Here is a 57,671-nt window from a genome sequence, read left to right as displayed (position 1 = left end):
CCAGTAATATTGGACAGTGATCAGAACCTAAGATCTCAGGTAGGAGCTGGCTGTCTTTTACTTGGGGAAGTAAAGCATTGGAGCAGATGAAATAATCGATCCGCCAGCCAGCATTGCGTGATCTAGCATTGAAACGATAGCTCCACCACGAGTAAGCCCCAGTTTTATCAGGGTAGAAGTGTCTAAAAGTATCGGTGAAGCCCCGCGCTAATAAAGCAGTCATTGCTTGGCGTTCTTGGATACTAAAACCAGCATTTTTTTGATTTGGCTTAGGATTTTTGAGATCGATCTCATTATGAGCAACATTTAGGTCACCACATAAGATAATTGGTTTTTGGGATGCTAAGTCGGTTAGATAGTCACTAAAAGCCGCTTCCCATTGAAGGCGAAAATCCAAGCGCTTTAATTTATCTTGCGAATTAGGAGTATAACAGTTTACAAGATAAAAATCTTCATACTCTAGCGTTAAAACACGACCTTCTTGATCGAATTCAGTGATCCCAAGACCTTTGGACACAGTTAGTGGTTTTTTCTTGGTAAAGATCGCTGTACCTGAATAGCCCTTTTTTTGCGCATAGTTCCAATATTGATAGTAATTAGGGAGATCTAGGGCAACTTGACCTGCTTGGAGTTTGGTTTCTTGTAAGCAGAAGAATTCAGCATCTAGAGCGGTAAAAACTTCTAAAAAATTTTTCTTTAGCACAGCTCGTAAGCCATTCACATTCCATGAAATAAATTTCATCAGCACGCCTCACTATTAAATAAACTTATTTACCTAAGGATAAGACAAGGACTATCGCAAGTCAAAATAAAAAATGTTAAAATTAAGAAGATAAAAGAGATTTAAAGGTGTAAAATATGACAATAACAATAAATGAAAAAATCATAAATGAATTTCCTGAGATCAAGATCCGTTTAGCTGAACCGTTATCCTTGTACACCAACACAAAAACAGGTGGACCAGCGGATATCGTGGCATTCCCGAAAACGAGCAAACAAGCTCAAGCTTTAGTTTTATTTGCTAAGGAAAATGACCTGCCTTTGACTGTGATCGGTAATGCTAGCAATTTGATCGTACAAGATGGTGGTATCCGTGGGCTAGTAATGATCTTAACTGAATTAAATGAGATCTGGTGTGAAGGGAGCAAAGTACATGCTACTGCGGGGGCCTCTTTGATCGAAACGACCGAAGTAGCGTATCGATACGGCTTGACTGGTTTAGAATTTGCAGCTGGTATTCCAGGTTCGATCGGAGGGGCGGTCTTTATGAATGCCGGAGCTTACGGTGGTGAGATCAAAGATGTCTTAGCTAACGTTACGGTGGTGACGCCTCGAGGTGAGCTAAAAACTTACACTAACGAAGAATTAAACTTTGGTTATCGGATGAGCCGTTTACAGGCTGAAGACGATATCGTATTAGAGGCCGTTTTTGAATTGGCAACAGGTGACAAACAACAGATCCGGCAACGTATGGATGAACTCAATTTCTTGCGGGCATCTAAACAACCGTTGGAGTATCCATCATGTGGGAGTGTCTTTAAGCGCCCAGTTGGCCATTTTACGGGGAAATTGATCCATGACGCAGGGCTTCAAGGTTTTACGATCGGAGGGGCGCAAGTATCTAAAAAACATGCGGGCTTTATCGTAAATATCGGTGGGGCAACAGCGACAGATTATTTGGCTGTGATCAAGCATATTCAAGCTGTGATCTTAAAAGAATTCGATGTACGCTTGGAGACTGAAGTTCGGATCATCGGTGAAGAAAAATAAAAGATAAGGCTGTAGCAAAAGACCCATCATGACTTTGCATCGTGATGGGTCTTTTGCTATCTGTATAGCACTACTGATTGCATTAGTTCGCATACTTTATGTTAGAGAAGCTTATTTTGACTGTCATACTGGTTGATCAACTGGCGGCCAATAGCGATCGCAGCCCAAATAATGAGTTGAATGATCGTCATAAAGATCACAAAGATCAACATGCGTGGGTTCCACATCGCAATGAGTTGCTTGATGACGGCATCAGGCTCGATAAAAAGATAGGCTGTGTGAAGTCGTAAAAAACGCCCCACATAGATCCCGATCGAAGCGGCTAAAGTCAAGATCAAAGCAAGCGATGTGCGCGGGATCCAGCCCCGTAATTTGAAACGGGCTTGAAGTGTTTGAGCAACATGCTCTAAACTCCAGATCCCCATCAGCGCACAACCAAAAGCGCTGGCGACTAGATTGGTAAAATTGAGCCACATGTGAAGATCAAAGCTCATTAAGCCATTAGTGGGATCATACGGATCCATCCGCGCTAAGTGAAAAAGATCGGTGATCACATAAGGGGCATTGGGATAGAATAAAAGCCACAGTAAAAATAACCCCCAGTAGATCAGTTTAGGTTGTGTTTTGTGCATATGCATGGCGATCTCGATCGGAATATAGCCGAGGAATGTATTTAGCAAAAGAAAGCTGTAAAACGATCCTTGCCGATAAACGGTCAAATAAACATAGAGCATATATAGCCAAAACGTGATCCTAACGATCCAAGTCAATTTTTTTGTCATAAAAATCACCTGCCATTATTGCCCTCTATTGTAGCAAAAAACAGGGACGATGAGTAATCTTTGACTCGATTTAGCGAAATCTTAAATTATTGGGTGAATAAGTATTCCCTGCCCCAAAGTTTGTGATCCATGCTATAATACAAATTGTTGAAATGTAGCAGAGGGGGGAAATTATGTCTATTGATTGGAGCAATCTATTTTCATGGCAGAATCTAGTTAGTTTACTAGATGTTCTAGTCGTTTGGTATGTGATCTACATGCTAATGATGCTCTTACGTGGAACTAAAGCGGTCCAGCTTTTTCGTGGGATCGTAGTTATCATCTTTATCAAGTTAGCGAGTTGGTATATCGGGCTTGAGACTGTTTCTTGGATCATGGACCAAGTGATCAATTGGGGGATCATCGCGATCATCGTGATCTTCCAGCCCGAGATCAGGCGGGGCTTAGAGCATCTAGGCCGCGGATCGTTGTTTGCCAATTACAATAGGAAAGAAAATGAAGCTGAGATAAAATTGGTCGATGCGCTTGATCAAGCGATCCAATACATGTCAAAACGGCGGATCGGGGCCTTGATCACAGTACAAATGAATACAGGGCTAGATGATTATATCGAAACCGGGATCCCACTTGATGCCGATGTCAGCGGGGCATTATTGATCAATATCTTTATCCCTAATACTCCGTTACACGATGGAGCGGTCATCATTAAAGATAATCGGATCGCCGTTGCTGCGGCTTACTTACCTTTATCTGAGAGTAATTTGATCCCAAAGGAATTAGGTACCCGGCACCGCGCCGCTGTTGGTATCAGTGAAGTGACTGATGCATTGACGATCGTTGTCTCTGAAGAAACTGGTGGTGTGACGATCACTAAAAATAATGAATTGATCCGTGATCTAACGCAACAAGATTATCGTAAGCTCTTGTATAATGAATTAGTACCAACACAAGAAGAAAAAACGAATGCCGTTGCGCGCTTTTTTACTGAGATCTTTGGTAAGAGGGGGCAAAAACATTGAAATTTGACAAACTTTTAGGTACTAAAAACATGTATCGGTTGCTCTCGCTATTTTTTGCGCTACTCTTATTTTTCTATGTTAGCTATCAAAGGCTAGGAACAACGCGAGTCTCGGATAAAGAGGTTGCTAATTCAAAATTGACAACGACTAAGACGTTATCCCTTAAAGTTCCGTTGACATTAAATGTTGACAACAGTAAGTATTACGTTACAGGTTATCCCGAAGAAGTCAAAGTCGACATTTCAGGGCCTAGTGCGCTAGTTACGACATTGGACAATACCCGTAATTTTGAAGTTTACGCTGATCTATCGGATCTAAAGTCAGGTACACACACCGTTAGATTAAAGACAAGTGGTTTCAATAAAGAATTGAGTGTAGCTTTGTCACCTGAAAAGATCAAAGTCAAGATCGCACCTAAAAAGACGGCCAAGATGCCGATCCAGGTCAGATATGATACTAGTTTGATCCAAAATGGTTATGTGGCGGGAAGTCCGTCTCTAAGCACCCAAACAGTTGATGTGACTGGGGCTAAAGCTGATATCGATAAGCTAGATAGTGTAGTAGCTAATCTCAATTTACCTGAAAATAGTCACGGTGATTATGGTCGTACCGTTTTATTACAGGCGTTAGATAAAGAAGGGCATGCCTTACCCGTCAGCTTATCGCCAGAAACGGTCAAAGTCAATTTGCCGATCAGCCAAGCGACCGCAACTAAGGAAGTCAAATTGGAACTAGTGACTGAGAATAATGGCGTTCCTGGCAAAACATATCAGCTTTCAACTGAAATTAAGACGGTCAAATTGCGGGGAACTAAGAGTGCTTTGGATAAGCTAAATAGTTTGCGGGTCCCGGTCTCTGTTACTGGAGTCAATGAATCAACAACTAAGACGGTCAGCTTGAGTCCGACAAAAGCGGGAGTCGCTAGTGTTACGCCAGCTTCGATCGTCGTTCAAATAACAGTTGATGATGAGCAAGACCAAGATTCGCTTGAAAGGGCACTACCAACGAGTTCGAGTTCAAGTAAGGTAGCGGAAAGTACAAGTTCAAGCCAGCAAAGTTCAACGGATGAGCTAAAAAATGATACGTCTGAAACTTCTAGTGCAACAAGTGGTTCAGAAGTTTCAAGTGATCGAACTACTAATTAAAAATGAGTATATAAAGAAATGAGGATTTAAGATGAAATATTTTGGGACTGATGGTGTCAGAGGAATTGCAAATCAAACATTAACACCAGAATTAGCATTTAAATTAGGACGCTGTGGGGGTTATGTTTTGACGCAACATGCTAAAAATAGTGAACAACCACCACGGGTCTTAGTCGCACGTGATACTCGGATCTCAGGCCAAATGTTAGAACAGGCATTGATCGCGGGGCTTCTTTCAGTCGGGATCGAAGTCTTCTCACTGGGTGTGATCACAACGCCTGGTGTTGCCTACTTAGTTCGTTTACAAGCAGCTGATGCAGGTGTTATGATCTCTGCTTCGCATAATCCAGTTCAAGATAATGGGATCAAGTTCTTCGGGGGCGACGGTTATAAATTATCTGATGACCAAGAAGAAGAGATCGAAGCGCTACTTGAAAAAGATGAAGATATTTTACCGCGTCCAGCAGCTGAAGGCTTAGGAACTTTGAATAATTATCGTGAAGGTGCATTGAAGTATACGCAATTCTTGGAACAAACGATCCCCGATGACCTTAGTGGAATGCGGATCGCTGTTGATGGGGCTAATGGGGCAACTAGTGCTTTAGTTTCACGTTTGTTTGCTGATCTTGGGGCTGAATTTGAAACAATGGCTACAAGTCCAGATGGTCTAAATATCAATGCTGGTGTCGGGTCTACTCATCCTGAAGCTTTAGCTAAATTTGTTTTAGAGACTAAAGCTCAAGTCGGAGTAGCATTTGATGGTGATGGCGATCGCTGTATTGCAGTCGATGAATTAGGAAATATTATCGATGGTGACAAGATCATGTATATTTGTGGAAAATATATGAGTGAACGTGGTCGCTTGAAAAAAGATACGATCGTAACGACTGTCATGAGTAATATTGGCCTTTATAAGGCAATGCAACAACATGAATTGAATTCCGTCAAGACTAAGGTCGGTGACCGGTATGTGGTCGAAGAAATGCGCAAGAGTGGCTACAACGTTGGTGGTGAACAATCAGGACACGTAGTCTTTTTAGATTTCAACACGACTGGTGATGGAATGTTGACCGCACTTCAATTATTAAATGTGATCAAACAAACTGGCAAGCCACTTTCAGAGTTGGCTGCCGAAGTGACGACTTACCCACAAGAATTAGTCAATGTTCGCGTGACAGATAAGAAGTTAGCCCTTGAAAATCAAGCCATCAAGGATATTATTGCCCAAGTTGAAGAACAAATGGGCACTGAAGGACGCGTGCTAGTTCGTCCTAGTGGTACAGAAGATCTCTTGCGTGTAATGGCAGAAGCGCCAACTAAAGAATTGGTACACGACTATGTGATGCAGATCGTAGATGTTGTTAAGGCTGAAATGGGTATCGAAGAATAGTCTCAAAAAAAGCAGGTGCACACACCTGCTTTTTTTGATATCTCACTTTATCTAAATAAATTGATTATGTAATTTAAGATCCTAAATGCCAAGTAGATACAGCTAGTTACGATGAAAAAATAGAGTAGGGCAAATAATATCGGAACAAACCAAGCATTGGTATGAAACAATACTAACATAGTCTGAAGTTCAGCCTTAGCGCTTTTTGTTTGATCTAAGAGTAAAAAAATTAGACGAATAAGCGAAATGAAGCATCCTAAGTAAAGGCTTGCTTTAAATTGAGTACGATTGATCATGAATAGTAGCCAGGCTATCTGCGTTAGCTTAAATAGCGAATCCTTTCTTTATCTATTACTAAAACGTTTAGACTAGCGAAGCCTAAAGTGTTAGAACTATAGATTTATTATAATATGGATAAGCTGACTTGAGTAGGGATTTTTTGAGGGACAATAAAAATTTAAAAGTTTGAGGGTTAAAGTTTGACATCGCTTTCAAAAAGGTATATCGTGAGAGTGTAAGGTATGATTAATTACCTTCTAATCAATTCTCTTTCTCTCTTATGCCACCGCTGTAGTCTTACTAGAAGCTACAGCGGTTTTTGTGTATAATGAATGGGACTTTTGATAAAAGAGAGGATGCCGTTATATGAAAAGTAATGAAACTTTGAATTTGATCGAAGAGATCACACGTAAAGATGGCACTAAGTATTACGAGATCTCCAATATCCCACAAAACGGTCGGGCCGAGTTAGCTGCTGTCCGGGGATTTATTGAGCGTGTTAGGATCTTACAACTGAATATCCCACGTTCAAGTAGTTTGATCAAGTACGAAAAATACATCAACGAGAATTTTGAAATGCCAGCTGAAGATTTTGATCATTTTGAAGAATGGGTAAAAACCCCCGAAATGCAAGAAGTCGTAAATACGATCTTGCGGGAAAATCATATTGCATAATTATATATAAAAACCAGAGTTAAGAGATAATATTCTCCTGAAGTGAACCCATAAAGTTGGACACTCTATTTAGACTATATTTCTTAAGGCAAGATGTCGGTATTCTACCGGTGTCTTGCCTTTTAGTTTGACCTTTATCCGTTCGTTATTGTAATAGCTGATCCAGCTGATCATTGCTTTGACCAACTCTTCTTGTGTTGTATATTCTTTATTGTGATATAGCTCTACTTTCATTGTGTGGAAAAAACTTTCCATGGGTGCATTATCTAAGCACGTTGCCCTACGAGACATGCTTTGAAAGATCCTATTTTCTTTTAGCTTCTTTCGCCATTGGACACTCTGATATTGGACACCTTGATCGCTATGGAGAGTCATACGATAGTTTAATTTAGGTCTAAGTTTTATCAATGCATCCAACGGTTTTACCACGAAGTCTGTTGTTGGATGCTTACTGATACTATAGCTTACTATTTCATCTGTACATAGATCTTTGATAGGTGAAAGATAGACACGTTCTTCTTGTGTCTTATTTCCATACCTAAATTCACTTACGTCGGTCACCATTTTTTGAAATGGTAAATGTGTATCAAAACGTCGATGTAATAAGTTCTTAGCTTTCTTACCTTGTGGTCCAAGGGCAGAATTATATTTTCGCCTTTGTTTATTATACATATGCGCTGATAGATCATTTTCTCGCATGATGCGACTAACACGCTTATGATTTACTTTTATGCCTTGAGATCGTAATTTCAGTGTTACTGTACGATAACCAAAACACGGGTGCTTTGATTTGACCTCCTTTATAAGCTTTAATAGCTCCTCATCTTTATTTTTTCGCCTGTTTATTCGTTGGGCTTGATAGTAAAATGTACTACGTTTAAGACTAGTGTAAGGTAGTATTTCATCCAATGTATATTTAAATTTTTGCCTTAGTTCTTGGATGATTTGATATTTTTCTTGCGATGTCCGCGCTTCTGAACCAAGGCATCGAGTTTTTTTAAGTATTCATTTTCAACCCGTAAAGCACGATTCTCAGCTCGTAAACGTTCTAATTCAGATAATTCTGATTTTTCTGCTTGTTTATTATTGTTGGTCGTCATGTGTTTAGCCCGTCCTCTTCTAGTAAATAAGGCATCAACACCTTTAGTATCCAATTTACGTTGCCAAGTCGCGATCGTCCCAGGATTACTTATATCAAACTGAAGTGCCGTTTCCGGATAGGAAGCCTTATGCCTTTTTCTCCAGTTTAAAACGTTGAGCTTAAAATTTCCATCGTAATCGTATTTAGGGTAGCGAACTTTTAACCCATCAATACCATATTTTTGATATCGTTTGACCCACATAAGGATATTTGAGTGATTCTTCACTTTATAAACTTTAGCTACTGTGTTACTTCCATATCCTCTTAGATACATATTTACAGCCCGCAACTTATCCTCAAAAGAAAATTTAGTCATAGTAAAACCCCCTAAGTTAGATTCCTTTGTCCAACTTAGGGGGTTCACTTCATCCAAACTCTGGTTTTTATTTTATCTTTAATATTTTATATATTAGTAAAACGTTAACTAAAGGCTTAATTAATTCTTAAAATTTAATTATACACCTTGAAGGAGTAAGTATCAAACAAAAACCTTTGTAAAAATATAGATATTTTGAAATATCGTAATAGAATATTATATATTTTTGTGTTAAAAATACAGGGTATATTTCTAATGTTTTTTAAATTGATATGTTATTATGTATATAGGATATGTGTTAATTATTTTGATAAGGAGGAAAGAGAAATGACCGCTGGTTTTGATTTGTCTCAGGAAATGGAAACGTTTGCCCGAGGCGAAAATTTTCATGCACAAACTTTTTTGGGGGCACATCCAGCTGCAAAAGCGGGATATGTCTTTCGTGTGTGGGCCCCAAAAGCTCAACAAATTTGGCTAGTTGGTGAGTTTAATGATTGGCAAGAAGATCTGCCAATGAAGTTGGGAGATCATGGTATTTGGAGTGTGGTGGCGCCAAATGCTAAACATGGACAAATGTACAAATTTAAAGTCAAACAACATGATGGTCGTATCGTATATAAGATCGATCCTTTTGCCTTTCGCTTTGAAGAGCGTCCAAATGATGCATCGATCATCTATGACATTCCAGAATATAAATGGCATGATGGTTTATGGCGCGGACGTCATAAACGTTCGAATTACTTTGAACGTCCAATGAACATTTATGAGATCCATCCGGGTTCGTGGAAGTCACATGCTGATGGTACTTTGTATACAATCGGGGATCTGACAAAAGAATTGATCCCATACTTAAAGAAAATGAATTATACCCACGTTGAATTTATGCCTTTGATGGAACATCCTTTAGGTGCTTCTTGGGGGTATCAATTGATCGGGTATTTTGCGGTCAGTTCAGCTTATGGAACTCCAGAAGAATTTCAAGCGTTCGTTGATGCGTGTCATAAAGAAAATATTGGAGTGATCGTGGATTGGGTCCCAGGTCATTTTTGTATCAATGATGATACCTTACCATATTACGATGGGACTCCGACTTTTGAATATGAAGATCCAGATCGAGCTAAAAATATCGGCTGGGGTTCGCAAAACTTTGACTTGGGTAAACCAGAAGTTCAATCTTTCTTGCTTTCAAGTGCTTTTTTTTGGATCGAAAAATTCCATTTGGATGGTTTACGGGTCGATGCAGTCTCCAATATGATCTATTTGGATTATGATGAAGGTCCTTGGAAACCAAATATTTATGGTGGGAACCGAAATTTAGAAGGATGGCATTTTTTACGCAAATTAAACAAAGAAGTCAAGTTTGCTCATCCTAAAGTGGTCTTGATCGCTGAAGAAAGTTCGGCTGGGACCAAAGTGACGGGCATGTTAGAAGAAGATTCATTAGGCTTTGACTACAAGTGGAATATGGGTTGGATGAATGACGTCTTGAACTTTTATCAAATGGATCCACTCTTTAGAGGCGATCACTTGGATATGTTGACCTTTTCTTGGATGTATCGTTTATCGGAGAATTACATTTTGCCATTATCTCATGATGAAGTCGTCCATGGTAAGAAGAGCCTGTTGCACAAAATGTGGGGCGGGGATCGCTACAAGCAATTTGCCCAACTTAGGAATTTACTCACTTATCAAATAACACACCCTGGGAAAAAATTACTCTTTATGGGGGGCGAATTTGGACAATTCATCGAATGGCGTTACTACGAAGGTTTGACTTGGGACAGTTTAGATGACGAACTAAATAAGAAAATGCAACATTTTACAGCTAAACTCAATGAATTTTATCGTGAACACCGTGCGCTATGGGAATTAGAGGATAAAGAAGAAAGTTTAGAAGTGATCGATGCTAATAACAAGACGGTGACTATCTTGAGTTTTATCCGGCATGGTAAGCGGAAAAAAGACTTCTTAGTGGTAGTCATGAATCTCACTACGATCGAGCAGCAAAACTTCGAGATCGGCGTGCCTTATCCAGGAAGTTATCGTGAAGTTTGGAATACTGAAATGGAAGAGTTTGGTGGAACTTGGACCAAGCATAATCCGTTGGCTAAGACTAAAGAAAAAGTCTTTAAGAACTACGATCAAGTGCTCAGCTTGACCGTTCCGGCCCTAGGTGTCGTGATCTTAAAACCAGAAGATGTGAATTTACGTTACGTCAACAAGAAATATCTCGAATCTAAAAAGGCAAAGAAAGTTAAAGCAAAAGCAGTCACTAAAAAGCAAAAACAACAAGCTAAGGGAGGTAAAGGACGTCAAGAAAAGCGTCTGGAAAAATAATGAAAAACGAAATGTTAGCAATGATCTTAGCTGGTGGTAAGGGGACCAGACTAGGGAAATTAACGCAAAATATCGCTAAACCCGCTGTACCGTTTGGGGGACGGTATCGTATCATCGATTTTACTTTAAGTAACTGTGTCAATTCAGGGATCAAAAATATTGGAGTCGTAACCCAATATCAACCACTTGTTTTAAATAATCATATCGGTAATGGGGCTAGTTGGGGCTTGGATCGTTTGGATTCTGGGGTCACGATCTTACAACCTTATTCAAATAATGAGGGTTCTAAGTGGTTTGAGGGTACTTCACATGCCATCTATCAAAATATCGACTACATTGAGTCAATGGATCCAGAGTATCTTTTAGTTCTTTCAGGTGATCATATCTACAAGATGGATTATGAAGATATGCTAGCTAAACACAAGAAGAGCAATGCCGCGCTTAGTGTAGCCGTGATCGATGTTCCTTGGGATGAGGCTAGTCGTTTTGGGATCATGAATACCGATGAAAATGACCGGATCATTGAATTTGAAGAAAAGCCAGAAAAACCAAAGAGCAACCACGCTTCGATGGGGATCTATATCTTTACTTGGGCCCGATTGCGTGATGTGTTATTGAATAGTTTCAAAAAAGACGTTGATATGTATGATTTTGGTAAAAATGTTATTCCATTTTACATTAAGAGTGGGGATAATGTGCAGGCTTATCACTTCTCGGGCTACTGGAAAGATGTTGGGACGATCGATTCTTTATGGACAACGAATATGGAATTTATCGACAATGAAGGTGATCTGAATGTGCGCGATAAAACATGGCCGATCTACTCGAAAAATCCGATCGCACCACCACAATTTATTACTAATACTGCCCGCGTTAAAAATTCAATGATCGTGGATGGTTGCTTTATTTCAGGTAGGATCGAACACAGTATTTTAGCAGCAAACGTTCAGGTCAAAGAAGGTTCAGTCGTGAAGGATAGTGTTGTGATGACGGGCGCTTCGATCGGTAAAAATGTAATTATCAACCGTGCGATCATCGGGGAAAATGCAATTATTGGTGATGGTGCTGTGATCGATGGAACAGATGAGATCGCAGTAGTTGGCAATTCAGAAGTATTAGGGGTGACAATTAATGAAGGCTAATAAGATGTGTGCGATTTTAGGTAATGAGCATGAATATAACGGGTTATTGCCATTAACGGCAAATCGCCCACTCTCTACACTTTATTTTGATTGTAAATATCGGATCATGGATTTTGCATTATCAAGTGCTGTCAATGCCAATATCAGGACTGTTTATATGATCTTGAATGAAGGGCGCTTTAAGTCAGTTTTTGATCATTTAGGTGGCAGTCGTGAATGGGGCTTGGATAGTATCGGGAGTTACCAATATCTTGGCTTTTATCAAGATATCTTGCGTAAAAAAGCTGAGGGTAAGCCATATTTTAGCGATATGATCGGCTTTTTAAAGAAATCAAAATCAGAATATACGGTTTTCTTTGGCAATAAGATGTTGTGTAATGTTGACTTGCGTTCGATCTTAGATGTTCATCAAGCCCATGATAGCAAGATCACAGTTGTCTTTAAACGGGTACCTAAAGAAAAAATAGCACCTGATGATTGCATTTTGACGCTCGAAGACGATAATAGAGTTAAGCAAACGGATATTTTCAGTGAGCTTGATGAAGCTTTAGACCTTTACAACTTATCGATGAGCATCTTTTTAGTCAAAACTGATTGGTTGATCGATCTTTTACACAAGGGACAAAATGCAGGTGCGCCAGCAAGTGTGCAAGAATTATTGAACCGGGAAATGACACGGACCAACACACGCGCTTACGAATATACGGGTTACTTGAGCAATATTTATGACATCAAGAGCTACTATGATGCCAACATGGATATGCTTGATCCCGAGCATTTCAACACTTTATTATTCTCCAGTCAACGTGTGATCACGCGGACTAAAAACGAAGTGGCGACCCATTTTTATGATTCTTCTGATGTCAACTCCAGTCAAATTGCGACTGGTTGTGTCATCAAAGGGAAAGTTGATCGCAGTTTAGTTTCACGGCGGACTACGATCGAAGAGGGCGCCCGTGTCAAGGATTCTGTGATCATGAGTAATGCTCAGATCAAACGCGGAGCTAAGTTGCAATATGCGATCTTAGATAAAAATGTTGAAGTCGAAGCTGGCGTCACGATTCAAGGAACACCTGAAAATCCAGTTGTGATCACAAAGAATAGTCATATTGTGGCAGATATCTATGGGGGCGAAAATTAGTGAAGATCTTATTTACCGCAGCGGAATGCGCACCATTTTTTAAAACGGGAGGTCTTGGCGATGTTGCTGGGGCGTTACCTAAGAGCATGGCTAAAAAGGGAAATGAAGTTAAAGTCGTTTTGCCTTTTTACACAAAAATGCCAGAAAAATATCAGTCACAGTTGACCGATCTCTTTAATTTTTATGTTGCTGTTGGTTGGCGCAATGAGTATTGTGGTGTCAAAGTTTTAGAGTTAGACGGTGTGGAATATTATTTCTTAGATAACAAGTATTATTTTGATCGCCCTGATCTTTACGGCTATTACGATGATGGCGAGCGTTTTGCCTTTTTCCAACAAGCCGTGATCGAATTGATGGAGCGGATCGATTATATTCCTGACATCTTACATGTCAATGACTATCATACTGCCTTTATTCCTTTCTTATTACGGGAAAAATACGGTTGGATCAAAGCTTTTGGTCATATTGCAACTGTGCTTACGATCCACAACCTTGAATTTCAGGGGCAGTATGGGCGGGAAGTCTTACCTGAACTCTTTGGTATGTCGACTAAACGCTATGATGATGGGACGATCCAAATGGGGACGGCTGTGAACTTTATGAAAGCCGGTATTTTTTACGCCGATCGGGTCAATACAGTCAGCCCTACTTATGCTGCTGAGATCCAGACACCTGAATTTGGGTGTGGCTTAGATGAAGTTTTACGGATGGTCAATTATAAACTTTCCGGTATCTTGAACGGGATCGATTATGATACTTTTGATCCTCAGACTGATAAAGCATTACCGTATAAATTCGATCGCAAGAATTTAAAGGGCAAAGCTAAAAATAAGGCTGCTTTGCAAAAGAAATTTGGTTTGCCAGTCAGAAAAGACGTCCCGTTGATCGGGGTCGTCAGTCGTTTGACCTATCAAAAGGGCTTTCAGTTAGTGGTCCAAGAGATGGCAAATTTGATGCAATTTGACGTCCAATTTGTTTTATTGGGCACCGGATATGAGAATTTTGAGCATGACTTTACTTATTTTGCAGGACGTTATCCAGATAAATGTAGCGTCAGCATCAACTTCGATGTTGATTTAGCTCAGCAGATCTATGCTGGCTGTGACATGTTCTTGATGCCCTCTGCTTTTGAACCGTGTGGATTATCACAGTTGATCTCTATGCGTTACGGTACTTTGCCGATCGTTCATCAGATCGGTGGGTTACGTGATAGTGTGTGGGCTTACAATCCAATTGAACAGGTCGGGACTGGCTTTGGTTTTGAGGAATTTTCTTCATTTTGGATGATGGAAGAGATCAAGTTGGCGCTTAGCGTTTACAATGATCAACCAAGGGTCTGGCAGAAGATGATGCGTATTGCAATGGAATCAGATTTTAGTTGGGATAGTGCAAGTCAAAATTATTTAGACTTGTATGCACAAATTTTAAGATAGTCACAAGGAGTTTGTCAGCTATCGGGTTTATAAGGGAGGATACTTAATGAAAATCACACAGGAGCGTTTTGTACACGAGTTTAAGAAGCGGTTGGCAGAGAAGTTTGCGCTGGATGTCAAAGATGCTGCTCCGATCGAGTTGTACCAGACTTTAGTTTCAGTGGTCAAATCCGGTTATTCCGAAATTTGGCGCAATACTTGGAAGAGTTATGTCAAAAATGATCAAAAGCAAGTTTATTATTTTTCGATCGAATTTTTACCAGGGCGGTTATTAAAGAGCAATCTTTTGAACATGGGTTGGTACGATGTGGTCGATAAGGGCTTAAAGCAAATGGGACTTAGCTTGGATAAGATCTCAGAGTCCGAAGTTGATATGGCACTTGGTAATGGGGGCTTAGGTCGTTTAGCTTCTTGTTTTATGGATGCTTTAGCTTCAGATGGCTTACCAGGTAATGGAAATGGTATCCGCTACAAATATGGTTTGTTCAAGCAAAAATTTGTTGATGGTTACCAGATCGAGTTGCCAAATGAATGGTTGACTGATGGTAACAATTGGGCTGTCGCGCGTAAAAGTAAAGCGGTCGATGTTTTGATGGGTGGTCAAGTTCATTTGATCGATAATGGTAAATATTTAGAAGCGATCTATGAAGGCGCCGATGTGATCAAGGCTGTGCCTTATGACACGGGGATCGTTGGTTATCGCAATGATCATGTTAATACAATGCGTCTTTGGGATGCTCAGATCCCAGCTTCAGAAGAAGTTAAATATCCAACGATCGAGGACCGACGTCGGGTCGAGGATCTGACCTCAGTGCTTTATCCTGATGATTCGAACTATGAAGGCCGTATTTTACGCTTAAAGCAAGAATATTTCTTTACGTCGGCTGGGATCCAAAGCATCACTCGGCACTATAAGAAATATGATCGTCCGTTAAATGAGATCAGTGAACATATTGCGATCCATATCAATGATACGCACCCTGCTATGTGTGTGGCTGAATTTATGCGGATCTTACTTGATAAAGAGCATATGGACTGGGATGAAGCTTGGCAACAAACAGTCAAGACGATGAGTTATACTAATCACACGATCATGGCTGAAGCTCTGGAAAAATGGCCTGTTGAAATGTTGGCAAAAGTCCAACCGCGTATCTTGCAGATCATCCAAGAGATCGACCGGCGCTATGCTTTAGAACTTGAAGGTAAAAAAGATCATGACTTCATCGAACGGACACGGATCATCAAAGACGGCATGGTCAAGATGGCTCATTTAGCAATTATTGGTTCACATAGTACTAATGGTGTAGCTAAGTTGCATACAGAATTGTTGGAAAATGATGTTTTACGTGATTTCTACGAATTGTACCCTGAACGTTTCAATAATAAGACAAATGGGATCACAGTTCGGCGTTGGCTCCAAGTAGCTAACCCTGAACTAGCTAAGACGATCGATCAAGCTATTGGAACGGCTTGGCGGTTTGATGCTAAGAAATTGCATGAACTAAAAAATCATGTTGGTGATAAAAAGTTACTAGAAAAGATCGGTAAAGCTAAACTCGATAATAAGAAGAAGTTAGCCGCCTTTATCAAAGAAGATACTGGCATCGAAGTTTCACCGCATGCGATCTTTGATGTTCAGATCAAGCGCCTGCATGCCTATAAACGGCAATTGCTCAACTTGTTACACATTGTTAAATTGTATCTAGATCTTAAAGATGATCCAAACCGCGATGTTGAACCACGGGTATTTATTTTTGGGGCAAAAGCTGCACCAAGTTACCACTATGCTAAAGCGATCATCAAGTGTATCAATGAAGTTGCCAATATGATCAATAATGATAAGACGATCAATGATAAGTTAAAGGTCGTCTTCTTGGAAAACTATGGTGTTTCATTGGCTGAAAAGATCATTCCGGCTGCTGATGTTGGCGAACAGATCTCAACGGCAACTAAGGAAGCTTCAGGGACCTCTAATATGAAATTGATGTTAAATGGTGCTTTGACAGTAGCGACCTTAGATGGAGCTAATATCGAGATCAAAGACTATGTTGGTGAAGATAATATCTTTATCTTTGGTTTAACAAAAGATGAAGTTTTAGAATACGAGAAAAACCATCATTACCGTGCTGCTGAATACTACGATAACGATCCGGTCATCAAACGTGTCTTGGATGCTTTCGTTGATGGGACAATCCCAAATATTGAAGTTGAGGGGCATGAGATCTATGATTCCTTATTGCGGGTCAATGATGAATACTTTGTTTTACGTGATTTTGCTTCCTATGTCCAAGTTCAAGAAGCTGTTAGTGAAGCTTACAAAGATAAGCAAAACTGGAACAAGATGTGTTTGGTAAATATTGCCAATGCCGGCTATTTCTCAGCCGATGATACGGTTGAAAAATATGCTAAAGAGATTTGGAATATCAAACCAAACGCAACTGAAATGAAGGGAAAAGCAAAAGATGTATATCCACTTTGATTCGTGGCAAGAAAAGTATAAAAAACCGTTTGGAGCGATCAAAGTTGATCGACCGGTAGAATTCATGCTTGAGGCCTATGACGTTGATGTTACTAGTGTTGAACTTTACGTCTATGCCGATGGAAAGTTGATCCCAGAGATCGTCGGAATGGAAAATAAGAGTTCAGGGCGTTATTATGCAACCTATATCCCGAGAAAAAGTGGCTTGTATTTCTATTATTTCAAACTGGTGATCCGGCAACATGAACATGAACTTGTACGCTATTACTGTGCTAATGGTGGTGGGCAAGGTCAGTTGATCGAGAATAGCGAAGTATTGGAAAATAATTCTTACCAGCTGACCTGTTATGATAAAACCGTTAATGCACCTGAATGGTATCAAAAGGGGATCTGTTATCAGATCTTTCCTGACCGTTTTTATAATGGAAATCTAGATGGTTATATCGAAGGTAAAAAGCGGGATACCTTTATCTATGCAACGATCCAAGATGATCCAATGTACATCAGAAATCACGACGGCAGTATTGCCCGCTGGGATTTCTATGGTGGAAATCTCAAAGGGATCATCAAAAAGATCCCATATCTAAAAAAATTAGGTATTTCGATCATTTATTTGAATCCGATCTTTGAAGCGGCAAGTAATCACCGTTATGATACTAGCGATTATTTCAAGATCGATCCGATGTTGGGCAATGAAAAAGTTTTTAAAGAATTATTGACTAAGTTGCATAAAGCTGGGATCCATTTGATCTTAGATGGAGTCTTCTCCCATGTGGGGCGTAACAGTAAGTACTTTAACTTTAACGGCAACTACGGCAAACATGCTGGAGCTGCGCGAGATAAGAATAGCGAGTATTATCCGTGGTTTAGTTTTGAACGCTATCCAGATAAATATCGTTGTTGGTGGGGCAATGCAGATCTCCCAGTTGTAGATAAGAACAATCCCCAATTTCAACAGTTCATCTACGGTGAAAAGAACAGTGTTTTAGCTAAATGGAATCAATTAGGCGTAGATGGTTGGCGCTTAGATGTCGCAGACGAGTTACCTGATCCATTTATTGCTAAGATCCGTAAGAATTTAGACGGTTATCGTGAGCGCTTGTTATTAGGTGAAGTTTGGGAAGATGCTTCTAATAAAGTTGCTTATAGTCAACGGCGCCACTATGTCAAGGGAGACGAGTTAGACGGTGTCATGAACTATCCTTTGCGTGAAGCGATCTTAGACTTATTGGCACAAAAGCGTTCTGCTGAAACGATCGCTAAAGAGATGATGAAATTACGGGAAAATTATCCATTGGACTTTTATCTAAATTCGCTCAATAATATCGGGACTCATGATACAAAGCGGGTCTTGACCGCTTTGGGGGGCGATGTGAATAAAGTCAAGCGTGCTTTTGAACTACTTTTCATGTTCCCAGGGGTACCATGTATTTATTATGGTGATGAAGTCGGTTTGTCTGGTGGAACTGATCCAGATAATAGACGCTTTTATCCTTGGGGGCGTGAAGATCACGGCCTTTTGGAGCACGTACGTTCATTGACGGCTAAACGTCAAGCTGAACCTGCTTTGATCAAAGGAGAATTGACTTTGCTAGCTGGTGAAGGTTTCTTTGGAGTTGGGCGCTATCAAGCAGGACGCAAAGTAGTCTATCTGTTGAATGCTAGTGAAAAACCAAATGAATTTTATGCTGATAAATTGCAACAATTTCATGATGAATGGAATCTGCGGGCCATGATGACTAAGGCTAATGGTAAAGAATTTGGACCGTTTGAGAGTATCATGTTAACATCTGATAATTGTTAAGCTAATAGTGTTTAGAGGAGTGATCTTCTAGACACTATTTTTTTTGTGAGCGCGGTGTTTTTTTACATAATCTTTACATAACGACCTACATGTTTTTACAAAAAAGGCATAAAATTAGAGGTGTAATTAACTCTAATATTTTAGGAGAATTCAGGATGAAAAAAGCAATTGTTAGTTTTGTAATACTTTTGATGGCAGTCTTTTTTCTTGCGGGCTGTGCAGGACAAAAAAATGATAAACAAAATATTACGATCGTTGGTTCAACAGCTTTACAGCCTATGGTAGAAATGGCAGCTGAAGAATATCAGCGTGATCACAGTGATGTAAGTATCACAGTCCAAGGTGGTGGTTCAGGTACAGGTTTGAGTCAGGTTCAAGCTGGGGCGGTCACGATCGGTAATTCAGATGTATTTGCTCGGGAATTACCCGGGATCAAACCTAAAGAACTAGTCGATCATACTGTAGCAGTTTTAGGTTTAGCCCCAGTTGTCAATAAAGATAGTGGCGTAAAACAAGTAACAATGGCGCAATTACGTGGCATCTTTACCGGTAAATACACAAACTGGAAACAATTGGGCGGTAAAGATCAAAAGATCATGGTCATCAATCGTGCCCAAGGTAGTGGGACACGTGTTGCTTTTGAGAATAACGTGATGCAGGGGCAAAAAATGTTGAAAGCTCAAGAACAAGAATCAAATGGTACGGTACAACGTATGGTCGCAAGTACGCCTGGTGCGATCAGTTATTTGTCATTTTCATACATCAATAAAGATATGACGGCGCTAAAAGTGGATGGGGTCAAACCAACTGCTGAAAATGTCAAAGATAATTCTTGGAAGATCTGGGCGTATGAACATATGTATACGAAGGGCAAACCAGATAAAATGACAAAACGCTTTTTAGATTATATGTACTCAGATGTCGTACAAAAGAATTTGGTGACAGCATTAGGTTACATTCCGATCAATGAGATGAAGGTACAAAAAGATGCTAATAACCAAGTAACACCAATTATCACAGATGAGGTGAAACAAGATGGATCCAATTAGAGAAAAAATTTTAAAACCGTCTAAGGAGACACGTCAAGACTTCGTGGGTAAAACACTGAGTTATGCCAGCATTTTCTTGATCGTCGGTGTTGTGTTAGCGATCTTTTTATTTGTTGCTTCAAAGGGGATCGCGACTTTTACGCAAAATAAAGCTAGTTTAGTGGAATTTTTAACGGGAAGTGAATGGAATCCAGGCGCTAATGGACCAAATGGGCGGCCACTAGTTGGGGCTTTACCAATGATCTTAGGATCTTTTGGGGTAACCTTATTGGCTGCGCTATTCGCGACCCCATTTGCGATCGGGACAGCGCTTTACATGACTGAACTTTCGTCTAAAAGAAGTCAAAAGTTCATGCAAAGTGTCATCGAATTATTAGTTGGGATCCCATCAGTTGTTTACGGTTTTATCGGCTTGACGGTCGTTGTTCCTTTTGTGCGTGATCATTTTGGCGGTTCAGGTTATGGGATCTTGTCTGGGTCGTTTGTGCTCTTTGTGATGGTCTTACCAACGATCACTTCGATGACAGTTGATAGTTTGCGCGCTGTACCCAAGTATTATAAATCAGCTTCGCTAGCTTTAGGGGCAACTGAATGGCAAACGATCTATCGTGTCTTATTACGTGCAGCTTTGCCAGGAATCATGACTGCGATCGTTTTTGGGATGGCACGAGCTTTTGGTGAAGCGTTAGCCGTCCAAATGGTCATCGGTAATGCGACCCTGTTACCAGAAAGTTTATTGGCTCCGGCTTCGACCTTGACCAGTGTCTTGACGATGGGGATCGGTAATACAGTTATGGGAACTGTTTCCAACAACGCTTTATGGTCATTAGCGTTAGTCCTCTTGTTGATGTCACTATTCTTCAACATTGCAGTGCGCTTTATCAGTCGGAAAGGAAAGATGTAATCTATGAATACGAAAAAAGTAAATAAACTTGCTTTAGGTGTGATCAAATTGATCGCCGGGATCGTGGTCTTGATCTTAGCCTTTTTGATCGGACAGATCTTATTAAACGGTCTTCCCCATGTTTCGTGGCATTTCTTGACGACACCTTCACGTTCCTTTACTGCTGGTGGCGGGATCGGGATCCAGTTGTTCAACTCCTTTTATCTATTGGTCTTGACACTATTGATCTCATTTCCACTTTCTTTGGGTGCAGGGATCTATCTAGCTGAATATGCACCTAAGAATCGTGTGACTGAAACGGTGAGAATGGCGATCGAAGTTTTGAGTTCTTTACCGTCAGTGGTTGTTGGGCTGTTTGGCTTTCTGCTCTTTGTGGTCCAATTCAAGATGGGCTTTTCGATCATCTCAGGTGCGATCGCCTTAACATTTTTCAACTTACCGTTATTGACGCGTAATGTTGAAGATTCATTAAATAACGTTCCTAAATTACAACGTGAAGCTGGCTTAGCTTTAGGGTTATCCAAATGGCATACAGTCACGAAGATCATTTTGCCTGAAGCTTTACCAGGGATCATTACTGGGATCGTGCTTTGTGCCGGCCGTGTTTTTGGTGAAGCAGCTGCTTTGATCTATACTGCTGGTCAAAGTGCAACTAATATCGATTTTATGAATTGGAATCCATTTAGTGAATCAAGTCCGCTAAATCTTTTCCGACCAGCGGAAACTTTGGCGGTGCATATCTGGAAGATCAACTCCGAAGGGATCATGCCAGATGCTGAACAGATCTCAGCTGGTGCGTCAGCTGTTTTGATCGTAGCGGTCTTGATCTTTAATTTATCGGCGCGTTATTTGGGCAATCGCTTGTACAAACGCTTGACTGCAAGTAAATAGATGAGGAAGATGATAATGAATGTAGGTAAATATGATTTAAATGAGACATCGATCTTAAAATTTGATCCAAAAGTTCAAGAAGTTGCGCTCTCGACCCATGATCTGCAAGTTTATTATGGTAACAAACATGCTTTTTTTGATGGCAACCTTCAATTTGAGCGCTATAAGATCACAGCTTTAGTTGGGGCCTCTGGATCTGGGAAATCGACGTTCTTGCGTTCCTTGAACCGAATGAACGATGACGTAGCGACCGTGACAGGAGAGATCATGTATCGCGGGATCGATATCAACTCCAAAAAGATCAACCTCTATGAGATGCGTAAACAGATCGGGATGGTTTTTCAACGGCCCAATCCATTTTCTAAATCGATCAAAGAAAACATTACGTTTGCTCTTAAAGAAAATGGGATCAAAGATAAGCAAAAATTAGATGAGATCGTAGAAAAGAGCTTACGCGGGGCTGCATTGTGGGATGAAGTCAAAGATGACTTGAATAAGAGTGCTTTGGCTTTATCTGGGGGGCAACAACAACGCCTTTGTATTGCCCGAGCGATCGCAATGGGGCCTGATATCTTATTGATGGACGAGCCTTGTAGTGCGCTTGATCCGATCTCAACTTTAAAAGTTGAAGAAACGATGCTTGAATTAAAGAAAAAATATACGATCATCATTGTGACCCATAATATGCAACAAGCTTCACGAGCAAGTGACTACACAGCCTTTTTCCACATGGGACATGTGATCGAATACGATAAGACAAAAAATATCTTTACCAATCCACGGATACAAGCAACTGAAGATTATATCTCAGGGAATTTTGGTTAGGACGAGGTTTATCATGGAAAAAGAAAAAATTATTACGAGTCAAAATGTTCATTTATACTATGGACAAAAAGAAGCTTTAAAAGGGATCGATCTGGATTTTCCTAAATCTGGTATCCATGCGCTGATCGGTCCTTCAGGTTGTGGGAAGTCGACTTATCTGAGATGTTTGAATCGGATGAATGATTTGATCGATAATGTTAAAATTACAGGAGCGATCAAATTAGACGGCCAAGATATCTATAGTCCTAAGACGGATACGGTCGAATTGCGCAAAAAAGTTGGTATGGTCTTTCAACAGCCTAATCCATTTCCGTTTTCGATCTATGAAAATGTTGTCTATGGTTTACGGATCGCTGGAGTCAAAGATAAACAATTGTTGGATGAGCGGGTCGAAACAAGTTTGAAACAAGCGGCTGTGTGGGATGATGTTAAAGATGACTTGCATAAGAGTGCATTAGCCTTGTCAGGTGGGCAACAACAACGAGTCTGCATTGCCCGGGTGCTTGCGGTCAAACCAGAAGTTATCCTATTAGATGAACCCACAAGTGCGCTTGATCCAGTTTCAAGTAATAAAGTTGAAGAGATGCTTTTGACATTAAAAGATGATTATACTTGTATTATCGTGACCCATAATATGCAGCAAGCTTCACGGATCTCAGATACGACTTCATTTTTCTTGAATGGAAATTTGATCGAAACGGGACCGACGAAAAAAATTTTTGTTAATCCGAATAAAAAAGAGACTGATGACTATTTAAGCGGTCGCTTTGGTTAATTGAACAAGGAGGAATTTTATGCAACGCCATATTGATACTCAGATCCAAGCTTTACGTCAGGAATTTATCACGATGGGCCTTGAAGTTAAGGCAGCGCTTGAAAAAGCGATCATTTCACTTAAAGAAGATGATAAACAAGCTGCTAAAGAGGTTATCGAACACGACGAAGTGATCAACAATCACGAGACACATTTAGAGAAAAAGACAGCTCAGATCATTGCGCTACAAAGTCCAGTAGCGGGTGATCTTCGTGAGATCATTTCGATCTTGAAAGCTAGTTCTGATTTAGAACGTTTAGCTGATCACGCCGTAAGTATCGCTAAGAATGTGTTATTACTCAAAGAAGAGCGGCGTGACGATGAGATCGACATGATGATCGTCAAGATGGGTGATAATGTTTTAGCGATGCTAGCAAGTATTTTGAAGGCATACACTGAAATGGATGAAAAATCAGCGATCAAGATCGCCGAAATGGATGCTGGTAATGATGGGATCTTTTTAGATATCAGAGAGCGCGCGATGGGCTTGGTCAAGACGAATCCTAAATTTGCCGGTGAGGGGTTTGATTACTTGCAGATCGCTAATCACTTAGAACGATCAGGTGATTATATCACTAATATTGCGGAATGGATCGTATATACTAAAAAAGGTAAGATCACCGAATTAGGGCGTAACGATTTCTAAGGATTTTTACGCTAGCTTGATGAATTTTAATTAAAATCTTGGGAAAATAGTACGTTTTCTTAAGCAAGTGTGTTAAAATGTATGTGTACTCAAAAGTGAGTAATTTACTGTAAAATCTTTAGGAGGCTGTTTTATGTCATTCGTAAACGGTAGTGAAATTTTTTCTGCAGCTCGCAAGGGCCATTATGCAGTAGGTGCTTTTAACACAAATAACTTGGAATGGACACGTGCTATTCTTAAAGGCGCTCAAGAAAAGAACGTACCTGTATTGATCCAAGTATCAATGGGTGCTGCTAAGTACATGGGCGGTTACAAATTAGTTCGTGACTTAGTTGCAAGCGAAATGGAAGCAATGAACATCACTGTTCCAGTTGTTATGCACTTAGATCATGGTAACTACGAAGCTGCTAAGGAATGTATCGAAGCAGGTTTCTCATCAGTTATGTTTGATGGTCATGACTTACCATTTGAAGAAAACTTGGCTAAGACAAAAGAAATCGTTGAATTAGCACATGCTAAAGGTATTTCTGTTGAAGCTGAAGTTGGTTCTATCGGTGGTGAAGAAGACGGTGTTGTTGGTGCTGGTGAATTAGCTGACGTTGAAGAAGCAAAACAAATTGCTGCACTTGGCGTTGACTACTTAGCATGTGGTATCGGTAACATCCACGGTCAATACCCAGCAAACTGGCAAGGTCTTAACTTTGACCGCTTGAAGGAATTAGCAGACGCTATGCCAGATATGCCATTAGTATTGCATGGTGGTTCTGGTATCCCTCAAGAACAAGTTGTTAAAGCTATCTCAATGGGTGTTTCCAAGCTTAACATCAACACAGAATGCCAAATCGCATTTGCTGAAGCAACACGTAAGTACATCGAAGAAGGCAAGGATAAAGAAGGTAAAGGTTACGACCCTCGTAAACTTCTTGCACCTGGTACACAAGCTATCACAGATACAGTTGAAGAAATCATCGATTGGATCGGTACACCAGAAGCTAAATAATCTAAAGATTAAAAAAGACTCTAGGGATTTTCCTAGGGTCTTTTTTAGATGTGATCATGTTTACTCTTGTATTGTAATAGGTGTTCACCGATCATTTTGTAGATCACAGCATTGATGATCACGTGTTTTGTCAGTTTGCTCAATGATAGAGTGGTAGCTAATGGCTGGGCATAGCCACCATTTTGAAGTGCTTGATTGAAGATCTGAGCAAAACTATTATAGGATTCCTTGATCGAAAATTCATGCAACAATTGCTCATTGTAATTTTTGATCGTTTCTAAAGGATAAACAGATTTTAGAAGGCTGATCACCAGTAATTCGGCTAAGTGAGTTGCATTGTATTTTTTTTTAACGGGACGTGACATGAGGCCTTTTTTGACATAACTGTTGATCATTGAAGGCGTCAAAGGTGCCCCTAAAAAGCCAGTCAAATAGCGATTGCCAAGATTGACCAATTGATCCATATATAGTTCGAAATCAGGAAAATCTTCCCAATAGGGCAATCGTTTATTGGCAAAACTATCTAATTGCTTTTGGATGTTTAACTTCTCCATCGCGCTCGTCCTTTTATCTAGTTTAAGTGTATTATAACACATTGTTCTAAAATTTATTGATCTTTAAAACTTTTAAACTAGACTTCAAGTCTATATATAATTGACTTAAATATTTAAAGAGTGTAGACTGGAAATAGATTTTAGAAGGTGGTGTCAGATATGGATCGACGTGAACAGATCACAAATGAAGTGTGGAGTGCGATCACACATGGTATCGGAGTCGGGCTGAGTATTTGGCTATTAGTGTTATTGACCTTAAAAGGGATCGCAACGCAAAATATTGTCAGTTTTACAGCATATCTAGTCTATGGCTTGTGTTTATTGAGTCTATACTTAGCTTCGACTTTATTTCATTGTTTATATTTCACTAAAGCCCGTCGGTTATTCCAAGCATTTGATCACTCCAGTATTTATTTATTGATCGCTGGCACGTACATGCCATATTGCTTGGTCGGGATCGGAGGCAAGTTTGGTTGGGGCTTATGGCTCGCAGTGGCTCTCTTGATGCTTTTTGGGATCTTATATCATGCTTTGGCAAAACCTAGGCATCAGATCGTTGAGACCGTGATCTGTGTTCTAGCAGGGTGGCTATGTGTGTTAGGTTTTAAACCACTATTTCAGGTATTAGGTTTTCCCGGGTTATTATTGCTATTAGCAGGTGGCATTGCCTTTACCTTGGGTGCGGTCGTCTATAGTTTAAAGCTGAAATATGTTCATATTTATTGGCATTTGCTGGTGATCTTAGGCTCAGCGTTGATGTTTTGTTCGATCTATTTTTATCTATAGAATAAAAATATTTTATTTTCCGGGTGGAAGCGTTTGCGACGGGTGCTATTTAATGTTATCCTTAATTTAGAGGATAGTGTCTCAAGAAAGGAGAATGGTACTCATGCCAACGATACAGTTGACAACAGAACAGCGCAGAGCGTTAGAGGGATTTGCTAACGAATTTGAAACGGTAAATGCCTTAGCTGACCGCAATCGGCAAAAGATAATTCTTTTATTATGTGAACGACTTCATCAAGGAATGACTGTTACTGAGATAACCAAAATGATGGCCATCACCCAACCAGCGGTTTCACATCATTTGAAGATCTTACGCGAAGCGGGTCTAGTTTCATTTAAAAAAGAGGGATTGCAAAGCTTTTACCATGTAACACTTGAAGCACCTTTAAAAAGCTTGGAAGATGCGATCCATCAAGTTCGTTTGACGGTGGATACGACAACTAAATAGTCAAAGAGTTGTTTCAGCTTGCACTAGGCTTTTAAGCAGGCCGGGTGCGACCGTTGGAACAAATTTTTTAATTATGAGAATATAAAAAGAGGCGCTAGAAATTTTCTAGTGCCTCTTTGTTTTAATTAGCAAAGTAAGTCAGGATCCGTTCTTCAGTTAGCTCCTTTTTGTCGCGGGTATCTAAGACGATCTGTCCATCCTTTAAGATGATAATACGATTGCCATAGCGTAAAGCATCTTGCAGGCGATGGGTGATCATTAGACAGGTCAGTTTCTTTTCGGTGATCACTTCATCGGTCAGTTTTAATAACTCAGCGCTTGTATTAGGATCAAGTGCTGCAGTATGTTCATCTAAGAGCAAGATATCTGGACGTGTGATCGTGGCCATCAAAAAGCTCAATGTCTGGCGTTGTCCCCCAGAAAGATCACCAGTGAAAGTGTGTAATCGTTCGGATAAATTATTAGGTAGTTTAGCAGTCAATTCTTTGAATTGAGGTAGATGGGCTTGTAAGCGCCGAGGACGCAAAGTGCGTTTTTGGCCACGTTTTAGTGCTAGTAAAAGATTTTCAGCAACTGTCATTCGCGGAGCGGTGCCCATTTTAGGATCTTGAAAGACTTGAGCGATATACGAAGCGTGTTTGACGTCCGAGAGTGAGGTCAGATCGATCCCATCTAAAAGAAGTTGTCCACTAGATGGTTTGAGCGAACCGTTGATCACGTTTAAAAGGGTCGATTTCCCAGCGCCATTCGTGCCTAGAAGTGTGATAAAATCACCAGTCTCGATCGTAAGAGAAAGGTTTTTTAAGATCTTTTTTTCTTCATCTGTTCCGGGATTGACTACGGTCGTGATATTTTTTAATTCGAGTGTCATGGCTTTTGTACTCCTTTCTTCAATGTTTTGCTGAAATTAAATTTCTTCTCTAAGACTGGTAACATTAGGCATAATGCTAGGATCAAAGATGAGAGTAATTTGAAATCATTAGTGCTAAATCCAAGTTTTAAAACGATGAGTAAGACGAAACGATAGAAGATACTACCTAAGATAACAGCGACTAATCGAGCGGTCAAACTGAGTTCACCAAAGGCAACTTCACCGATAATGATCGCAGCTAGACCAATAACGATCGTGCCGACCCCCATATTGACATCGGCATAACCGTCATTTTGGGCGATCAAGCCACCGCAAAGACCGATCAAACCATTAGAGATCATCAAGCCTAAGATCTCCATGTTGTCTGTATTGATCCCTAACGAGCGAGCCATCAGTTTGTTATCACCAGTTGCGATAAATGCTTGTCCCAGGTCAGTATTTAAAAAGAGCGCTAGCAGTAAGATCAAAAGTGTAAGTAAGATCAAGCCTAGGGTCACCGAGGGAAAGCTATTCGGTAATTCACGTAACATGCCAGTGTTTAGCAAAGTATTTTGGTTTAACAAACCAACCGTTGCTTTTCCCAAAACACGGAGGTTGATCGAGTAGATCCCTGTCATGACCAAGATCCCGGCTAATAATACGGGGATCTTGCCTTTGGTGTACAAGATCCCGGTCAAAAATCCGGTCAAAAGTCCCGCCCCAAAGGAAGCTAAAGTTGCGATAAAAGGTGATGTTCCTTGGGTGATCAGAGAAACACAAACACAAGCGCCAAAGGGAAAGGTCCCTTCAACTGTCATATCGGGGAATTTTAAGATCCTAAAGGTCAAGTAAAGTCCTAGACCAAGGATGCCCCAGAGCAATCCTTGCCCAATTGCTGATACGATTAGATTCATTTGATAACAACTCCTTTTTTACTGATCTGTGTAACTAGTTCATTAGGAAGGTCGATCCCTAGTTGTTGAGCTTGCTTTTGGTTGAGGTAGGTAGTTCCTTTAGTCGGATATTCGATCGCCATGTCAGCTGGATCTTTTCCTTTTAAGATCGCAGCTGTCATCTTACCTGTCATTTTACCAAGTTCATACTGGCTAACGCTGACAGTGGCTAGTCCCCCTTGCCGTGTCATTTCAGATGTTGAAGGAAAGATCGGGATCTTATTTTGGTTAGCATTTTTGAGGACTGTTTGAAACCCTGAGGCTACGGTGTTGTCGTTTGGAATATAGATCGCTTGCACATTGCTTGCCATTGTAGCCGAAACTTGTTGGATGTCATTAGTCGAAGTGATCGTATATTCTTTTACTTTAATCCCCGTTTTTTGAGCTAGTTGGGAAAATTCTTTGACTTCAGCTGCCGATGAATCATCGCTTGAAGTGTGTAAAACGCCAATTGTCTTTAGCTCAGGCATGATCGTTTTGATCAATTGAAGCTGTAGTGCGATCGGTTCTTTGTGCTGAACGCCTGTGATATTACCACCGGGGTGCTTGAGATCTTTAACTAGACCTGCCCCGATCGGATCACTGATCGCACCCATAACGATGGGAGTCGTCTTAGTGGTATTTGCTAATGATTGGGCGGCTGGAGTAGCGATCCCGATCATGACCGCCGCATCTTCATTTTCAAAGCGTTGACTCATAGATTTGAGGTTACTTTGATCATTTTGGGCATTTTGGAAATCGATCTTGATGTTTTTCCCTGAGATAAAGCCTTCTTCTTTTAAGGCAGCAATGATCCCGCGATGGATCTCATCTAAAGCGGGGTGTGATGTCAATTGTAAGATCCCAACAGTTGGGGTCTGATTTTTCTTGGCTTGATCAGTTGAGCGGAAAAATGCAAAGATCAAAAATAAAAATAAAACTGCAATTGTGCCAATTAAGCGTTTCATGAGTAAATTCCTCCTTTTGATTTTTACGTTCGTATCTATTGCGGGCGGTAAGAAAAAAAGCACTTCCCACTGAGCGCGGGAAGTGCTTTTTAACAAGACCCGCATGGTAGTTGATCCATGCGGGTCGATCTAAGAGAACCAGCACAGATACGAACGATACGTTACGTACGGTCGCATCTGTGCACACAGAAGCAACCTAGTGCTGGCGTTGCCAACGAATATTTGTGAGTTGCATAACTGTCTTGTTCATAGTTCTCTTCCTTTCCGAATTGATTATGAGTGAATTGTACTATACTAAAAATTAGTTGTCAATTAAAAAAATCACTTTTTTGCTTTTCTAAAAAAGGTGTGCTACAATAACTCAGTAGTCAACTTGGGGATGTTTAGGATTCGACAGGTATAGGTCGGGCTTGAGTTGCGCTTAGTAGGTTGCGACTACTATAAAACGCTCAGTTTAAATTATAACTGCAAAAAATAATAACAACTCTTACGCTTTAGCTGCCTAGTCAGCACTGCGTAGATCCGTCTGATATCGTCTGTGTGTCAGTTGCGGGTCCTAGATCAGCAGACTACGCTCAGTGTTTTAGCCTGAAATACTGAGAAGAGACTCTTAGGCTAGTCGTTGATGTTGGCCCTGTCATCCGGCGTGATCAGCGATGAATTTCAAATAGTATGACTATGAGCGTAGAGACTTGAGTTACGATATGCTTGGACGCGGGTTCGACTCCCGCCATCTCCATAAGTAAAGAGGCTGTGACATAAGTCTCCAAAAAACGGTCGTAAATGGGACTTTAAAAATTGTTCATTTACGACCGTTTTTGTATACTATAAATAAAAAAGGACATCAGAATCCCCCTGATGCCCTATAGTCTACCCCCCTCAAAAAAGAAAGGAGATAAACCCATGCACAGTAATTATAACATAAATCAACTCAGTTTGAACATGGCGACCTTCTATGAACCTGAAAAAAATCATCAAGCACACTACATACACCATTTAGTCGAATCTATTGATTTTGATGACTCTTATACCTTTGGGCGTCCTTTCGAATATGAACCTCGGGTCTTACTCAAGTTAGTTCTTTTGGCATATAGTTATGGTATTTTTTCTTGTCGAAAGATCGAACGTTTTGCTCGGGAAAACGTTGTTGCCATGTGGTTGACTCAGGAAGCCCAACCTACTTATCGTACTATTGCTCGCTTTGTTGTCTCTGATACTATTGAGATGATGCTAAAAAGTTCGTTTTCTGAATTTAGAGAATATTTGCGAAAAAATGGGCTCATTGATGAGGCTGTGTTTATTGATGGTACTAAGATTCTTGCTAACGCAAATAAATACTCGTTTGTTTGGAAGAAAAATACTATTCGCTATGATGATTTAAATCGACAAAAAGCTAAAAAGTTATTGAAAGAGATCAAAGAATCGATCGTCAATATTGATTTTGCTGATGATCTGACTGTTGATCAACTTGATGAGATATGTGCCCGATTGGAACAACGAATTGAATATTTGAATGAAAAAGTCGAAGAGACTAAGAAGATCTCCCCTAATCCTGCGAAGCAGGAACGACGGACGGCAAAGAAATATTTAAAACAAACACGCGAGCGCAAACAGAAAAACTCTAAATATGCTGAACAGTTTGCCATCGTTGGCGAGCGAAACAGCTATTCTAAAACTGATAATGACGCCACTTTTATGCGTATGAAAGAAGATCCAATGAAAAATGGTCAAACCAAACCTGGCTATAATCTCCAAGTCGCTGCTAATAATCAATTTGCTTTGGACTACACCCTCGCACCTAATCCAACTGATATGCGTACTTTGATCCCATTTTTAGAAAAGATGGATGCAGATGTTATTCAAGGTCCGATAGTTGCTGATGCTGGTTATGGATCTGAACCTAACTATGAATTTATCGAAGATAAATTCGGAGTGTTTGATTACCTTATTCCATATAATACGATGTTAAAGGAAGAAACCAAACGTTGGAGATCAGATGAGCGCAAAGTGATGAATTGGCATTATAACGCTGAAGATGATTACTATATAGATCCAAAGAATGTTCGTTTTAACTTTAAACGCTATGCATATCGCCATGATACATATGGTTATAAACGAAATTTTAAAGTATATGAAGCTGAAAAATTCGATGAAGATCGTAAAGAAGATCCAAATGCATTGACCAAAAAAGGAAACGTCAGAAAGATCTATATCAATCCACAATGGGAATATTTCAAGGGGAAAGTAAAAACAAACCTTTCAAATACTGAAAAAAATAAAATCTATCGTAGAAGAAAGTATGAGATCGAACCTATTTTCGGTAATTTGAAGGCTTATTTGGGTTTTACTCGATTTACCGTACGAAGTAAGAAAAAGGTAAATCGACAAATGGGGATAGCGTTAATGGCATTGAACATGTGGAAAATGTCCACTAGTAGTTCAAAAATATCACCAAATAATAAAAACAAAAAGAAGACCATCCGAATTTTTCAAAATTTTCAAAAAATTCGAATGGTCTTCTTTAAAGATAGAGACTTATGTCACAGCCTCTTTTTGTTATTGTGTATCTTCTAGCGTTGATCCAACGCTAGGAGCTTGTTCGTTAGTGTTTTCGCCACTGTCACTTTGTTTAAGTTCTGGGGCATCGGAGTGATATTTATCGGCGGTGGAGTGGTCATTATTTTTAGACCAGAGACTAGTTGAACGTCCCTTAAGTTTAGCCTGGATCTTGTCTAATTGCTCAACTTGATTTTTATAGTTGAAATCTTTTGGATCAACGGGCGTAAAACCAGTTGGCACATAGAAGCGCAAGAGATTCTTATTGTTGAGCGAATCCGAGAGTGAAAGCGCCGAGTTGACATGCTCTTGTGCTGTTTTTAATTGAGCTTGGACTTTTTTAGACGGATGAGTTACCACATTACCGGTGCTGTTTTCGTAGATCGTACTACCAACAACGGTGTATTTTGGGGTGATGAAATTCTCATTTCTAAAAGCTACAGTTTGATCATGATCTTTGGAAAAGAGATCTGAACCAAATAAAAGATATTTTTTAGAATCGATCCCAGCTAGGTGAAGTAATGTCGGCATGACGTCGATCTCACCACCGTATTGCTCAAAGATCCCACCATTTTCTTGTCCTGGGATGTGGATCATAAATGGGACACGTTGCATCTGAACATTGTCAAAGTCGCTCCAAGTCGAGGAAGATTTTCCTAAAAGAGAAGCTAATTTTAAATTCCGTGAATTAGATATCCCGTAATGATCACCGTAAAGTACGATCACTGAATCATCATAAAGTCCAGAAGCTTTGAGATAATCAAAGAATTCTTTAACAGCTTGATCTAAATAATGGGCCGTAACAAAGTAATTATCGACAGAACTATCGCCAGTATTAGCAGCTTCAAAGCTCTTGTTTTGATCATCTAAACTAAACGGAAAGTGATTAGAGACCGTGATGAATTTAGCATAAAATGGTTGTTGTAATTTTTCTAAGTATTTAACCGAATCATGGAACAACAACTTATCTTTAAGACCATATTCACTTAAGTTATTAGCATTTTGATCATAGTAACTGGCATCAAAGAAGTATTGATAACCAAAGTTCTTATACACTTTATCTCGATTCCAAAATGAGCCTGAGTTACCATGAAAAACGGCTGAAGAATAATTTTGACTTTGATTTAAGATCGCGGGCATAGCTTCAAAGGTATTATCTGTTCCTAAAGTCGAAAACATCGAACCTTGAGGCAAACCATATACGCCAGTCTCAAGCATCGTTTCAGCATCGGAGGTCTTACCTTGACCGACTTGATTAAAGAAATTAGTAAACGAGAACGTCTCTTTACCGTGATAAAGGCTGTTTAAAAACGGTGTGACTTCTTGTCCATTTAATTTATAGTCGATCAAGAATTGTTGAAAACTTTCAAGATGGATGACGATGATATTTTTATTTTTAGCGATCCCAAACATTTTTTGATCGGGAGCAGCATAGTTAGCTTGGGTAAAATCAATGATCTTATTTAGATCAGCCCCAGTAGCTTTAGAACGTGTTTGACTAGTCTTGGCTGTTTTTAACCCGTCGTATACGGTAAAGGCATCGATCCCTAAATATTTGACTAGATAATTACGGTCAAAAGTTCGCGTCAGTAATTGCGGACGATCGATCTCACCTAACGTGATATTCAATAGTAGAAACATTAGGGAAAAAGAGGTCATAGCTACGGCTTGATTCTTAGGGATGAAACGTTTATCGAGTTTGATCTGACGAGTCAAGAGTAATAGTAAGACGACTACTACGTCAATAATGATCAAAATATCTTGGGGTTTTAACAGCGAAAACGAGCTCCCACTTAGTCCTTGTGAGACCGAAGAATACCCAAAGATCACGTTCATAGTCATAAAGTCAGTAAATTCGCGGTAATAAATAACGCTGATCAATAAAAATGCCGTATTAGCTATGTAAAGTAATAATAGACATAAATAGGCAGGGATCGTCTTACGGATGTAAAGTGCAATGCTAAAGAGCAAAAGCGTCGTCGCGATCGGATTTATCAACAGGATAAAATACTGATAGATCCCGTGGACACCAAGGTTAAAATCGATCAAATAAACTAGGATCGTTTTTAACCAAAACAGGCACGAGACAAGTGCAAAAAAGCCCCACCGTGTATTGATAAAATTTCGTAATTTTGTCCAGTTCACAGGTGCAGACCGTCCTTTCAAAGTAATTGACATATCACCTAATTCTAAACCAGTTAGCAGTCAAGCGTCAATTTTTCAAGGGAATTTTAGCAAATATTAAAGATATCGTTGGGTAAGTTTGAAGTTATGAAAATAGAAAAATTGTTTTCAATTATTGTGGATTTCTTAAAAAATATATATTTTATTCACATAAAATAAATTACTACTGTGGCAAAATCTAGTGGCGATAGAGGGGGAGATTTGTGAAAAAAGTACGTGAAAAAATTTTTCATATAAAATAAAATGAAAGAATTAACCTAAAATTCTTCTTGTAATGGTTTGCATAAAACTGCTAAAATATTATCTTGCATGAGAATTATTGAGAAAAGAATTGAAGAGAAACGAGGGAATTGATTATGTGGATAGCCTTGATCCCCGCTTTAGCCTGGGGAAGTATTGGATTGATCAGTGGTAAGTTGGGTGGTAATGCTAACCAACAAACTTTAGGGATGACTTGGGGGGCTTTGATCTTTGCGATCGTAACGACAATAGTTGCTCCAGGAAACTTTTTAGCAAATAACAATTTGCAACTTTGGGTAGCTGGTGTTTTATCTGGTTTGTTCTGGAGTTTAGGCCAAAATCAACAGTTTCACGCAATGAAAGCAGTCGGGATCTCCAAGACAGTGCCGATCTCAACGGGGGCACAATTGGTGACTAACGCTTTAGCTGGGATCTTCTTATTCCATGAGTGGACAACGACGCGCCAATTATCATTAGGTTCATTAGCTTTAGTTATTTTAGTTGTAGGTGCGGTGTTAACAGCTTTACGTGATAAGAGTGCTAATAGTATCGAGCAAAATGAAGATTGGAAAAAAGGAACGACAGCCTTAGTCTTATCCACAGCTGGTTACTTAGGCTATACCGTCGTTGTCAATTTATTGAAAGTTGACGCTCAAGCTATGGTCTTACCTCAAGCTTTAGGGATGGTCGCTGGAGCTTCAATGTTTGCTTTAGGTAAAGATGCATTCAAGAAGGAAAGTTTCAAAAATATCATTACAGGTCTAGTTTGGGGCACAGGTAACTTATGCATGTTCCAAGCAACTGCGATGATCGGGTTAGCCGTAAGTTTTTCACTTTCACAAACCGGGATCGTTATCTCGACATTTGGCTCGATCTTACTTTTAGGCGAACACAAAACGAAAAAAGAAATGGTCTATGTTACAGTTGGTTCATTGATGGTCATCATCGGTGGTGTAATGTTAGGTCTTTTAAAATAATGATTTATAAGCCATGGTGCATGAGCGGCATGGCTTTTTATATATGAAGAACGGTGGCGTTTACATTTGTGATGATCGCCTGATCGTAAAATTAAGGACTTTTAAGCGTAAATCTTAATTTATATTTGGTTTTGACTTTAAATTTCTGTATTTTATAGTATAATTAAAGTCGTAATAAAAATTGTAAAGGGAGCGCGAATTATAACATGGCACACATCAAATTTGACAGTTCAAACTTAACAAAGTTTGTTCACGACAATGAATTAAACGAAATGCAAGCAATGGTCAATGCCGCTGACGAACAACTTCGCCAAGGCACTGGTGCAGGCGCAGATTTTCGCGGTTGGTTAGATCTACCAGTTGACTACGATAAAGAAGAATTTGCCCGTATCAAAGAAGCAGCTAAAAAGATCCAAAACGATTCAGAAGTTTTAGTTGTGATCGGGATCGGTGGTTCTTACTTAGGTGCACGTGCAGCGATCGATTTCTTGCAAAACACGTTCTACAACTTGTTACCGCAAGAAAAACGTAATGCACCACAAATTTTCTTTGCAGGTAACTCGATCTCTGGTTCATATGTTCATGACTTGGTCGAACTCATCGGAGACAAAGATTTCTCTGTCAACGTGATCTCAAAATCAGGTACAACAACTGAACCATCGATCGCCTTCCGTGTCTTCAAGGAAAAATTGGTCGAAAAATATGGTGAAGAAGGCGCTAAGAAGCGGATCTATGCAACAACAGATCGCGCACGTGGCGCATTGAAGACCGAAGCTGATGCAGAAGGTTACGAAACATTCGTGATCCCTGATGATGTTGGTGGTCGTTTCTCAGTCTTGACACCAGTTGGTTTATTACCGATCGCAGTTTCAGGTGCTGATGTTGATGCCTTGATGCAAGGTGCTGCTGATGCTCGGAGTGAATATACTGATGCAGATCTTGCTAAAAACGAAGCTTACCAATATGCTGCTTTGCGTAACATTTTGTATCGCAAAGGTTACACAACTGAGATCTTGGAAAACTACGAACCTACCTTACAATACTTCGCTGAATGGTGGAAGCAATTGATGGGTGAATCTGAAGGTAAAGATCAAAAAGGGATCTATCCATCTTCAGCCAACTTTACAACTGACTTGCACTCCTTAGGTCAATACATCCAAGAAGGTCGTCGTAACTTGATGGAAACAGTTATCCATGTTGGAACACCAACACATGATGCTGAAATTCCTAAGGAAGAAGAAAACTTAGATGGTTTGGCTTATCTTGAAGGTAAGACAATGAACCATGTCAACGATCGTGCAATGGAAGGTGTTGTGTTGGCTCATACTGATGGTGATGTGCCTAACATGATCGTTAACATCCCAGATCAAACAGCCTATACTTTAGGTTACTTGATCTACTTCTTCGAGATCGCAGTTGGTATTTCAGGTTACTTGAACGGTATCAACCCATTCAACCAACCAGGTGTTGAAGCTTACAAGAAGAACATGTTTGCTTTGCTTGGCCGACCAGGTTACGAAGAATTAACTAAAGAATTGAGTGCTCGTTTAGATAAATAGGCATTAGTAAAAAATCCGCAAACTGCGAACAGTTTGCGGATTTTTTTATTTGGTAAATAATACCGAAAAGAGCATGAATAAGGCAGGCAAAATATTATTTAAAAAGTGGATCAAGATGCTGACCAAGAGTTTATTTGTCTTTTTATAATAATATGCTAAGACCCAGCCCAAGGCACAATATAAAAGGAGCGTCCAAAAAATATCGCCTAGATGAAAATGAAGTGCGCCAAAGACTAGCCCGCTAAAAAAGATCGCTAAAACAGTATTTTTAGGGAAGAAGTAACGCATAAAGATTCCCCGAAAGAGTAATTCTTCACATAGCGGAGCAAAAATCGCTGTCATCAGAAACATCATGAGAGCGGCATTGGTCGAGAGTTTAAACATTTGTTGTAAAGCCTGGTCGTTTTGGGTTTGTCCGGCTTGACTCGTGAGCATTACATAGATGATCTTGATGATAAACAAAACGATAAAACCTGTGATGATAGCATTGATATCTTGGTTAGATAGTTTTTGGAAGATCTTATTAGAGGTTGGCTGACCTTTTTTGAATTGGTAGCTAAAAATAACGATCATTAGTGCATATCCCAATAAAAGTAAGCCCCACATTAAAATGTTTGTCGCTAACGGACTAAAGTTTTGGGGAAGAATATAAGGCAAGGCAAAAACTTGTTGGGGTAAGATCAAGCACAAACCTAGTAAAATGAATTTGATAATGCGCCAAGTATAACTTCCTAGTGTTTTTAAGTTCATAGTAGAGATCCCTTCTGTAAAAGTGTAATAAAAAAAGGCTGACGTTATGACGTCAAGCCTTAACATAGGTATTATAACCCAAAAATAGCTTTATATAAAAGGGTCGCGCAAGCACCGGCAACAAATGGTGCTACAACTGGGATCCAAGCATAACGCCATTGGGAAGAGCCTTTGTGCTTAAGTGGGAACAAGGCATGAACGATCCGTGGACCTAAGTCACGTGCTGGATTCAAAGCAGGACCAGTTGGACCACCAAAGGAAGTTACGATAACCATAACTAAGAGCCCGATACCGATAAAGCCAGCCCCTTGGTTACCGAAGTTAAAGATCGGCGAATGTGTGATCGCTAAAGCACTGAAAACTAAAGTAAATGTACCAAAGAATTCGTTGACAAAACCATTGAAGCGACTTTCAGTTGCATCGATCGTTGAGAAGGTCGCCAAAACTGCTTCTGGATCTTCGGTGATATCGTAGTGTGGCTTGAAACAAGCTAATACGACTAATTGTCCAGCAATTGCGCCTAAGAATTGCATACTTATGTAAGGTAAGACTTCATGCCATGGGAAATCGCCTGCGATGGCTAATCCTAAAGTAAATGCAGGGTTGATATGGTTACCTGAGATCTTTCCAAACATCAAAGCTGGGATCATTACGGCAAAACCGTAACCGATCGAGATAACGATCCAACCACTGTGGTAACCCTTAGTTCCTTTCAATTCAACGTTGGCCACCGAACCGTTACCCAACATGATCATGAGGGCTGTTCCGAAAAATTCGGCCATCAATCTTGAGTTTAATGCGAACTCCATATTTTCCTCCTAAATAAATAACAATGAAATAATACACTCATATAACTATAATGATTGCAATGGCGGGTGTCAATAGGCTTTCAGAAATATTTTTTATTAGAAAAAATATGGTTTTAGTGAGTTGCACAGGGGTAAGGGTTGTATTTTTCACTAAAACGCATACAATTATAGAAGTAGTATTAATATTTGGATGAAAGGATAGTTTTAATAGTAAAAGTTATATGATATCAAAAGCAGTTTTACAATTGCTAAATCAGCGTAAAGAAAAATTTTTGATCCCAGCTGAGATCGTAGCTAATGTTCAAGAGAACAATAGTCTTGAACATGCATTTTTAGTTTTAAGTAAGGTCAAGTACGCCAAGATACCTGTATTAGACCAAGATCAACATTTTAAGGGACTACTGTCATTGGCGATGATCACGGAGACGATGTTAGGCTTGACTGGGATCGATCCTACACGTTTGGGACGGATCCAGGTCAAGGATGTGATGCAGACAGATGTTCCAACGATCTGTCCTCCATATGATATGGAAGAGATCTTGCATCTTTTAGTCGATCAGACTTTCCTTGCAGTTGTCGATGAAAATGGAGTCTTTACCGGGATCTTGACCCGCCGTGAAGTGATGAAAGCTGTCAATTATTTGGCGCATGATTTAGAAAAAGAATATACGGTCGAAAAAAAATGACCTAAAAATGCCCAAACTACAGATCAGCAGTTTGGGCATTGATTTTATGCAGTAGCGCCTAAATTTAATGGTGAAGTCGGGATATTGAAACCTGCATCCTTTAAGGCACGTAAGTAGTTATCCAATAAAATGCGCTGGACTGTGGCTTGCGCACCATTTTTAGTATAGGCAGTGACCCGGAAAACTAATTCGCCATTTGTAAGGGGGACCACCCCTAAGATCGTTGGGCCTGTAACGATCTCGGGTAAATCAGGTACGATTTTTTGATTTACTTGGGCGATGATCTTTTTCATTTCACCAGCATCTTTTTTAGGGTCTAAACGGATATCGATCACGGCTTGCATATTGTTACGTGACATGTTGCTAACGACGGTGATACTACGGTTAGGGATAAAGTTTAATGTTCCATCGTCACTGATCACTTGCGTTGTACGTAAACCAACAGCGTGGATCTTGCCGGTGATCGTATTTATTTTGACAACATCACCGACCGAAAATTGTTGTTCAAGCAGGATGAAAAAACCAGTTACAATATCGGTAACAAAACCTTGAGCCCCTAAACCAAGCGCAACACTGACGATCCCGGCCGAAGCTAGTAAGGTACTAACAGGGATACCTAAGATCGAAAGGATGGCGTAAAAGTAAAAGAACAAAACACAGTAATGAAAGATGTTTTGGGTCAAAGTATAGATCGTTCCCAAACGCCCGATAGAGTAATTAGCATCTTTTTTCTTGGCGGTGGCAAAACTGCGGGTGATGATTTTTTTTCCAACAGAATGAATGATCAAGAAGAGTAAAGAGATCAAAATAAGTGAGATAGTCACCATGATGACCTTAGTGATAATGTTGTCCCAATTGATATTTTTTATGTAATTGTCTAAGACGCTCGTTTGTTTGACTACTTGTTTTGAAACGTCGGATGAGAGCGTCTTATCCGTTGTAGCTAATAGATACAAGTAAGATCCATCCTTTATGTTCAGAATTTATGTACTAATGATAGCAAATTTTTTTGAAAAGTGCGAAAGAAGTTTTTGGTTTTGAACAACATTTTTTGCGTAATAATTGCAGTTTTTGTGATTGAATGATATTCTAAAGACAATGAAGACTTAATGGAGGGTATAAAATGACAATAACGTTTGGACAGATTGCTGGGTTAATTGCAGCGTTAGCATTTTTGATCTTAGTTGTTTTCATTTGTACAGTGCTAAAGCATTTAGTGACGACTGTTAAAGAGATGAATAACAGCATTCAGATCTTGACTAAGGATGCTAACAGTATTGCTGGCAATGTGGATGAGCTTTTAGTAAAGACTAATGTTTTGATGGGAGACGTCAATCACAAAGTAAGTGAATTAGATCCCTTGTTTAAAACCGCAGCCGAACTAAGTGAAAGCGTATCTGATTTGAACGTAGCAAGTCGTTCAATGGCTGATAAGGTAGTACGGTCAACTGAAAGTGTGGCTAAAACAAGTGCTGCATTGCGCGTCGGTAAGATGGCACTTGGTTTTTACCAACGACACAAACAAAAACAAAGTAAGTAAACTTTAAGGAGTGGAGTATTATGAGTAAGAAATTGTTAGTTGGTCTTGGAATGCTTGCAGCTGGTGCAAGTGCAGCTTTGGTCGCTTCAAAGAAGTTGACCGCTGACCAAAAAGATAAGTTAGCGATGAAAGTCGATGAGACCGTCTTGAACGGACGTGAAAAAGCATTGAAATATAATCAATACTTGCAACAATTCTTGGAAGAAAATGGTGTTGATGACTTAAAAGAAAAAGTTGTCAGCCGAGCTGATGAATTCAAGAATGAACAAGCTGTTCAAGATGCTTTGGCTTCATTGAAACAAGCAACTTCTGACTTAAAAGAACGGTTGGAGAACACTAAGGATAAGTTTGATGATCTAGCTGAAGATGAAGCTTCCAAAGATTGGAATGACGATATCGTGATCGATGGTCGTTCTGCTTTTGGTGAAGCTAAGGATAAAAAAGATCAACCTTACGAAAAACCAACTGAAACATTTTATCCACACAACGATTGAAGTAAAAAATAGCGCTCCGTTGATGGAGCGCTATTTTTGTACTTTAATTCACTAATTTAAAGGGATGATTTGAAGTTCTTTAGTCGTATGTGTGAATGGTTCATTACCATCTTTAGTTAAGTAAACACAGTCTTCGATCCGGACCCCAGCCACTCCTGGAACATAGATCCCAGGTTCGATCGAGAAGCACATTCCAGGTTCAAGGACTAATTCATTTCCTTCCATGATAGATGGAAATTCATGATCACTTTGACCAATACCATGTCCTAGGCGGTGGATGAAGTATTCACCATAACCAGCTTTTGTGATGATATCACGTGCGATCTTATCTAATTCAAAAGCCCGCATCCCAGGCTTAGCTGCAGCTTGAGCGGCTAATTGTGCTTCTAAGCAGACTTGGTAGATCTCTTTTGCTTTATCGCTGACTTTACCAAAAGCAACTGTTCGTGAAGCATCGGACATATAGCCCTTATAATCAACACCTAGATCAAACAAGCAAAGTTCATTTGGCTTGATAAGATCAGCTTTTGGAGCCCCATGAGGGTCGGCGGCATTGGCTCCACTTTGAACGATCGTATCAAAACTCATATGCATGATACCGTTTTTCTTCATCGTGTATTCGATCTCGGCCACAACGTCTTGTTCAGTCCGCTTGGTCGAAAGTGCCTTAAAGCCGGCTTCAAAGGCAACATCAGCCCATTTACCCGCTGTTTTTAACAGTTCGATCTCAGCTGGTGTTTTAAAAAGCTTTTCACGTTCGATCACAGGGGAGAGATTCCCAGAGAATTCGGCTTGGGGGAAATATTTTCGGAGAGCTTCAAAACGAACCACAGTCAAGTTATCCTTTTCCAAAGCCCAATGCTTAGGTGAAGCTAACTCTGTGATATGTTCTTTGATCAAAGCATAAGGATCTTCATGGTCTAAGTAGCCATAGACAGGATATTTCCAGCCCGCTTTTTTGATCGCTTCGACCTCAAGTGCAGGTGAAAAGAGGAAAGGATCTTTATCTGGAAAGATAAAGAGTGCTAGTGTCCGTTCAAACGGATCGCTACCAAAGCCGGTAAAATATTGGATGTTTTTCCAATCACTGATATAAGCAATGTCCAAGTTATTGTCAGCTAACCATGTTTGGACAGTATTAAGATGTGACATTAAAAGCACTTCCTTTAATTGTTTTCAAAGCGACTACATTATAACACACTTTTGTAGTAAGTGAGCGTTAGATAACTTTGAAAATGAAAATACATGAAAAGAAGCTAACAAATTCTTGAAACGCTTGCAATCGGGTAAAAACTTTGATAAATTAAATAGGGTCGCAATGAAAACGATTTTGAAAATAAAATTAGTGAGAGGATAAAACCATGGAAAAACAAACAATTACAATCTACGATGTTGCACGTGAAGCTGCTGTCTCAATGGCTACTGTTTCACGGGTCGTTAATGGTAACCCAAATGTTAAGCCCGCAACACGTAAAAAAGTGCTTGAAGTTATCGATCGTTTGGATTATCGTCCAAATGCGGTCGCTCGTGGCTTGGCAAGTAAAAAGACTACCACAGTCGGGGTCATCATCCCTGATGTGACAAATGTCTATTTTTCTTCTTTAGCACGTGGGATCGACGATGTAGCTTCAATGTACAAATATAACATTATTTTAGCTAACTCCGATGGCAATCCTCAAAAGGAAGCACAAGTTTTAAATACTTTATTAGCCAAACAAGTTGATGGGATCATCTTTATGGGCAATAATTTGACAGACGAGTTACGTGCTCAATTTGCACGCGCTAAGACACCGATCGTCTTAGCTGGTTCAGTTGATGCTAAAAATGAAGTTGAAAGTGTCCATGTTGACTATGTGGCTGCAGTTGAAGAAGCTGTAGCTGATCTGATCAATCATGGTAACAAGCGAGTGGCTTTCATCACAGGGCCGATGAGTGATCCGATCAACGGTGAATACCGTTTGAAAGGTTACAAAAACGTTTTAGCTAAGCATGGTATCGAATATGATCCAGATCTTGTATTTGAAACAGACTATAGCTATCGTGCTGGTGAAGTTTTATGGCCTGCTTTGGCATCTGCTAAGGCAACAGCAGCTTTTGTCGGGGATGACGAATTAGCTTGTGGCGTTTTGAATGGAGCTAAAGATGCAGGGGTCAAAGTACCAGCTGAGTTTGAGATCATTACCAGCAACAATTCTAAGTTGACTGAGATCGTTCGCCCACAGCTTTCTTCGATCACCCAACCATTGTATGATATCGGTGCAGTTTCAATGCGCTTCTTGACTAAGATGATGAATAAAGATGATATGTCTTCAGCTGAAAAGACGATCGAACTACCATACGGTTACATCAAGCGCGCTTCAACTAAATAGATCACCTAACGAGCAGGGCAAAGCCCTTGCTCGTTTTTGGTCATAAGGGGAAAAATGAAAACAAACAAAGTATTTAATTGGCAAAATTTATGTTTATTTGGCGCAGGGTTCATTGTACTCGTCTTGTTTATCAGTTCATCAATGCCCTACACTAAACAAACATCAGTCCCATTTTTAGAGCAACATCTAGCCCAAAAGCCATTAGAAAACTGGTTGAGCCAAATTTCGTTCAGATATGCTGGCAAAGAGATCAGTATTGCAAATATCGGCTATTATAAATTTGTGGAATTTTTTATCCGCAAAGGGGCTCATTTTGGGACGTATTTTTTATTAGGCGGACTTACCTCTTTAGGGCTTGCACACTATTGGCCTAAGTTAGGGCATGTAGCGTTTACTAGTTGGATGTTAGCAACGCTTTATGCAGGGACTGATGAGCTCCATCAAATGTTTACTAGTGATCGAACACCACTGATCCAAGATGTGATCTTAGATTCGTGTGGTGCGTTATTAGGTGTCATGTTTGCAATGTTACTTCTATATAGATCGAAAAAACGGCGAAATGGTTGAGAATCTTGCAACCAATAATATTTTTTGTTAAAATATACACGGCTTATTGCTAAATTTTACTTTTCGGAAAGAGGTATTAGAAATGTCAGGACATTCAAAATGGCATAACATCCAAGGGCGTAAAAATGCTCAAGATGCAAAACGTGGAAAAATTTTCCAAAAAATCTCGCGAGATCTATACATGGCTGCAAAGAGTGGCGGTCCTGACCCAGACGCCAACCCACAATTGCGCCTTGTAATGGAAAAAGCACGTGCTGCTAACATGCCAAAAGATAATATCAAACGTGCCCTTGATAAAGCTACTGGTGCAAATGGTGCTAACTACGAAGAGATCACTTATGAAGGTTATGGTCCAGCTGGAGTGGCTATCTTAGTTCATGCTTTGACAGATAACCGTAACCGGACTGCTTCAGCTGTGCGGACTGACTTCAACCGTAACGGCGGTAACTTAGGTGAAACCGGTTCTGTTAGTTTCATGTTTGATCGTAAAGGTTACATTGCGATCGTACGTGAAGATCTAGACGTTGATGAAGATCAAATGTTTGAAGATGTGATCGAAGCAGGTGCTGAAGATCTTCAAACATCTGATGAAGTTTTTGAGATCTATACAGAACCAAAGATCTTCGAAGATGTACGTGATGCTTTACAAGCTAAGTATGACTTAGATTCAGCCGAGATCACGATGGTACCACAAAATACTGTCCCAGTTCCAGAAGACAAGGTCGAACAATTACAACGCTTGATCGATCGCCTTGAAGACGAAGATGATGTGTCTGAAGTATTTACTTCAGCTGAATTTCCAGATGAAGACTAATTAAACCTTGGGTTGCAATTTATGCAACCCTTTTATTTTACATAAAAATCCAGGAATACCAAGTATTTTAATGCTATTTATGCTATAATATGGACTGTGACTTAAAGATTTGAATTTTCAAATTACGTTAAAAGATATGCTAGTAATAAAACTTATGGAGGAAACTATGGTCAATAGAGTAACAGTTTTAGGCAGCTTGAACGTCGATAATATCATGCAAGTCAAGCGTCTGCCGTTGCCCGGTGAAACAATGACGATGTCAGCTAAAAAAATTGCAGGAGGAGGCAAGGGGGCTAACCAAGCGATCGCAGCTGCTCGTTCTGGTGCCCAAACCGCCTTTATCGGTAAAGTAGGAGCTGACGAACAGGGGCGTTTGATGAAAGGTTACCTCGAAGATGCAAAGATCGATGCAACTAGTGTAACGTTAGCAACTGAAGAAACTGGCCAAGCATTTATTTTATTACAAGAAAACGGTGAAAATAGTATTCTCGTCTTGGGCGGGGCTAACCAAGCGATCACTGATGATGATATTGAAGCTGCCAAAGAAAAGATCACGACGGCAGACTTCTTGATCACTCAGTTTGAAACCCCGATCGAAGCTTCGATCACGGCTTTTAAATATGCTAAGGAAAATGATGTCGTAACGATCTTGAACCCTGCTCCAGCCAAACGTGTACCAGAAGCATTGCTTAAAAATGTTGATCTGATCGTATTAAATGAGACCGAAACAGAATTGTTGACCGGAATCAAGATCGATGCAGAAGAATCTTGGTATCAAGCTGCAGCTAAGTTAGCCAAAATGGGTGTGAAAAATACGATCATTACTCTAGGAAGTAAGGGTGCTTACTATAAAACAACAACGGCTGAAGGCTTTATTAAGGCTTTTAAGGTCGCTACTTTAGATACGACAGCGGCAGGAGATACATTCTTAGGTGCGCTTAGTTCACAATTGGATAAAGCTCTCTCTAATATCGAAGAAGCGATCGTTTTTGCTAGCATGGCTTCGGCTTTGGCTGTACAAAAATTTGGGGCGATCCCATCGATCCCACAATTAAATGAAGTCAATGACGCTTTAGGTGAAGCAAATTTTTAATAATAACGACATTTGATGACTGTTTAGGCAGTCATCTTTTTTTATCCCAAAATTCAAAAAATATTTTTCCCTGCTTTGCGTATTTATAAAGTGAAGGAGGGATAAAGGATGGAACTAGCAACGAAACTATTAACGGATGCGGTAGCTGTATCGGCTTTAGATATTTTACTTTTGCCGACAAAAACATGTTATCAAGTTAAGTATTTTATCCGTGATCATTATCTTGTTCAAAGCGAATTGACTTTTGAACAAGCTCAAAAACTATTAGCCTTTTTTAAGTTTAAAGCGGATATGATGTTAAGTGAGCATCGGAGGCCACAGTTAGGTGCGTGGCAACAAAAGATCGGAGAGCAGCCGTTGTACTTGCGTTTTTCGACGGTCGGTGATTTTTTAGGTCGCGAATCAATGGTCATTCGTTTGATATACCCACTAAAAAGCATCAAATATCATTATTTAGTGCCAGAACAATGGGCGCTTTTAGAACAAGTGTGTCAAAAACGGGGGTTAGTTATTTTTGCTGGTCCGATGGGTTCGGGTAAGACTACAGCGATGTATCAACTAGCTAAAGCTCAAAAACAACAGCAAGTGATGTGTATTGAAGACCCGATCGAGATCAGGGAGGATAGTTTTTTGCAAGTCCAAGTGAATCCAAAAGCTCAAATGGATTATTCGACCTTGCTCAAAGCTGCTTTAAGACATCATCCAGATATCTTTATCGTAGGTGAGATCCGTGATCAAAAAACTGCCCGTGCTGTGCTGACGGCGGCTTTAAGTGGACATTTAGTTTTGAGTACGTTACATGCGACTAGTGCTTATGGTGTCATCGAACGCTTAGCTGATCTAGGGATCACACGCTCAGAATTAAAAAGTGTTTTGCAATTGGTCTCATATCAACGTTTGTTGCCACTAAAGTCAAAAGGACAAGCCGTTTTGTTTGATATCATCCAACAAGCCGAGCTTTTTAGTGAAAACGTGAAGCAAGAAAATAATGGGATGTCAGCAGATTGGGGGCGTTATCTTGAACAAAATGCAACCAAGGGGAAAATTACCATTGCGACAGCGAAAAAATTTGCGCATGGCTAAGTGGACTTTGCGGCAACAAGCAAATTTTTTTGATCTATTAGCCGATCTTTTAACGGCAGGCTTTTCACTCAAACAAGCCTTGCAGAGTTTAAAGGTATTTTTGCCTAAAAATGGATTAGCGACGGTGATCGCCGAGCTAGAAACAGGTCAAAGTTTCAGTCAGGCATTAAGATCTAAGGTGACAACTAATATTTACTGTCAACTTGTGATCGCTGAAAAACATGGCAGTGTAGATCAAAGTGTTTTTCAGTTAGGAAAGTATCTAAAAAAACGTGTGCAGCAACGTGAAAAGTTACAGTCATTATTGTTATATCCAGCGATCATTTTAGGCTTATTATTATTTTTGATGATCGCCTTGAAGATCTGGTTGGCACCTGAGATCGCACAATTTTCAGTCTCAACAACTGGTAAAGATCCATTTTCCTACCTGATCTTTGTTAAATTTGGTGGCCTAGTCCTATTGAGCTTATTCATTTTAGGAGTGATCCACTTTTTTTACTGGTGGAAAAAGCAATCGATCTTTGGACGGCACAGTTGGTATAGTAGCTTACCGATCGTCGGGAGCTTATATCGTCAATATAATTGTTATTATTTGACATTTAATTTGGGTCTATTGATCGAAAGTGGATTAGAATTTCAACAAATTTGTGGATTACTAGAACACTTTGAAGAAAAAAGTTTACTTTATCACTTGGGGCGTGCCTTTTCTGAGCGGTTAGCCCGTGGAGAAAAGTTGACACAGATCATGGAACATTATCCATTTATTCCGCCTGAACTAGCACTTTTTTTTCAAAAAGGTCGCTCAAAAGAAGAGATCGGTAAAGATCTGTTGGCCTATTCCAAACTAGCTTATCAAAAATTATTAGAAAAATCGGATCATTTGTTAGCTTGGGTCCAACCGTTACTGTTTATGGTGATCGCAATAGTGATCATTTGCACATACTTAGCGCTATTATTACCGCTATATTCAAGTTTAGGAGGACTGTATAAATGAAAAAAACTAAGATGAAAGCGTTTACATTAGTGGGAATGGCAATTGTTATCTTTATCATCAGTTTGTTGATCTTGATCATCATGCCTAACGTTGCTAAACAACGTTCCAATGCTGAAAAGGTCAATACTCAAGCTTTGCAAGCTGAGTTAGATACTCAAGCTCAACTATATGCCGATGAAAAAGGAACTGAGATGGAAAATGTTGCTCCAACGGATCTTGAAAAAGCTGGATATTTGACAGCTAAACAAGTAGCTGCCATTGAAAAGCATCATCTTAAAGTTGAAAAGAATGAGCAATGACCATGAAAGTTCGAGGTTTTACGCTTGTTGAAGTGACTGTGACCCTTTTTATTGCAACTTGCATATTTTTATTGGGGATCGGTCTAGGAACACATACCTTAGCTAGTTTACAAGAAAAGTTGTTCTTTAATGAATTGCGTCAAACCTGGTTTGCAACGATCTATCAAGGGGAGCAACAAAAGCAATATACGTGGATCCAGTTTGAGCCAAAACAGGTCAAGTTTAGTGTCGGACAAAAGACCCTAAAAATTCTGGTATATCCAAAATCGTTGACACCAACGACTGAATATCAAGAGTTATCAGTGAGTGGTCTAGGATCACTTACTCCTACGACAGAAACATTTACTTCAACTTTAGGTAAAGAGTATCGCGTGCATTTTCAATTAGGATATGGCACACAATATCGTGTTGAAGAAAATATGGTAAAAGGTAGGTGATAGTGTGCATGTACAGGCTTTTTTGTTGGCTGATGCACTGAGCGGGATGAGTGTGTTATTAATTATTAGTACGTTATTGTACTTGACAGATCTACGGTTGCATCAAGCGACAACACAAGCTTATCAACAAGTTCAAGTAGCTCAAAAGTTACTAGTGCAGAGTCAGTTACAAACAACTAAAGCTAAAGGGGGAAAAATTGAAGTTCAGATCACAGATCGGGCTGGGCATAAAATTACAATTGAATTGCGCAAAGATTAAGGGCTTTACTTTGATCGAAGCCACAGTTGCCCTAATGGTGACAGCTTTGGGGCTAGCGCTATTAGCAGGGATCGGCTCGAATATGCAAAAACAAGTGGTAGCTAAACAGGAGACTGATCAGTTTGAATGGGAACGTTTTGTTAGTTTACTACAAAATGAGCGCCAACATTTCGCCTTAGTAAAAAAGTCAGGTGAAAATGGGGAAAATATCTATTTATATAGTCGCAAAGCTAAAAAAGATTATATCGTTCATTATGAAAGCCAACGTGACAAAGTGATCATGGAGACCGCATCTGGTGGTTATATGCCGTTATTATATCGAGTATCTAGTTTTAGTGCAGTTAGACAAGGTGAAACGATAAAAATAACCGCCCAGATCGATCTCAGGACTTATCAGACGACCGTGAGTTTACCGCTACAGAAAGAAAGTGGACTATGAAATTGAAAGGAACTCTACTGAGTTCGGCGCTATTAATGTTAGTTTTGGTGACAGCTGTTTTTTACGCGCAATTGTTAGGACATCAGCTTCAGCAGGCGACATATCAACGACAAAGCATGTATTATCGTGCTCGTACCTTAGCTGTATTAGCCCAAAAACTTGACTTAAAGCCTGGACAAAAAGCAAGTTCAGCTCAAGGACAAGTGGAAATGTTAAAAGATCAAGTCAAAGTGTTTCTTCCAAATGGCCAAAAATATACCCTTGATCAGATCAACTAGATACCACGACTTGAATTTCTAGTAAGATGTGCGATAATAAGACGTTAGTAAAAAAGTTGATTAGGGTGTGAAAAATGGCATTAGCAAAAGTAGAAGAAAAATTTCAATTATTGAATGAAGCGATCGAGCTCTTGCAAGAAAATGTAGAATGCTCAGCGTTAGATGCTTTGATCGAAACGTTTGAAAATTTGTTGGATAATGGTCGAGTTCATGTTGAAGATGGGACACCAGATGAAGCAACAGTCGCTAAATTAAAAGATCTTTATCAAAAGATCGACCTAGCTTCTTTATCTAAAGAAGAACGGCGCTCAGTATTGCAATTGTGCCTTTTACAAGCTTATAAGCGCGAAAAAGTTCAAGCAAATCACCAAATGACACCAGATACGATCGGATTTTTATTGGCATATCTGATCGAAAAAGTTGGAAAATATACAGCTGGCCTAAAACTATTAGATCTGACGGTTGGGACAGGGAATTTGTTATCGGCGATCTTGAGCACCTTAAAGAAAAGTGGGTGGAAAGAGCTTGATGTCTATGGGGTCGATAACGATGATACGATGTTAGCTTTAGCCAATATCTCGGCTGAATTGATGCAAAGTAAAACGCAATTGGTCCATCAAGACGCATTGGCTGAGTTACAAGTACCACCAGCTGATATTGTTGTAGCTGATCTGCCGATCGGCTATTATCCTCTTGATAGTCGGGTAAGAGAGTATCAGACCTCATTTGCCAAGGGCCATTCTTACGTGCATTATCTACTGATCGAACAAGCGCTTGAACAATTAGTAGCTGGTGGTTGGGGTGTCTTTGTTGTTCCACGTGGGATGTTTGAAGCCCCTGAGGCCAAACAATTACTGCAAGTGATCCAAGCAAAGGGCTATTTGCAAGGCCTACTCAATTTACCACAGCCACTATTTATCAATGAGAATTCGCAAAAATCGATCTTGCTCCTACAAAAGAAGGGACCACATGCTAAGCAGGCTGAACCTATCTTATTGGGAGAATTTCCACTGATGAAAAATCAATTGGAGTTTGTCAAGTTTATGCAAGAGATCGATAACTGGCAAGCCCAAAACTTTGCCTAAAAAATAAAGAGCTACTTTACCAAAAAATAGGATAGTAGCTCTTTATTTATGTATATAATTGAATTTTATTCATCTAAAAATGAAATAGTTGAATTTTACTTAACTAAAAGATTAAGCTAAACTTAATTATATGAAATATTAAAGGAGTTTTTTGATGGAAAATGAAGAGCAATATGCCCGTGGCTTAAAGAGCCGGCATGTCCAATTGATCGCATTAGGTGGAACGATCGGGACCGGGCTATTTTTAGGTTCAGGAAAATCGATCCAGTTAGCAGGACCTTCGATCGTCTTAGCATATCTTATAACAGGCGCGATCTGTTTCTTTTTGATGCGTGCGATGGGGGAATTGCTACTTTCAGACTTAAAGAGCCATTCGTTTATTGATTTTATTGAGCGTTATTTAGGTAAAGATATTGGGTTTATCACCGGTTGGACGTACTGGATCTGTTGGATCACGATCGCGATGGCTGATGTGACAGCAAGTGGGATGTATATCCACTATTGGTTCCCACATATTCCTGAGTGGATCCCTGGTTTCATCATTTTAGCGATCTTGTTAGCCTTGAATTTGATCACAGTTGCTTTGTTTGGTGAGACTGAATTTTGGTTTGCTTTGATCAAAGTCATCGCGATCGTTGCGTTGATCGTGATCGGGATCGTTTTAGTCGTGATCGGTTATGAAACACCTAGTGGACATGCTTCTGTGATGAACTTAGTTGATTATGGTGGCCTTTTCCCTAAAGGTTTAGGTGGCTTTTTAATGTCATTTCAAATGGTAACATTTGGCTTTATCGGGATCGAAATGATCGGTGTCACAGCTTCTGAGACTCAAGATCCTAAAACCGTGATCCCTAAGGCGATCAATGAGATCCCACTTCGGATAATTATTTTTTATGTGGGATCATTACTTGCCTTGATGTGTATCTATCCTTGGAGATCTATCACCCCAGATCAAAGTCCATTTGTTCAAGTCTTTGAAAATATTGGTATTCCTGCTGCAGCTGGAATTATTAATTTTGTTGTGTTGACAGCAGCTGCTTCGGCATGTAATAGTTCGATCTTTAATACTGGGCGAATGGTCTTTTCTTTGACATATAAAGAAAAAGGTCGCTTTGCTAAAAAGATGAGTAAACTTTCACGGCATCAAGTTCCTGCTAATGCGATCCGCTTTTCGACAGCAGTTATTGCTTTAACGGTCGTAGCTAACTTGGTGATCCCAAACACATCCCTATTTACTTTTATCTCAAGTGTAGCAACAACGTGTTTTCTCTTTATCTGGGGTGCGATCGTGGTCGCTCACTTGAAATATCGTAAAGAGCTGAAAGCTAAGGGACAAAAAAATGAATCTAATTTCAAGATGCCGCTTTATCCAGCTTCAGACTATGCGGTCTTGATCTTTTTAGCTTTTGTCTGTGTGATCATGTGCTTTGAACAAGCAACTTTGATCGCACTACTAGCTTCGTTAGTTTGGTTTGTAGTGCTCTTTATGTTAAATAAATTGCGAAAAAAACATCTATCTGAAAATTAACTAAGTAAAGTATTTGACAGTACCGTATGAATAACGAGGGTCTTATTATGATGTAACACACACATCATAATAAGACCCTCGTTGCATTATTAAACATAGCTAGGTACATATTTGACAGTAGCGGCTAATAGAACGTCATTATTTTGCTTTGATCTAAGCAGTTACCTTTTATGGGATTTTCAGCTATACTATATTAGAGATATGTCAACCATTATTGTAATTGATAGTATATGTGATTCACACGAAAGATAAATGTGATGTGAATGAGACTGAAAAATTTAAGAAAGGAGAGGCTATATTTCTTTCGCAAGCAACGTGCTTGACTACATTTTATATAGCAGGAATTTTTTTGAATAGTGAGAAAAAGGAACGCAGAGAAGCGCAGTTGGCCAAGAAAGCTGAGACGATCAAAGCTTTTGCAAGTGAAGTCGTTTTGCAAAGCCCTACCCAAATGCTGATCGATGGGCGACCATATATTTTAGAGAAGAATTATCGTAATGGGTTTGAGGTCAAAAAACTAGAGGAACGTTTTAGCAATATTTTGACCAAGTATGATTACATTGTCGGTGATTGGGGTTATGAGCAATTGCGGTTGCGGGGCTTTTATGCTGCAGGTAGTAATAAAGGAACACCAACGCAAAGTATTGAACGTTTGCAAGATTATCTTTACGAATATTGTAATTTTGGCTGTGCTTATTTTGTCTTGCGCAATTTAGATGTTCAGCCTCCGACACCATCGCATAATGGTGGTAAAAATAAAAAAACTGGTCATAAGCGTCGGACCCAAAATAGAAAAGAAAAGTCGCAAAAGGCATATACAGCACAACGTGTATATGATATAAATAAAAAGCAACCTCGGTCGAAAAAATATACGACAGACCAGGTCAAAAAACGCAAACGACGCTTTACGATCCGCCAAAAAAATAAATAAGGGGTAGTTTACCAAAATGAAAAAATATGCAGGCTATATGATCGATCTTGATGGCACGATCTATCGTGGTAAGGAAAAGATCCCAGCTGCGAAACGTTTTATCGAAAATTTGCAGGCTAAAAATATTCCATTTCTCTTTGTAACTAATAATAGTACACAAGCACCAGAAAAAGTTGTGGCTAATTTAGCAAAGAACTTTGATATTCACGTTACAGTCGATAATGTTTTTACTTCAGCTTTAGCGACAGCGGATTATATTGCTGATTTAGATAATGAAAAAAGAACGGCTTATGTGATCGGTGAATTAGGCTTAAAACAAGCTATTTTAGACCAAGGTTTTAAATTTGAAGAGACAACACCTGATCATGTCGTTGTAGGTCTAGATTATGATGTAACGTATCACAAATTTGAATTAGCAACATTAGCGATCAAACGTGGGGCTACTTTTATTGGGACCAATGCAGATACGAATCTACCTAACGAGCGCGGGTTAGTTCCCGGAGCAGGTTCAGTGATCGCTTTAGTTGAATGTGCAACGCAACAAAAAGCGCAATATGTGGGTAAGCCAGAGACGATCATCATGGAAAAAGCTTTGAAGCGCTTAGGCCTAGCTAAAGATCAAGTAGCAATGGTCGGTGATAACTATATGACTGATATTCAAGCTGGGATCAATTTTGGGATCGATACGATCTTAGTTTATACAGGAGTTTCAACGAAGGAACAAGTGGCTAAGAAAGCTATCAAACCAACAGTTGAGCTCGATTCGTTAGACCAATGGGAAGTCTAAATGTTCGATATGTAAAAGAGGCTGGGGTCCAAGTCTTGTTGTTGCTGTTTTTAGTGACATTTTGCATAACGTTAACGATCAATTTCCATCCACTCTACTGGTGGTTTATGCACCACTATAAACTATATCAAGAAGTAGGGCTGACTGAACAAGGGTTACGGGGAAATTATTTGTCGTTGCTAGCGTATCTTAATTATCCGTGGGTCACAGAGCTTAATTTATCTTTGCCGATATCCTATAATGGGATGCGGCATTTTGAAGATGTCAAACGGCTATTTTTCTTGAATTACAGTGTTTTAGTCCTGACTGCTTGGCCAGCGCTACATTATTTGTATGATCTGACACTAAAAAAACGGCTTTGGGTCTTACAAGGAAAGATATATGGTCTAAGTTTGATCTTAGCAGGTTTTATTTGTTTTATAGTGGTCGATTTTGAAGATTTTTTTATCGTCTTTCATGAGGTATTATTTAGAAATGATGATTGGATATTTGATCCGAATTTAGATCCGATCATCAATACTTTGCCAAGTGAGTATTTTTTAGCGTGTTTTGGCATATTTGTAGGAACATTTACTTTGAGCTTACTTAGCATTTATATTGTTGGAAAATGGCAATTAAAAAACGTGGTCGCTTGAATTGACCACGTTTTTTTGTATTGATATTATTTTTTCGAAGTTTTTGATTTGATAGCTCCTATGATAGCTGGGATCAAAGAAACAGCGATGATCCCAATAATGATCAAGGAGAAGTGTTCTTTGACGATCGGGAAATTACCAAAGAAATAACCTGCACCACAGCAAATTGTTACCCAAGCCGTTGCACCGATCAAGCAGTAGCGGATAAAGGTTTTGAAATTACCACCACTCCCCCCGTAAACAAAAGGTGCCAATGTACGGATGATCGGCATGAAACGGGCTAATGAGATAGCGACCCCACCGTGTTTGTCGAAGAATTCTTCAGTTCGTTTTAGATCTGACTCTTTGATGATCCGACTGAAAAATTTAGTCTTGGTCAATTTTTTTCCCAGATAATGACCGATAAAGAAGTTAAGTGAGTCGCCCAAAACAGCAGCAAACCAGAAGATGGCTACAAAGATCCAAATATCTAGGCTGTATTTAGGATTGGCTGACATCGCACTGGCTGCAAATAAAAGTGAATCTCCGGGTAAAAATGGCATAATAACGGCGCCTGTCTCGATAAAGATGATCGAAAATAAGATCAGGTATGTCCAATCACCGAAGAGATTAACGATCGTAACTAAGTGGACATCAATGTGTAAGATAAAATCAATTAGTTGTGACATTGCTATAGGTGTTCATCGTCAGCTATAAAAACATGAACATATTCCTTTCGTAATTGTAGTTGTTGATTTTTGACAACTATATGAGAGTGCCGACAATAAAGTTTGCTCTCTTATCTATAAATATACTACACTTTTAGCTTAATGTACTTAATTATCTTGAGCAGCTTCAAATTTTTTAATTAATTGCGTACTATGAGCTGGCTGGCGTTTTTCCGGATAGATCCGTAGTAGTGCACTGTTGATGACACTTGGAGCTTCGCCAAAACCTGTTGCCATCAAATTTAGTTTATCTGCTTGGGCTGCAATATCCCCGATCGCGTAGACGCCAGGGATCGAGGTCTCATTTTTAGCATTAACAGCAATATTGTGATGGTCAAGTTCAAGTGCCCAACTTTCAAGTAACTTTGAACTTGAGGCAAATCCGTAATTGACCAAAAGGTGATCGACTGTCAATTCTTTTTTCTCGGCACTACGGGGTTTTTCTAAGCTGATACAGAGTTTATCTTGGGCAGAAGAAAGATCAGTGATCAAATAGGGTGTGTGTAGGATCGTTTTTGTTTCTTTAAGCGCCAAAACACTAGATTCTAAAGCTCTAAATTTATCGCGGCGGTGGATCAAGTGAACTGCTTTAGCGATCGATGCTAGTTCTAAAGCCCAATCAACAGCTGAATCACCACCGCCAGCGATCGCTACTTCTTTATTACTGAAGGCCTTGAGATCTTTGACAAAATAGTGAAGTTGTTTGTCTTCGAATCGATCAGCGGCTGCTACTTTTAGTTTACGTGGTTCAAAAGCTCCGGCACCAGTAGCGATAATGATCGTTTTTGAATAAGTTGTTCGTTTAGATGTTTTGATCTCAAAGCCACCAGTGATTTGGGTGAAACTTTCCACACGTTCATTTAAAAAGATATCAGGCTCGAATTTTTCGACCTGTTGTTTTAAATGAGCGATCAATTCTGTTCCGGTGATCTCCGGAAAAGCAGGGATGTCATAGATCTTTTTAGCCGGAAATAGGGCACTGACTTGGCCCCCTAACTGTCCTAAAATTTCGATGATCTGAGTTTTGGCTAAACGCATTCGAGCATAGGTCGCAGCAAACATTCCAACTGGTCCCCCGCCGATGATCGTAATATCATAAAATTCTTTAGCTACCATAAAGTGGTTGCTCCTTTCATAATTCTTGTCAGTTAAAGTTACAATATCATATTAAAGGTGTAAAATAAAATTGGCAATAACTTGTGAGTTAAAGTATCATATCTAAGTGAAAGATATATTTATAGAGATAAGGAAGAAATAGATGGAATTTTTACAATTAGACACTGATAAATTGACCTCAAGTGCGGTCATCAAAACAAATTTAGGTGAGATGACTTTGGCACTTTTCCCTGAGCAGGCCCCTAAAGCGGTTGAAAATTTTGTGACTTTAGCCAAAAACGGTTATTATGATGGTGTTATCTTTCACCGAGTGATCTCAGATTTTATGATCCAGACGGGTGATCCTACTGGAACTGGAATGGGCGGTGAAAGTATCTGGGGTAAAGCTTTTGAAGATGAATTTTCTGATGAACTTTACAATTTACGGGGCGCTGTTTCAATGGCAAATGCTGGTCCTAATACGAATGGAAGCCAATTCTTTATCGTTCAGAATAAAAATATGCCTAAGCGTATTATCAAACAATTGACGACTTATCCTAAGGAGATAGTTCAAGCATATCGCCAAGGAGGTACACCTTGGTTAGATGGGCGCCATACTGTTTTTGGTCAGGTCATTTCTGGTATGGAAGTAGTTGACAAAATTGCTAAAGCTAAGACTAGTTGGGGCGATAAACCTAAACAAGATATTGTAATTGAAAATATCGAAATACTATAGAGGTAGTTGATCATGGAAATAGCTTATCGTATCGGAATGGTACTGGAAGGATATGTGACTGGGATCCAACCTTATGGCGCTTTTGTGGCGCTTGATGAGGAGACACAGGGTTTGATCCATATTTCTGAGTGCCATCACGGTTTTGTAGATGATATCCAAAACTATTTAAAAGTCGGGCAAAGAGTGCGAGTGATGATCATTGATATCGATGAGTATACTC

Annotated in this window: 59 protein-coding genes and 1 other RNA gene (2 of these 60 only partly in view); 45 read left to right on the top strand and 15 right to left on the bottom strand. The window is 39.7% G+C overall.

Translation table 11 applies throughout. From position 1 onward, the window contains the following. Positions 1-742, bottom strand: the 5' portion of a protein-coding gene (locus tag CPS94_RS06230; protein ID WP_112194480.1) for an exodeoxyribonuclease III. The gene continues 20 nt to the left of window position 1, outside the view; only the first 742 of its 762 coding nucleotides appear in the window; its start codon is at positions 740-742; the stop codon falls past the left edge of the window. 116 nt (positions 743-858) lie between these two features. Between CPS94_RS06230 and murB the strand changes: the two genes are divergently transcribed. Continuing rightward, positions 859-1,770, top strand: a complete 912-nt coding sequence (gene murB / locus CPS94_RS06225; protein WP_112194482.1) for a UDP-N-acetylmuramate dehydrogenase — start codon at positions 859-861, stop codon at positions 1,768-1,770. Between the two features lie 101 nt (positions 1,771-1,871). Here the strand turns inward: murB and CPS94_RS06220 are convergent, their stop codons facing one another. Beyond that, complete coding sequence (locus tag CPS94_RS06220; protein WP_004051634.1) at positions 1,872-2,552, bottom strand: DUF1361 domain-containing protein; 681 nt, start codon at positions 2,550-2,552, stop codon at positions 1,872-1,874. A gap of 173 nt (positions 2,553-2,725) precedes the next feature. Between CPS94_RS06220 and cdaA the strand changes: the two genes are divergently transcribed. The 4 genes from cdaA to CPS94_RS06200 all read left to right on the top strand — a co-directional run bounded on the left by cdaA (position 2,726) and on the right by CPS94_RS06200 (position 7,060). Continuing rightward, on the top strand, positions 2,726-3,571 hold the full coding sequence (gene cdaA / locus CPS94_RS06215; protein WP_004051636.1) for a diadenylate cyclase CdaA: 846 nt from the start codon (positions 2,726-2,728) through the stop codon (positions 3,569-3,571). Continuing rightward, positions 3,568-4,716 (top strand): CdaR family protein, encoded by a 1,149-nt coding sequence (locus CPS94_RS06210; protein ID WP_004051638.1) that lies wholly within the window; start codon positions 3,568-3,570, stop codon positions 4,714-4,716. Before cdaA ends, CPS94_RS06210 begins: the two co-directional genes overlap by 4 nt. Before the next feature lie 31 nt (positions 4,717-4,747). Beyond that, the gene (gene glmM / locus CPS94_RS06205) at positions 4,748-6,106 is read left to right on the top strand and encodes a phosphoglucosamine mutase (protein ID WP_004051640.1); all 1,359 of its coding nucleotides are present in this window, start codon (positions 4,748-4,750) and stop codon (positions 6,104-6,106) included. A 645-nt stretch (positions 6,107-6,751) separates the two neighbouring features. Further along, positions 6,752-7,060, top strand: a complete 309-nt coding sequence (locus tag CPS94_RS06200; protein ID WP_112194484.1) for a hypothetical protein — start codon at positions 6,752-6,754, stop codon at positions 7,058-7,060. 69 nt (positions 7,061-7,129) lie between these two features. Here CPS94_RS06200 and CPS94_RS06195 read toward each other — a convergent pair whose 3' ends face one another. Together CPS94_RS06195 and CPS94_RS06190 are read right to left on the bottom strand one after the other, a co-directional pair. Beyond that, positions 7,130-8,005 (bottom strand): IS3 family transposase, encoded by an 876-nt coding sequence (locus CPS94_RS06195; RefSeq protein ID WP_331250498.1) that lies wholly within the window; start codon positions 8,003-8,005, stop codon positions 7,130-7,132. After that, entirely contained in the window at positions 7,990-8,517 is a 528-nt protein-coding gene (locus tag CPS94_RS06190; protein WP_004047940.1) for a helix-turn-helix domain-containing protein, read from the bottom strand. Before CPS94_RS06190 ends, CPS94_RS06195 begins: the two co-directional genes overlap by 16 nt. Positions 8,518-8,844: 327 nt before the next feature. Here CPS94_RS06190 and glgB point away from each other — a divergent pair, with 327 nt between their 5' ends. The 13 genes from glgB to CPS94_RS06125 all read left to right on the top strand — a co-directional run bounded on the left by glgB (position 8,845) and on the right by CPS94_RS06125 (position 24,982). Further along, positions 8,845-10,854, top strand: a complete 2,010-nt coding sequence (gene glgB / locus CPS94_RS06185; RefSeq protein ID WP_112194486.1) for a 1,4-alpha-glucan branching protein GlgB — start codon at positions 8,845-8,847, stop codon at positions 10,852-10,854. Then, on the top strand, positions 10,854-11,996 hold the full coding sequence (locus CPS94_RS06180) for a glucose-1-phosphate adenylyltransferase (protein WP_004051643.1): 1,143 nt from the start codon (positions 10,854-10,856) through the stop codon (positions 11,994-11,996). Before glgB ends, CPS94_RS06180 begins: the two co-directional genes overlap by 1 nt. Continuing rightward, the gene (glgD, locus tag CPS94_RS06175; RefSeq protein WP_162626414.1) at positions 11,986-13,137 is read left to right on the top strand and encodes a glucose-1-phosphate adenylyltransferase subunit GlgD; all 1,152 of its coding nucleotides are present in this window, start codon (positions 11,986-11,988) and stop codon (positions 13,135-13,137) included. Before CPS94_RS06180 ends, glgD begins: the two co-directional genes overlap by 11 nt. Then, complete coding sequence (gene glgA / locus CPS94_RS06170) at positions 13,137-14,570, top strand: glycogen synthase GlgA (protein WP_112194488.1); 1,434 nt, start codon at positions 13,137-13,139, stop codon at positions 14,568-14,570. Before glgD ends, glgA begins: the two co-directional genes overlap by 1 nt. 46 nt (positions 14,571-14,616) lie before the next feature. Then, on the top strand, positions 14,617-17,049 hold the full coding sequence (locus tag CPS94_RS06165; protein ID WP_112194490.1) for a glycogen/starch/alpha-glucan phosphorylase: 2,433 nt from the start codon (positions 14,617-14,619) through the stop codon (positions 17,047-17,049). Continuing rightward, on the top strand, positions 17,033-18,853 hold the full coding sequence (locus CPS94_RS06160; protein ID WP_112194492.1) for a glycoside hydrolase family 13 protein: 1,821 nt from the start codon (positions 17,033-17,035) through the stop codon (positions 18,851-18,853). The genes CPS94_RS06165 and CPS94_RS06160 overlap by 17 nt, the downstream gene beginning before the upstream one ends. A 155-nt stretch (positions 18,854-19,008) precedes the next feature. After that, positions 19,009-19,902: a phosphate ABC transporter substrate-binding protein PstS family protein gene (locus tag CPS94_RS06155; RefSeq protein ID WP_112194494.1), complete on the top strand. Its 894-nt coding sequence runs from the start codon at positions 19,009-19,011 to the stop codon at positions 19,900-19,902. Beyond that, complete coding sequence (gene pstC / locus CPS94_RS06150) at positions 19,889-20,806, top strand: phosphate ABC transporter permease subunit PstC (RefSeq protein WP_004051650.1); 918 nt, start codon at positions 19,889-19,891, stop codon at positions 20,804-20,806. Before CPS94_RS06155 ends, pstC begins: the two co-directional genes overlap by 14 nt. Before the next feature lie 3 nt (positions 20,807-20,809). Next, entirely contained in the window at positions 20,810-21,697 is an 888-nt protein-coding gene (pstA, locus tag CPS94_RS06145) for a phosphate ABC transporter permease PstA (protein ID WP_112194496.1), read from the top strand. Between the two features lie 15 nt (positions 21,698-21,712). Then, the gene (gene pstB / locus CPS94_RS06140; RefSeq protein WP_004051652.1) at positions 21,713-22,522 is read left to right on the top strand and encodes a phosphate ABC transporter ATP-binding protein PstB; all 810 of its coding nucleotides are present in this window, start codon (positions 21,713-21,715) and stop codon (positions 22,520-22,522) included. Between the two features lie 13 nt (positions 22,523-22,535). After that, the gene (gene pstB, locus CPS94_RS06135) at positions 22,536-23,297 is read left to right on the top strand and encodes a phosphate ABC transporter ATP-binding protein PstB (protein WP_004051653.1); all 762 of its coding nucleotides are present in this window, start codon (positions 22,536-22,538) and stop codon (positions 23,295-23,297) included. Positions 23,298-23,316: 19 nt separating this feature from the next. Further along, entirely contained in the window at positions 23,317-23,982 is a 666-nt protein-coding gene (gene phoU / locus CPS94_RS06130; protein ID WP_112194498.1) for a phosphate signaling complex protein PhoU, read from the top strand. A gap of 133 nt (positions 23,983-24,115) precedes the next feature. After that, the gene (locus CPS94_RS06125) at positions 24,116-24,982 is read left to right on the top strand and encodes a class II fructose-bisphosphate aldolase (RefSeq protein ID WP_004051656.1); all 867 of its coding nucleotides are present in this window, start codon (positions 24,116-24,118) and stop codon (positions 24,980-24,982) included. A gap of 44 nt (positions 24,983-25,026) precedes the next feature. On the opposite strand, the gene CPS94_RS06120 is transcribed toward CPS94_RS06125, so the two are convergent. Further along, the gene (locus tag CPS94_RS06120) at positions 25,027-25,536 is read right to left on the bottom strand and encodes a DUF1836 domain-containing protein (RefSeq protein WP_112286414.1); all 510 of its coding nucleotides are present in this window, start codon (positions 25,534-25,536) and stop codon (positions 25,027-25,029) included. A 159-nt stretch (positions 25,537-25,695) separates the two neighbouring features. On the opposite strand from CPS94_RS06120, the gene trhA reads away from it, so the two are divergent. Together trhA and CPS94_RS06110 are read left to right on the top strand one after the other, a co-directional pair. Continuing rightward, positions 25,696-26,322, top strand: a complete 627-nt coding sequence (trhA, locus tag CPS94_RS06115) for a PAQR family membrane homeostasis protein TrhA (protein WP_004051658.1) — start codon at positions 25,696-25,698, stop codon at positions 26,320-26,322. 103 nt (positions 26,323-26,425) lie between these two features. Then, positions 26,426-26,770, top strand: coding sequence for an ArsR/SmtB family transcription factor (locus tag CPS94_RS06110; protein ID WP_004051659.1), 345 nt, complete (start codon positions 26,426-26,428; stop codon positions 26,768-26,770). A 121-nt stretch (positions 26,771-26,891) separates the two neighbouring features. On the opposite strand, the gene CPS94_RS06105 is transcribed toward CPS94_RS06110, so the two are convergent. The 3 genes from CPS94_RS06105 to trpX are packed head-to-tail and all read right to left on the bottom strand — an operon-like array spanning position 26,892 to position 29,520. Continuing rightward, entirely contained in the window at positions 26,892-27,641 is a 750-nt protein-coding gene (locus tag CPS94_RS06105) for an ABC transporter ATP-binding protein (RefSeq protein WP_112286413.1), read from the bottom strand. After that, the gene (locus CPS94_RS06100) at positions 27,638-28,534 is read right to left on the bottom strand and encodes an ABC transporter permease (RefSeq protein WP_004051661.1); all 897 of its coding nucleotides are present in this window, start codon (positions 28,532-28,534) and stop codon (positions 27,638-27,640) included. The genes CPS94_RS06105 and CPS94_RS06100 overlap by 4 nt, the downstream gene beginning before the upstream one ends. Continuing rightward, positions 28,531-29,520 (bottom strand): tryptophan ABC transporter substrate-binding protein, encoded by a 990-nt coding sequence (trpX, locus tag CPS94_RS06095; RefSeq protein ID WP_112194519.1) that lies wholly within the window; start codon positions 29,518-29,520, stop codon positions 28,531-28,533. Before trpX ends, CPS94_RS06100 begins: the two co-directional genes overlap by 4 nt. 375 nt (positions 29,521-29,895) lie before the next feature. On the opposite strand from trpX, the gene ssrA reads away from it, so the two are divergent. Further along, positions 29,896-30,262: a transfer-messenger RNA gene (gene ssrA / locus CPS94_RS06090) on the top strand. A gap of 161 nt (positions 30,263-30,423) precedes the next feature. Then, positions 30,424-32,094, top strand: a complete 1,671-nt coding sequence (locus CPS94_RS06085) for an IS1182 family transposase (RefSeq protein WP_112194521.1) — start codon at positions 30,424-30,426, stop codon at positions 32,092-32,094. Here CPS94_RS06085 and CPS94_RS06080 read toward each other — a convergent pair. Beyond that, the gene (locus CPS94_RS06080) at positions 32,077-34,221 is read right to left on the bottom strand and encodes an LTA synthase family protein (protein ID WP_112194522.1); all 2,145 of its coding nucleotides are present in this window, start codon (positions 34,219-34,221) and stop codon (positions 32,077-32,079) included. The genes CPS94_RS06085 and CPS94_RS06080 overlap by 18 nt on opposite strands. Before the next feature lie 395 nt (positions 34,222-34,616). On the opposite strand from CPS94_RS06080, the gene CPS94_RS06075 reads away from it, so the two are divergent. Next, positions 34,617-35,477, top strand: a complete 861-nt coding sequence (locus CPS94_RS06075; RefSeq protein WP_112194525.1) for a GRP family sugar transporter — start codon at positions 34,617-34,619, stop codon at positions 35,475-35,477. Positions 35,478-35,683: 206 nt separating this feature from the next. After that, positions 35,684-37,036, top strand: coding sequence for a glucose-6-phosphate isomerase (locus CPS94_RS06070; RefSeq protein WP_112286412.1), 1,353 nt, complete (start codon positions 35,684-35,686; stop codon positions 37,034-37,036). Positions 37,037-37,081: 45 nt separating this feature from the next. On the opposite strand, the gene CPS94_RS06065 is transcribed toward CPS94_RS06070, so the two are convergent. Next, positions 37,082-37,786, bottom strand: a complete 705-nt coding sequence (locus tag CPS94_RS06065; RefSeq protein WP_112286411.1) for a CPBP family intramembrane glutamic endopeptidase — start codon at positions 37,784-37,786, stop codon at positions 37,082-37,084. Positions 37,787-37,857: 71 nt separating this feature from the next. Further along, the gene (locus CPS94_RS06060) at positions 37,858-38,595 is read right to left on the bottom strand and encodes an MIP/aquaporin family protein (RefSeq protein ID WP_004051672.1); all 738 of its coding nucleotides are present in this window, start codon (positions 38,593-38,595) and stop codon (positions 37,858-37,860) included. Between the two features lie 221 nt (positions 38,596-38,816). Here CPS94_RS06060 and cbpB point away from each other — a divergent pair, with 221 nt between their 5' ends. Further along, positions 38,817-39,281, top strand: a complete 465-nt coding sequence (cbpB, locus tag CPS94_RS06055) for a cyclic-di-AMP-binding protein CbpB (protein ID WP_004051673.1) — start codon at positions 38,817-38,819, stop codon at positions 39,279-39,281. Positions 39,282-39,325: 44 nt separating this feature from the next. Here the strand turns inward: cbpB and CPS94_RS06050 are convergent, their stop codons facing one another. After that, positions 39,326-40,237, bottom strand: a complete 912-nt coding sequence (locus CPS94_RS06050) for a mechanosensitive ion channel family protein (protein ID WP_004051677.1) — start codon at positions 40,235-40,237, stop codon at positions 39,326-39,328. A gap of 167 nt (positions 40,238-40,404) precedes the next feature. Between CPS94_RS06050 and CPS94_RS06045 the strand changes: the two genes are divergently transcribed. After that, on the top strand, positions 40,405-40,821 hold the full coding sequence (locus CPS94_RS06045; protein WP_112286410.1) for a DUF948 domain-containing protein: 417 nt from the start codon (positions 40,405-40,407) through the stop codon (positions 40,819-40,821). A gap of 20 nt (positions 40,822-40,841) precedes the next feature. After that, positions 40,842-41,315 (top strand): hypothetical protein, encoded by a 474-nt coding sequence (locus CPS94_RS06040; RefSeq protein WP_004051681.1) that lies wholly within the window; start codon positions 40,842-40,844, stop codon positions 41,313-41,315. A gap of 51 nt (positions 41,316-41,366) precedes the next feature. Here CPS94_RS06040 and CPS94_RS06035 read toward each other — a convergent pair whose 3' ends face one another. Beyond that, the gene (locus CPS94_RS06035) at positions 41,367-42,467 is read right to left on the bottom strand and encodes a M24 family metallopeptidase (protein ID WP_004051691.1); all 1,101 of its coding nucleotides are present in this window, start codon (positions 42,465-42,467) and stop codon (positions 41,367-41,369) included. Positions 42,468-42,676: 209 nt separating this feature from the next. Between CPS94_RS06035 and ccpA the strand changes: the two genes are divergently transcribed. The 16 genes from ccpA (at position 42,677) to CPS94_RS05955 (ending at position 54,913) form a co-directional block, all read left to right on the top strand. Beyond that, entirely contained in the window at positions 42,677-43,684 is a 1,008-nt protein-coding gene (gene ccpA / locus CPS94_RS06030) for a catabolite control protein A (protein ID WP_004051692.1), read from the top strand. Positions 43,685-43,738: 54 nt separating this feature from the next. Further along, complete coding sequence (locus tag CPS94_RS06025) at positions 43,739-44,251, top strand: VanZ family protein (RefSeq protein WP_004051693.1); 513 nt, start codon at positions 43,739-43,741, stop codon at positions 44,249-44,251. 82 nt (positions 44,252-44,333) lie between these two features. Continuing rightward, complete coding sequence (locus CPS94_RS06020) at positions 44,334-45,065, top strand: YebC/PmpR family DNA-binding transcriptional regulator (RefSeq protein ID WP_004051694.1); 732 nt, start codon at positions 44,334-44,336, stop codon at positions 45,063-45,065. Positions 45,066-45,231: 166 nt separating this feature from the next. Continuing rightward, entirely contained in the window at positions 45,232-46,158 is a 927-nt protein-coding gene (rbsK, locus tag CPS94_RS06015; RefSeq protein ID WP_004051695.1) for a ribokinase, read from the top strand. Positions 46,159-46,266: 108 nt separating this feature from the next. Further along, complete coding sequence (gene comGA, locus CPS94_RS06010) at positions 46,267-47,241, top strand: competence type IV pilus ATPase ComGA (protein WP_004051696.1); 975 nt, start codon at positions 46,267-46,269, stop codon at positions 47,239-47,241. Beyond that, on the top strand, positions 47,186-48,235 hold the full coding sequence (gene comGB, locus CPS94_RS06005; RefSeq protein WP_004051697.1) for a competence type IV pilus assembly protein ComGB: 1,050 nt from the start codon (positions 47,186-47,188) through the stop codon (positions 48,233-48,235). The genes comGA and comGB overlap by 56 nt, the downstream gene beginning before the upstream one ends. Beyond that, positions 48,232-48,534 (top strand): competence protein ComGC, encoded by a 303-nt coding sequence (locus CPS94_RS06000; protein ID WP_112286409.1) that lies wholly within the window; start codon positions 48,232-48,234, stop codon positions 48,532-48,534. The genes comGB and CPS94_RS06000 overlap by 4 nt, the downstream gene beginning before the upstream one ends. A 2-nt stretch (positions 48,535-48,536) precedes the next feature. Further along, positions 48,537-48,971, top strand: coding sequence for a hypothetical protein (locus CPS94_RS05995; RefSeq protein ID WP_004051709.1), 435 nt, complete (start codon positions 48,537-48,539; stop codon positions 48,969-48,971). Between the two features lie 4 nt (positions 48,972-48,975). Beyond that, complete coding sequence (locus CPS94_RS05990; RefSeq protein WP_004051719.1) at positions 48,976-49,230, top strand: hypothetical protein; 255 nt, start codon at positions 48,976-48,978, stop codon at positions 49,228-49,230. Further along, positions 49,169-49,669, top strand: coding sequence for a ComGF family competence protein (locus CPS94_RS05985; protein ID WP_112194528.1), 501 nt, complete (start codon positions 49,169-49,171; stop codon positions 49,667-49,669). Before CPS94_RS05990 ends, CPS94_RS05985 begins: the two co-directional genes overlap by 62 nt. Next, a complete protein-coding gene (locus CPS94_RS05980) occupies positions 49,666-49,947 on the top strand; it encodes a hypothetical protein (RefSeq protein ID WP_004051721.1) in 282 nt (93 codons plus the stop codon). Before CPS94_RS05985 ends, CPS94_RS05980 begins: the two co-directional genes overlap by 4 nt. A gap of 74 nt (positions 49,948-50,021) precedes the next feature. Beyond that, entirely contained in the window at positions 50,022-51,032 is a 1,011-nt protein-coding gene (locus CPS94_RS05975) for a class I SAM-dependent methyltransferase (protein ID WP_112194530.1), read from the top strand. 154 nt (positions 51,033-51,186) lie between these two features. Further along, on the top strand, positions 51,187-52,560 hold the full coding sequence (locus CPS94_RS05970) for an amino acid permease (RefSeq protein WP_112194532.1): 1,374 nt from the start codon (positions 51,187-51,189) through the stop codon (positions 52,558-52,560). Between the two features lie 349 nt (positions 52,561-52,909). Further along, positions 52,910-53,491 carry a YutD family protein gene (locus tag CPS94_RS05965; protein ID WP_004051724.1) on the top strand — a complete coding sequence of 194 codons (582 nt, stop codon included), beginning with the start codon at positions 52,910-52,912 and terminating at the stop codon, positions 53,489-53,491. Between the two features lie 16 nt (positions 53,492-53,507). Beyond that, a complete protein-coding gene (locus tag CPS94_RS05960; RefSeq protein ID WP_112194534.1) occupies positions 53,508-54,278 on the top strand; it encodes a TIGR01457 family HAD-type hydrolase in 771 nt (256 codons plus the stop codon). Beyond that, positions 54,266-54,913, top strand: coding sequence for a TIGR01906 family membrane protein (locus CPS94_RS05955; protein ID WP_004051726.1), 648 nt, complete (start codon positions 54,266-54,268; stop codon positions 54,911-54,913). Before CPS94_RS05960 ends, CPS94_RS05955 begins: the two co-directional genes overlap by 13 nt. A 26-nt stretch (positions 54,914-54,939) precedes the next feature. On the opposite strand, the gene CPS94_RS05950 is transcribed toward CPS94_RS05955, so the two are convergent. Then, complete coding sequence (locus tag CPS94_RS05950; protein ID WP_004051727.1) at positions 54,940-55,581, bottom strand: VTT domain-containing protein; 642 nt, start codon at positions 55,579-55,581, stop codon at positions 54,940-54,942. A 147-nt stretch (positions 55,582-55,728) separates the two neighbouring features. Next, positions 55,729-56,736, bottom strand: a complete 1,008-nt coding sequence (locus tag CPS94_RS05945) for an NAD(P)/FAD-dependent oxidoreductase (protein ID WP_004051729.1) — start codon at positions 56,734-56,736, stop codon at positions 55,729-55,731. Between the two features lie 142 nt (positions 56,737-56,878). Here CPS94_RS05945 and CPS94_RS05940 point away from each other — a divergent pair, with 142 nt between their 5' ends. Both CPS94_RS05940 and CPS94_RS05935 read left to right on the top strand, forming a co-directional pair. Continuing rightward, a complete protein-coding gene (locus CPS94_RS05940; protein ID WP_004051731.1) occupies positions 56,879-57,451 on the top strand; it encodes a peptidylprolyl isomerase in 573 nt (190 codons plus the stop codon). Between the two features lie 12 nt (positions 57,452-57,463). Next, a protein-coding gene (locus CPS94_RS05935) for a CvfD/Ygs/GSP13 family RNA-binding post-transcriptional regulator (RefSeq protein WP_004051732.1) crosses the window boundary here: on the top strand, positions 57,464-57,671 show its 5' portion. 185 nt of this gene lie beyond the right edge of the window; the window shows 208 of its 393 coding nt (coding positions 1-208); its start codon is at positions 57,464-57,466; its stop codon lies off the right edge, out of view.

The sequence above is a fragment of the Ligilactobacillus murinus genome, assembly GCF_003288115.1.
GTDB lineage: Bacteria > Bacillota > Bacilli > Lactobacillales > Lactobacillaceae > Ligilactobacillus > Ligilactobacillus murinus.
Note: the sequence above shows the minus strand (reverse complement) of the source record. Positions and strands in the feature narration are given on the sequence as shown.

Coding starts and splice junctions, on each gene's coding strand:
- pstB (WP_004051652.1), top strand. CDS start 21,713: ATGAATGTAGGTAAATATGATTTAAATGAGACATCGATCTTAAAATTT.
- CPS94_RS06125 (WP_004051656.1), top strand. CDS start 24,116: ATGTCATTCGTAAACGGTAGTGAAATTTTTTCTGCAGCTCGCAAGGGC.
- CPS94_RS06100 (WP_004051661.1), bottom strand. CDS start 28,534: ATGAATCTAATCGTATCAGCAATTGGGCAAGGATTGCTCTGGGGCATC.
- trpX (WP_112194519.1), bottom strand. CDS start 29,520: ATGAAACGCTTAATTGGCACAATTGCAGTTTTATTTTTATTTTTGATC.
- CPS94_RS06060 (WP_004051672.1), bottom strand. CDS start 38,595: ATGGAGTTCGCATTAAACTCAAGATTGATGGCCGAATTTTTCGGAACA.
- CPS94_RS06220 (WP_004051634.1), bottom strand. CDS start 2,552: ATGACAAAAAAATTGACTTGGATCGTTAGGATCACGTTTTGGCTATAT.
- CPS94_RS06085 (WP_112194521.1), top strand. CDS start 30,424: ATGCACAGTAATTATAACATAAATCAACTCAGTTTGAACATGGCGACC.
- CPS94_RS05955 (WP_004051726.1), top strand. CDS start 54,266: ATGGGAAGTCTAAATGTTCGATATGTAAAAGAGGCTGGGGTCCAAGTC.
- CPS94_RS05950 (WP_004051727.1), bottom strand. CDS start 55,581: ATGTCACAACTAATTGATTTTATCTTACACATTGATGTCCACTTAGTT.
- CPS94_RS06025 (WP_004051693.1), top strand. CDS start 43,739: ATGAAAACAAACAAAGTATTTAATTGGCAAAATTTATGTTTATTTGGC.
- pstB (WP_004051653.1), top strand. CDS start 22,536: ATGGAAAAAGAAAAAATTATTACGAGTCAAAATGTTCATTTATACTAT.
- CPS94_RS06110 (WP_004051659.1), top strand. CDS start 26,426: ATGCCAACGATACAGTTGACAACAGAACAGCGCAGAGCGTTAGAGGGA.
- glgD (WP_162626414.1), top strand. CDS start 11,986: ATGAAGGCTAATAAGATGTGTGCGATTTTAGGTAATGAGCATGAATAT.
- CPS94_RS06065 (WP_112286411.1), bottom strand. CDS start 37,786: ATGAACTTAAAAACACTAGGAAGTTATACTTGGCGCATTATCAAATTC.
- CPS94_RS06000 (WP_112286409.1), top strand. CDS start 48,232: ATGAAAAAAACTAAGATGAAAGCGTTTACATTAGTGGGAATGGCAATT.
- ccpA (WP_004051692.1), top strand. CDS start 42,677: ATGGAAAAACAAACAATTACAATCTACGATGTTGCACGTGAAGCTGCT.
- trhA (WP_004051658.1), top strand. CDS start 25,696: ATGGATCGACGTGAACAGATCACAAATGAAGTGTGGAGTGCGATCACA.
- comGB (WP_004051697.1), top strand. CDS start 47,186: ATGCAACCAAGGGGAAAATTACCATTGCGACAGCGAAAAAATTTGCGC.
- CPS94_RS06165 (WP_112194490.1), top strand. CDS start 14,617: ATGAAAATCACACAGGAGCGTTTTGTACACGAGTTTAAGAAGCGGTTG.
- pstA (WP_112194496.1), top strand. CDS start 20,810: ATGAATACGAAAAAAGTAAATAAACTTGCTTTAGGTGTGATCAAATTG.
- CPS94_RS06075 (WP_112194525.1), top strand. CDS start 34,617: ATGTGGATAGCCTTGATCCCCGCTTTAGCCTGGGGAAGTATTGGATTG.
- glmM (WP_004051640.1), top strand. CDS start 4,748: ATGAAATATTTTGGGACTGATGGTGTCAGAGGAATTGCAAATCAAACA.
- pstC (WP_004051650.1), top strand. CDS start 19,889: ATGGATCCAATTAGAGAAAAAATTTTAAAACCGTCTAAGGAGACACGT.
- CPS94_RS06105 (WP_112286413.1), bottom strand. CDS start 27,641: ATGACACTCGAATTAAAAAATATCACGACCGTAGTCAATCCCGGAACA.
- CPS94_RS06160 (WP_112194492.1), top strand. CDS start 17,033: ATGTATATCCACTTTGATTCGTGGCAAGAAAAGTATAAAAAACCGTTT.
- CPS94_RS05980 (WP_004051721.1), top strand. CDS start 49,666: ATGAAATTGAAAGGAACTCTACTGAGTTCGGCGCTATTAATGTTAGTT.
- CPS94_RS05970 (WP_112194532.1), top strand. CDS start 51,187: ATGGAAAATGAAGAGCAATATGCCCGTGGCTTAAAGAGCCGGCATGTC.
- CPS94_RS06035 (WP_004051691.1), bottom strand. CDS start 42,467: ATGTCACATCTTAATACTGTCCAAACATGGTTAGCTGACAATAACTTG.
- CPS94_RS06045 (WP_112286410.1), top strand. CDS start 40,405: ATGACAATAACGTTTGGACAGATTGCTGGGTTAATTGCAGCGTTAGCA.
- CPS94_RS06120 (WP_112286414.1), bottom strand. CDS start 25,536: ATGGAGAAGTTAAACATCCAAAAGCAATTAGATAGTTTTGCCAATAAA.
- CPS94_RS06200 (WP_112194484.1), top strand. CDS start 6,752: ATGAAAAGTAATGAAACTTTGAATTTGATCGAAGAGATCACACGTAAA.
- phoU (WP_112194498.1), top strand. CDS start 23,317: ATGCAACGCCATATTGATACTCAGATCCAAGCTTTACGTCAGGAATTT.
- rbsK (WP_004051695.1), top strand. CDS start 45,232: ATGGTCAATAGAGTAACAGTTTTAGGCAGCTTGAACGTCGATAATATC.
- cbpB (WP_004051673.1), top strand. CDS start 38,817: ATGATATCAAAAGCAGTTTTACAATTGCTAAATCAGCGTAAAGAAAAA.
- CPS94_RS05945 (WP_004051729.1), bottom strand. CDS start 56,736: ATGGTAGCTAAAGAATTTTATGATATTACGATCATCGGCGGGGGACCA.
- CPS94_RS05940 (WP_004051731.1), top strand. CDS start 56,879: ATGGAATTTTTACAATTAGACACTGATAAATTGACCTCAAGTGCGGTC.
- glgB (WP_112194486.1), top strand. CDS start 8,845: ATGACCGCTGGTTTTGATTTGTCTCAGGAAATGGAAACGTTTGCCCGA.
- CPS94_RS06180 (WP_004051643.1), top strand. CDS start 10,854: ATGAAAAACGAAATGTTAGCAATGATCTTAGCTGGTGGTAAGGGGACC.
- CPS94_RS06040 (WP_004051681.1), top strand. CDS start 40,842: ATGAGTAAGAAATTGTTAGTTGGTCTTGGAATGCTTGCAGCTGGTGCA.
- CPS94_RS05975 (WP_112194530.1), top strand. CDS start 50,022: ATGGCATTAGCAAAAGTAGAAGAAAAATTTCAATTATTGAATGAAGCG.
- cdaA (WP_004051636.1), top strand. CDS start 2,726: ATGTCTATTGATTGGAGCAATCTATTTTCATGGCAGAATCTAGTTAGT.
- CPS94_RS05960 (WP_112194534.1), top strand. CDS start 53,508: ATGAAAAAATATGCAGGCTATATGATCGATCTTGATGGCACGATCTAT.
- CPS94_RS05995 (WP_004051709.1), top strand. CDS start 48,537: ATGAAAGTTCGAGGTTTTACGCTTGTTGAAGTGACTGTGACCCTTTTT.
- CPS94_RS06190 (WP_004047940.1), bottom strand. CDS start 8,517: ATGACTAAATTTTCTTTTGAGGATAAGTTGCGGGCTGTAAATATGTAT.
- CPS94_RS06155 (WP_112194494.1), top strand. CDS start 19,009: ATGAAAAAAGCAATTGTTAGTTTTGTAATACTTTTGATGGCAGTCTTT.
- CPS94_RS06070 (WP_112286412.1), top strand. CDS start 35,684: ATGGCACACATCAAATTTGACAGTTCAAACTTAACAAAGTTTGTTCAC.
- murB (WP_112194482.1), top strand. CDS start 859: ATGACAATAACAATAAATGAAAAAATCATAAATGAATTTCCTGAGATC.
- comGA (WP_004051696.1), top strand. CDS start 46,267: ATGGAACTAGCAACGAAACTATTAACGGATGCGGTAGCTGTATCGGCT.
- CPS94_RS06020 (WP_004051694.1), top strand. CDS start 44,334: ATGTCAGGACATTCAAAATGGCATAACATCCAAGGGCGTAAAAATGCT.